The organism is Mycoplasma leonicaptivi ATCC 49890, assembly GCF_000622205.1.
In the GTDB taxonomy this organism is placed as follows: domain Bacteria; phylum Bacillota_I; class Bacilli_A; order Mycoplasmatales; family Metamycoplasmataceae; genus Mycoplasmopsis; species Mycoplasmopsis leonicaptivi.
In genome coordinates this window covers 25080-67816 of sequence record NZ_KK211409.1, presented here as the reverse complement: position 1 = coordinate 67816, position 42737 = coordinate 25080, and the positions used below count along the sequence as shown (strand labels likewise).

Genomic DNA, 42737 nt, shown 5'->3' with positions numbered 1-42737 from the left:
GAGATCTAACTTTTTTATCATATGAACCATTTCTATAATTATCCTTTATAGCTTTTTCGTGTTCATATCTATCATAACCAAGATAATTTTTCATTTCTTCTTGTAAAATTTTCTCAATTAAATCTTTTGTTTGTTTTTTAAGTATCTCTTGAACATCTTCGATTGTTTTTGGTTTATATTCATTAAATAGTCTTTCTGTATCAAGATTAAATTCTGTTTTCTTTTTCATAAAAAAATTCTCCTAATATAAATATTTTAAATTAAATATTTGCTATTAAGAGAATTTACACAAAATAATCTACGCTTCCGCAAAAGAAATTTTTTATGTGTCTGGTATTGATTATAAAAAACTTAAGTATGGACTCGATTATGAAAATTATTTTTCTCAAAAAGATATCGAATATTATTTTGATGTAATAACAAAATATAATAAATACAAATATGATAAATATTTAATAACTTCAGAATCATTTAAGATATCAGAAAATGACTTATTAAGTAATGAGAGTATTTTTAAGCAATGATATAATGATCAATATAAATCTTTTTTACCACCTAGTTCAGATGTCTAATAATAATTAGGGTGGGAATAAAAAACTTCATAGATACAGGTAAAGAAGGAAATCTCATTAGCCTATGGTCTAATTTTGATTTTCGCCTTTATATGGTTTTGATTATATAAATTACTTTACAGAAAAAGATTTATCACACAACAATAACATTTTTGATTTATGGAACAAAGAACAAAATCATGTTTCACTTCCACCTAAGGAAAACAGCTAAGATCATTAATTAAAAACAAAAGCAAAATATTTTAGCTTTTGTTTTTGTTTATATTTTATTTGAAAATAAAAAGTCTACTTAACTAACTTAGAAAATTGTCATAATCATTTATCTAATGATAATAATATTTCATCCATAATTGGTTGTACTCTTTTTGATCATTCAAATTCTTCTACTTGATTTAAAATAGTTTTTAAATCAGAAGTAATGATTTCTGTTGCTTTTTGATATTTAAAATCTTGCGATGACAATTCTTTAATGTTTGATAATTCTAAAAGTTCTTTAAAACTACCTAATGCTAATGATTCTTTCATAAGAACTTTTTCAGCCACTTCATCAATAAAACTTAAAACTTCTTCTCTTAGTTTATCGACTTCTTCATGCATTTCAAAAAATTCTAATCCCGAAATGTTCCAGTGAATGTTACTTAGTTTTTGATAAAAAACTTGTAAGTTTGCTTGCAATAGTTTTAATTCTTTAATTTCTTGCATTTTTCTCCTAAATATAATCTTTGAATTTTTCCAAAAATTCTGGTTGAATTAGTTTACCATAAATTTTTGCTATTTTTTTATAAAAAACAGCTTGTCCTAAAAATCTTGGATCTGCAAATCTTTCATCATTATTTGCACCAACGGCTCTTGAAACAATTTCGTATTCTTGTTGTAAATCTTCTTTTGTCACTTTAATATCGTTCAAAACAGTTAAATAATTAGTTCATAAATATGATTTTAAACCTTGTATTGCTGTTTCAATTTTGTCACCTACAAAATTGTTATCAAAATTAAAATTACTTAATTCTGCATCGATAAATTCTTGTGAAAATGATAAATCTCTTTCATCTTTTGATAAATTATCAATAATTTTTGAACCAAAACTTACAAGTGAATCTGAAATAATTTGAATCATTATTGTTTTTTTAATATATTCTTTAACATCTTTCAGGTTTTTTATTTCTTCAATTCCTAATTCTTTGCAGTTTTCATCAGTTATATCTGCAAAGTGTTGTGATTGAACGTTAATAGGATTAATATTAACGTTTATTTTCCCTTCTGGTGTTTCAAGAGATTTAGTAAATGTTTCTCCGACTTTTTGATTTATTACAAAATTCTCGAAAGCATCCTTACTAGCATTAGAGTTTGCAACTAATGTTTTTGTAAGTTTAGGTTTGTTATCTGCTGTAATTTCAAATGTTACAATATCATTTTCTTGGATTAATTCTCCATTTTTTCTAGGTTTTTTAAACGGATAATTCTTAATATAAGTCATTAGAAAAGTATCAACTGTTGTTTGGTAATTATCAATAATTTGAAATTTAATATCCTTGATATATTTCATAAAATCAATGTTTTCTATGTCTTTTTTTTCAAAGAAAAAAGATTCTGCTTCTACATCAATTTCTTCAACCGACATTTTTGTAATTTTAAATTTTGGTAAAAAGTAAAATTTAAAATTCACTAATTCTTTTTGATTTTTTCTAAACAATTCTGCTTTTTTTTCTTCTATAAAAATGTCAGAAGCTGTTTTTAAAATTGTTTCTTGATTAATGTTTTGCTTGTTTTGTTCTAAGGTTTTTAAAGCTAAATTTTGGATTTTAAGTCATTCATCTTTGCTTATTTTTATTATTTCTTGTGTTTTATGCATATTATTCTAATCCATTCTTATTTTTAAAATTAAGTTGTAATGGACAACCTTTAAAATTAAAAGTACTTCTTAACTGATTTTCTAAAAATCTTTGATATGAAAAGTGTAAAAATTTCTTATTATTAACAAAAAAAGTAAATGTAGGAATCTTTGCTAACTCTTTTCTTACATAATAAATATTTAATCTACCACCATTATAAGGTTGAGCTGGCTGTATCATTTGTGTTTCTAAAATTAAATTAGATAAAAGTGATGGTTTAATATCTCTTTCTAAATTATCTCTAACTTCACTTAAAGTATTTATTAAAGTATGAATTCTTTGATTATATTTAGCAGAAATAAAAACAAAGGGAACCCATGGTACAAAATGAAACTTGTTTCTTAATTTTTTTTCAAAATCTGCCATAGTATTTGTTTCTTTTTCGACTAAATCTCATTTATTAATTATCATAATAATAGGTTTATTATTATCCAAAGCATATCCTATAATACGTGAATCGAAATGTGATACTTCTGGTTGTGTTGCGTCAATTACAATTAAAGATAAATCTGCTTCAGATAACGAATTCATAGCACGCATTAAAGCATAGTGATCAACACTTTCTACAAGTTTAGATTTCTTTGTTATACCCGCGGTATCTATAACATTATATTTTCTTTGATTTATAGTTACTTCTGATGAAACAGAATCCCTTGTTGTTCCTGCAATTTTAGATACAATTGACCTATACTCTTTTGTTAAATTATTTAATAAAGAACTTTTACCTGCATTTGGTTTTCCGATAATTGCTAAATTAAATAAATCGTTCTTTTCTTCTTCATCAAAATTTAAATATTTTAAACACTCATCTAAAACTTCACCAATTCCTTCACCGTGTAAAGCAGAAATAGGAAAAATTTTATCAACTCCTAGTCTATATCATCCATAATCAAAATTTTGATTTGATTCAAGTTTATTAGCAGCTGCTATTATAGGTTTACCACTTTTTCTTAATAAGTTCATTATAAATAATTCATCATTAGATATTTCATTAGTTCCATCAAAAATTAAAACAATTACATCTGCTTCTTCAATTGCAATTTTTGCTTGAATTTGAATTTGCTCTTGAAAAGGCTTATTTTCTATTTCAATACCACCAGTATCAATTAATTTTATTTCATGACCTGTTCAAGTTATTCTTTCATAAAGTCTATCTCTTGTTACACCTGGTTGATCATAAACAATTGAAACTTTTTTACCTATAATTCTGTTAAAAAGAGTACTTTTACCAACATTTGGTTTTCCGATAATTGCTACTGTATTACGCATTTTACTCCTTTATAAGTTTTGAGTCTACAATAGAAATAATTCTTTGAATAACTTCTTCTATTGATAAGTTAGTGCAATCAATATAAACAGAATCCTCTGTTTTATGTAATGGATCAACTTCACGGTTCATATCTTGTTCATCTCTTTTTTTAACATCGTATAAGACTTCATTATAGCTTGTGTTATAACCAAGTTCTTGGTTTTGTAACATACGTCTTGTGGCTCTTTCTTCAGGATCAGCCCAAAGAAAGATTTTAACTTCCGCGTGAGGCATTATTTTAAAAGTTGTATCACGTCCATCAATGATATAACCTTTTCTTTTTTTTGTCATATGTTGTATAAAATCAACAACATATTCTCTAACTTCTTGAATTTTTGCAATATTTGGTGTTATTTGCGATATATAGTCTGCTCTTATCTGGTGAGAAATATCAACTCCATGAAGTTCTATTTTGTCATCTTCATAAAGTTTAATCATTCCTGTTTCAAGTGTTTTTAAAACCCCTTCAACATCTCTTGTATCTATACCTTTATCAATTACATTTTTAGCAATTGCTCTATATACGCTTCCACTATTGATAAATGTATATTTTAGTCTTTTTGCTATTTCTTTAGAAACCGTTGATTTACCAACACCACTTGGACCATCTATTGCAATATTAACCTTCATTTTTGCCCCTTTTATACTAATTATTAATTAACTTTGTTGTTTTATCAAAAGATTCATTATTTTCAATTAATTCATTTTGATTTTTTATTTCTGATAATAAAGAATCAAAATGATGTTCATTAAACTCGTAATTATCCATTGTATTTGTTTTAAGTTTTAAGTCATTTATTTTTAAAGAAATAAAATCTTGCTCTAATGTATTTAAATCATTTTTAGTTTGATTAAGTTCAAGGGAAATTTGGTGAAAAAATTCCTTTTTTTGTTCTTTTAGGTAACTTTTTTTAACTAGTTTGTGAGTTCATTTTATATCATCTAAAAGTGTATTATTTTCTTCTAAAATAACTTGCTCTAAATCTAATAAAAAATCATTTAAATTAAAAAATGAATCACTTTTTTTATCTGTGCTATTCATTTAAGAATATTTTACTTTAATTTTGAATATTAAAAAAAAAAATATAATTCTGTCTATAAATATCTATTTAAATTTGGGGGACTTTATGGCAAAAAAAATAAAAATTGAATTAAAAAATATAGAAAATTTAGAATTCGAAATAAAAGAAGATTCTGTAAAAGGTGATTATTTTTCTTTAAGAGATTTAATAAACCAAAATGATTCTAACATCATATCTGCAACAGACCAGTTACAAATTAAAATTGCTGAACAAATTAAAGAAAAAATTAAAAAAGAACAAGAGAGTAAAATTAAACTTTTGGTTGATGTAGAAAAAGCAAAAATTATGAGCGATTTTGAACAAAAGGTTCAAAATAAAGCAGAAGCAATTTTTAAAGAAAGAAAATTAAATCTTGAAAAAGAATTTGAATTAAACAATAAAAATGAAATACATAAAAAAGATTTAGATATAACTAATTTAAAAAATAAAAATAAAGAACTTAATGATAAGTTAGAAAGTTCAAAAGTAGAATTAAAACAAAAATACGATGTTGATTTAGAACTTTTTAAAACAAGATTTGAAAATCAATTTAAAGAACAACTTGTAAAAAAAGAAAGTGAATTACAAACTAATAAAGTTCTTTTTACTGAACTTAAAAATCAACTTGAAGAAAAGAAAAGTGAAATTGATAGACTTTCTGGTGAACTTGATGGTATTAAAGCAACAATGAGATTAAGCACAAAAGTTCAGGGTAATATTTTTGAAGATGATATTAGTGAAATATTAAAAAATGGTTTTAATTTTTCAGATAATGTATCATGAGGTAAAACAACAAAAGAAATACAAGGGTCGATGCCCGACTTTTTTATAAACTTTTTAGATAATAATAAAAATATCATTGAATCTATTATTATTGAAGCAAAATCAATACAATCTAAAACAGGTTCAACAAAAAATTCAGATCATTATGCTAAACTTGAAAAAGATCGTAAAAACAATAATGCAAGATTTGCCATTTTGGTTACTGAATTAGAACCTCAAAGAGAAATTTTTATAGAAAATCCTTCTGGTTTTGAAAACATTTTTGTAGTAAGAATTAATGTTTTATGAAACTTGATTAACCTTTTAAAATTTGTTATTTTAAAAGAACATCAAGCCAAAATTGGTGTTAATAACTATTTTGAAAAAGAAAGACTAATTGATGAATTTAATCAAGAATGAAGTGTTAAAATAGCTAAAAAATTAAAAGATTTTAACTCTAATCTTGAGGGGATTAAGTCAGCACTTGAAAAACAAAGAAAATTAACAGAAAATATGGAAGAAAATTTAAGAAAAATTATGGATAGCCATCTAAGATTGTTGATCCAAAATCTTGAGCAAATGGATACTTGAAATTCTTCTATAAATATTAGAAAAGACTTGTTAACAACACTTCCTAAAGCTCTTGAAATTGAGGAAAAATAGCAAATTTTTTGGTTTAAAATTTTAAAGATTCGATTTTTTCTTTAATGGTATAATATAAACACGCTTATATAATAAAATAAATAAATCAAAAGGAGGAAAAATGAGCAAAAGAACATATCAACCTAATAAACGTAAACATGCAAAAGTTCACGGGTTCAGAGCAAGAATGAAAACTGCTAATGGGAGAAAAGTTTTAGCAGCAAGAAGAGCTAAGGGTAGAAAAAGATTAACAGTTTCTGATAAATAATTAATTAAATTCTATGAAAAAAATATATAGATTACAAAAAAAATGGGATTTTCAAAAAATTATTGATAGCAAAAATTATCTTGCTAACAAACATCTAATACTTTATTTTAAAAAATCACAAGAATTTAAAATTGGTATTACTGTACCTAAAAAATTTGAAAATGCTGTTGGTCGTAATCGAAACAAAAGACAACTTAAAGCAATTTTACATGAATACGGTGTTTATGATTTAAAATACCACTTTGTTTTAATTGTAAGAAAAGATTTTTGCGAAAGTGATTTTTTAACAAAAAAAATAAATACACATTCGCTTTTTAATAAATTTAGGAATTATGAAAAAAAATAATAATTTTAGTTATTTTACAGATAAAAACAATCCAGAAGCAAAAAGAAAAGATTTTTTAAAGAAAATTTGAAAAATCACCAAAATTATTTTTTATCTTTTTGTTTTTTCTCTCACAATGACAGGGTGTGTTCAGTCTTTTGTAATTAAAAATTCAAACTATGTTGGTAGTGGGGTAGAATTTTATAATAACAAAGAAGAAATTTCACCTTATGTTAACACTCTTGAATCAAATAAAATAAAAGAAGACCTTAACATTCTTGATAAAGAAGGTAATGCAACTGAAAATAAAAAAGAAATTGTTTTGGATGTATTAAAACCAAATAAAGATGTTAACGTTCTTGTAAATGACGAAAAAACTCTTGAAGGAGCACATAAACAAATTGATAGAACTGGTGGTTCAATATCAGAAGCTAAAGTTTATGTAAGTTCTTTTAGTTTAAAAAATATCAATCCAGAAAAATTAACACAACTTGGATATGACCAAAAGGTTTCAGATAACTATAACTTAATAAGAAAGAATGATAATTTACTTTTAAGAGTTGAAAACTCTAAAACTTATGAATACATTAATGATATTACAGATATTTATCTAATTTCATTTTTACAAAATTCTGATGCAAAATATTTAGAATTAAAAACTCTTGAAAATGATTCTAAAAAACTTTTTATAACAGACGAATCAAAATTTGTTATAAAAAAATCATCAGGTTTAGATATTGTAAGTAAAATAGAACCTTTTAGTTTAGAAATTCTTAAAAATAATCCTGATAAAGAAAAAGAAGCTATTAATTTAGCTAACGCTGCTTTTGCTCGTGATGTACTTCAAACATTTTTCAATTATTCATTTGGTAAAGAAAGTGATTTTGTAAAATCTCTTAACCAAGAAACAAATAAAGAATGAAATTCTTTTTCAGATTATATTAAAGATTTAAATACAAAAATTAAAGAAGCTGAATCAAATAATACTTCTGTTGAAATTTCACAAGTTGAATATAGATTGATAACTATATATCAAGAAACAATTTTTGATTGATTAATTTCTCTTGGTTTTCTAAGTAAAAGAAATAAAGATCAACAAAGTGTTACAAATTCTTTATTTAGATTAGATGATCCTGCAAAATACGATGGTAGAATAATTGTTGATAACAATAATATCAATACAAAACAACTAAAAATAAACTTAACAAACGCTTCTGATAATCCTTTCTCGGCGATACATACATGAAAACAAGCATGAGGATACGGACATTTCTTTGGTTTAATGGTTTACCCTATTTCTAAAATGGTAAATGGTCTTAAAAAAGCGTTGCCAGAATGGGCAGGTTGAGGAACAATTATTGCTATTATTATTGCAGTTATTGTAACAAGATTAATTTCTCTTGCAATAACATTTAAATCAACAATGATGCAGTCCGTACAAGAAAGTTTAAAAAGTAAAAAAGCTGCTATTGAAGCAAAATATATTGGTTTCGAAAAAAATAAAGCAATGAAAATGAAGAAAAATCAAGAGATTCAGGCTTTATACGCAAAATATAATATAAATCCTATGGATTCTTTTGCTGGTGTATTAGTTTCTATGCCTATATTCTTCTCTATGTGAAGGGCTATTCAGTCTTCACCTTATATTAAAGCAACTGAATGATTAGGGTTAAATTTTGCCAGCCAATCATTTAGTAAAGTTTTATCAGGTGAGTGAATTTATTTATGAATACTTGTTGTTACAATATTAGTACAACTTTTCTCACAGTTATTACCACAATTACTACAACGTAAAAAGAATAAAATTACAATGACTGTTACAGAAGCACAGGCACTTAAAAAATCTGAAAAAACACAAAAAATATTTATGTTAGTGTTCACAGGTATAACAATTATGTTTAGTGTTGGTGTTCAAGTTTATTGATTGTTTGGTGGTTTATGACAAATATTCCAGGTTCTTGCAATCCACAAATTGAAGAAAACAAAATGATTTAAACAAAAATATTCAACAAAACTAATGAAAAAGAGTTAAAAAAAACTCTTTTTTATTTTGTTTTTTTTATTATGTGCTATAATATATTCCGTAAGTAGCAATAGCAAGAGTGATCACCTGATACCATTCCGAACTCAGTAGTTAAGCCTCTTAACGCCGACGATAGCCTAACGGTGAAAATAGGAAGCTGCTTCTTTTTTTTATTTTAGAAAAATAAAAAACTTTTTCCATAAATTTTTATTATCTAAAAAACGCCTTTAATAAGGTGTTTTTTTAATAGCTACTTTTATACAAATTAAAAATGTAATAGCTAAAAATAAATCAAAAATTACTTTTAGTACTATATTTAAGTATTAAAGTAATTTTGTTAAAAAAGTTATAAACTAATAATTTTTAAATTGTTTTATATAAGGAAATTTTAAATCATCTGATAATTCTAAAACCTCATAATAATTAGGATTAAGATTAGTCAGTGTTTCTATTTTTAAAGAGCATTCTTTTTTATCAAAATATATCAATGATCAAACATCAGGTGCAAACGATACTAAATTATTTAATAAAGGATAAATTTCAGTAGTTTTTCTTAAATTTATTTTTTTTAACATATTATTTATTTTGGAACTTTTACTTTGTTTAAAGGTTGATTCTATTAAAAGATTTAAATATATTTTTTGATCTTCTTTCCTTATAAATGGTAGTGGATTATCATTGGAAAAATCTGCTTCTCGCTCAATTTTTATGTCTTCTAATGAGTTTATTTTTAAAAAATCAGACAGTTTTATAACAACTTCAAAATAATTAAAATTAGTATTAATGTGATTAGATTGAATTGTTGTAGAAAATAAAGAGTACACAATCTTTTGATCATGAGCTAATTTATCAAATCACACTAAAATAGAATACTTTTCACTAAGTTTCATAACTAAATTATAATAAAAATTAACATTTATAAAACCTTATAAAAATATTATTTTGATATAATTATATTAAAATATAATTATATATTGTGTATAAAAGTCCCTAAAGGAGAAATATGGCAAAAAGGAAACAATCGTTTTTTGAACGTTTATCTAATGAAAACGATAATTTTGAATCAAAAAATAAAATTTTAAAAGGTAAGAAAAAAAGAAATTGAATTAATATTGGTGTTTTGGGTGGTTTATCATTAGCTATTATTCTTGGAATATCAATACCTCTAGGAATTAGTGTTAATAAAGTTGATTATGTTAAACCTGTTGAAGGAGATAAAACTGTTTTTTCTTTTGAAAAGAGTTTAAATAACTTTTTGGTTAATCAACTTGAAAAAAGTGTAAATGATAAACAAAAATCTGTAAATGATAAAATTGATGATTTATACAGAAAAGCAATCTTTTATTTATACGATCAAGAAGTTAAGGGTTCAAAGAATTATCAACTTCTTTATAATGGTTCTCTTGAACAAGGTGAAAGCCCTAAAAAAGATTTAGAATTAAAATCAATTGAAGAAATACGGAAAAATAATCAATCAAAACTTGATGATTTAAAGTCTTCATATCAAAGAACTTATGGTTTTCAATCTTGAGAGAATGTTTATAAAGAAAAACTTTTATCAGAAGAATATGGAAAAAGCACAACTGAACAAGAAGCATTAGACTTTTTAGTTTTTGGTGATATTGAAAATATAGCTAAAAGAAGATTTGAAGTTGAAATTACAACTGTTGACACAAGTGATTTAACAAGAACTGCAAAAATAAACATAGCAAATAATGATCAGTTATTGGCAAATTCTGGTGATCGTGTTTTTCCATTTTATGAAGAAGGTAAAAACTACTTTATAAATCCAAATAACAAAAATAAAGCAACAGTTATAAGAACAAAATCATTTATAAAAGAATATATAAATGCTGATAAATTAATAAAACAATATTTTAATAATAATAATTTATATCAATTGTCAAATATTGTTTTACCTGGTATTCAAAAAGAAAACCTTGAATTTGCTTTTGATTTTTCTAAAGAAAATGCAAAAGATAAATTTATAAATATGTTGAAGTATTCTGTAAGAAAATCTGATGACAATCAAATATCATTTAATAAAAACATAGATATTTTTAAATCTTTTAAAGATATTGAAAATTATGGATTAAACACAAAGCAAAACGAAAATGAAAAACAGTTCCTTGAAACAAAAGTTACATATGAAGCATATTTAGATGTTTTAACAATGACAAAAGGCTCAACACTAGGAAACATAGGTTTAAATACTTTTGCTAACTTAGTTAAAAGCAATAACGATATAACTATTGGTTCAATATTAAACTCTCAATTCCAAAATGAAGAGAATAAACTTCCTCAAATTGACCTAGATAAACTTTTTGCCTTACCAGTAGGTATTGATACAGAAAATGAAGAAAAAATTAAAAAACTCGAAGAAGAAGCAAAACAAATTTTAAATAGTCAAGATGAAGAAAAAATTAAATTAAATAAACTTGCTATTAAAATAGAAGAACTTAACCTTGTGATAGAAAAAATGATTAAAAATTTAAGTGATGAACAATTTAATAATTTAATCAAAACTAACTATAACTCACAGTTTAATACAACTATTGGTGAAAAAGTGTGATCATCATTTATTTTTAATGTTAAAGATATGAAAGATAAAAAAATAGTTTTAAATGATAAAGGTATAAATCTTGTTTCAGTTAAATCATTTAAAAACAATTTTGAATTATTTGAAAAAGCATTAAAAGATGATTTATTAAATATTTCAAGGGGAAATCAAACATTTTATAATATCGCAAGCAAAATGAATAACTCAAATGTAGATAAAATTGATTTACTTAATGAACTTTTATCCGAAGAAGGTTTTTCAACTTATTTAACTGAACAAAAAAATAAATTTAATGAGGATAAAAACTTCACAACAAGTGAAATATCAGAAATTAAAGAATATGTTTTATCTATTAAAATGGGGCAAAATTTAAAAAATGAAATAGAAACACAAAAAAATATTCAAGATTTTGTTAACAAGAAATTTGCTCTTGGAAATATTTATAATTTTGTTAGTCACAACGGAAAAATTAAAATCGGTTATATTTCGGGTGAAGATAATCAAAAACAAATAAATTATTTTGATGGTGGAGACGCTTTTGAAATTCTTGAAAAAGAAGTTAGAAACAACATGAAAACAAATGGAGGAAAATAGTGAAAAATATAATCAAAAAAATATTTTTAGGTACTTCATTAATTGCACCTGTTTCATTAGTTGTTTCTTGTGGAAGACAAGTTAATACAGATGAAAAAAATAAACAAGAAATTCTTTTTTCTAATCAAGAAATAAAAAATATTGCTGAAAATGTTTGACTTGAAAATTCATTAAAATCTCTTTATTTAAAAATTGATCAATCTGAACTAAGTGAATCAGAGCAGTATAAAGAAGATTCTTATCAAATTTACAAAAGTTTTTTAGAAACAAAATTTCAAAAAGATCCAAATTATCTTAAAAAAGAAATCAGTGAACTTTTAACAAATGCAAAAATAAATAGTTCTGATCTTTCTAAACTTCAAAGCATTCTTGATGGTAATATGGTCAAACCAAATAAAGAACAATTTGAAATTTTATATAATATCGATAATTCACCAATTAAAACAATAACACAAAAAAATCTTATTGTTTATAGATATTTAACTCAGAGTGATGAAAAAGATATTAAAATAACTAATAAAGATGCTTATACATTAAATAAAGATAATTACGATATAAATAACTTTAATCTTATAAATTATTTAATACAAAAGAAAATTGTTCAAGAATGATCATATAAAAATACAAGCGCAGATGATATATATACCAAACCTTTTAGAAGTATTGCAAGTGTTAAAGATTATCAAGATTTAACACAAGATACAAGCGCTGCAAGTAAGATTATTTCAACTGATCTAAACATCCTTGATAAATCTTATTTATTATCATTAAACGGTTATAACGGTATTAAATCACTTGATTTACAACTTGATTATTCAATTGACAAGTTACGTCAAATTACTCAGCCAGATTCATTAGTTGGTTTTTATGATCCAAATAATAAAAAATTAATAAATGTTAACCAAAAAACACAAGATCTTTTGTTAGATAATTCATTAAATGTATCATTTAATGGTAAAACAGATGTTGCTTTTTATAACAGAATCTTACCTCTTTCAGTTACTGAACTTGTAGATAATCCTGATAAAGAAAAAGCAAAAGAAACACCTAAAATAAACAAAACTTATTTAACACTTAAAAATTCTGTTTTTAGTAAAAACCTAACAAAATTGTCTGCAATGTTATACGATTTCGATGATTCATTGTATACAACTGCTCAAAACGCTTTTGTAGAATTAGGTTATAAAATTAAACTAGAACTTGATAATGAAAAAATTAAAAAAGTTTTAGAAGGTGTTAAATATGTCATTTAGTATTTTTTCTAAAATTATAAATAAAGAAATTCCAGCAAATATTTTATATGAAGATGATAAAGTTATTGCTATATATGATATAAAACCGGTTCAAGAAGGACACTTTCTTGTTATACCAAAAGAAGAAAAAGAAAATATTTTACAAAATTCAGAAGAAATCTTTCTTTACACTTTAAAGAAAGCAAGAGAATTAGCAAATCAAGAAATTTCTAAAAATAATAAAACTGGTTTTAAATTACAAATTAACACAGGGAGAAGTGCAGGACAAGAAGTGTTTCATACACATATACATATAATCCCTTATAAATAAATTCTATACAATAATTATTCAAAAGTAACAAGTAAATTTTATATTTAAAAACTTTTAACACTGTATTATAGTGCTAAAAGTTTTTTTATTTCTGTAACTGGGAAACTTACACAATATATGTCTTAAAATGTTTTGTAAGTTTTCAGCTTATTTTATTTAATATAATTGTTTAAATTTTTGCTAAATCATTAAGTTCTATTTTTCCATTTTTAAAATGGATAAAGTAGTTTATATTAGGATACATATATTTTTCTTCATTGTTTTGTGTTACAACTCTACCAACGGCTAATTTTGTTTCTTTGTAATATCCTTTTTCTTTAATATATTCTCTTTTAGTCACAATTTGAACATATCAAGCATTTTCTCTTTTGCTAATTTTTGAACCTTCTGGTATTAATACTTTTTTAAATTTTTCAAACATAAAATTTCCTTTTTAGTTTTTAAATTCATCATATGATTGATTGTAAAAATCTATGATTGACATTAGTTGTTCAATTTTATCTACAATACGTTTTTGTTCCGAGAATGGTGGGAGGGGATTGGTTTATTTTTTATAAATTTATAGTTTCTTGTGTATTTTGAAACACTTCTTAAAGAATTGGAGTAAAATTCTAAAACTATTTTTAAAAATTTTGTGTTGATGTATTCTTTTTTTGCTTTAAATATTTTTACACCATCCGCACCTACAATAAAATCAAAATCAATATATTTTATTTCTGATGTGTGATCACCAAAAACAACAACCGAATCATTGTTTTTAAACACTTTTGAATGATCATTATTATAACCGATAATAAATTCTTTTGATTGACTTATAATTGGATATTTACCTTTTTTAAGATATTCTGATGTTTTAACTTGATATTTTTTTATAGATATTGACTGTGTTATAGATTCTAAATGAGCAGTTTTTCAGTTATTAGGGATATCAAATTCTAACTCATCAGTTTTCTTATTTTTTATCTGTTTTAATTTAATAGGTTCTTCTTCATCTCTTTGTTCTACTAATTTACCTTGAATAGCATATTGTAAAATGCTGTTTTTAATATCTTTTGGAAATTTTGAGTTAATTAATTCTAATTCTTTATATGATGTTGAATATCCCTCTACAAGAGACATTAATTCTTCTATTTTATCTACAATACGTTTTTGTTCTAAGAATGGTGGGAGGGGGATTAAAACAAAATTTACTTTTTCTGTACTTAAATTTTGAACAACAGAACCACTTACTGTTTTAATAAATTGAGAATACATAAAGTTTGATTTTAAAACATAATATAAATATTCTTTTAATAGTAATTTTTCATATTTTGTAATAGCTAACCAACCATCATGTATACACCCATCAATATTTAAAATATATGCTTGACCAAAACTCATAGAATTTGTTAGTAAAAGTGTACCTTTTTCAACAAATCTACTTTGTTCTTTACCATTTTTATTTATTTTTTCTTTTGATTTTTCTATATATTTTTTATTTTTATCAGTGTCTCCTATTTTAATTCAATTTACACCATTTTTTTCAGATGTGATATAGTTCTTAATTGGTCTTGGTGATGAACCTCTATAAATGTGAGAAATCCTTCCTAACCTCACTCATTTTCAAGTTTTTGGTATTTCGAAGGGGATTTCTTCTGGTTTAATTTCAAGTAAATCTTTTTGTTTTTTGATTTTACCTTCTTTAATTAATTTTGCTTTTTCTTTTTGGATTTGCTCATATAGATCCTGTGCAGATCCTTCTTCATCTCTTTGTTCTACTAATTTACCTTGAATAGCATATTGTAAAATGCTATTTTTTATTTGTTCTGGTGTCATTTAACTCCCTCAAGTTTAAACACTGTTTTTTATAAAAGAAAATTTTCTTAATATAAATATTTTAAATTAAATATTCATATTAAGAAAATTAAAACTAAATAATTTAATTTTTAGTCTAAATATTTTTCTAAATATTTAGCTAAACCTGATTCAGCACATGTATATTGTGTAATATCATCTGCTATATCTTTTAATTCTTGAACAGAATTTTGCATAGCAATTAATTTACCAATTTTACCTTTTGTTGATGCATCGTTCATTGAATCACCGAAATGAACAGCATCTTTTGGATCGATACCTTTTAATAAACAATATTTTACTTCAGCATCTCCTTTTGATACGCCTACTCTTGTGATTTCTAAACTGTTATTATCACCGGTTAAAGTAACTGTTAATCTGCCTTCAAATTTTTTAGATCATTCTTTTTCAAGTTTTAATATTTTTTTCTTAGAAACACCTCTAACAAAAGCTTTATACATATCAAAATCATTTTTGTATTCTGAATATTTTTTAGCTAAAACACCTGTTCTCTTCATTATAAATCTATAGAATCAATTACTTGCAAAAGTTTTATTTTTTGTATCTGAATTATAAATAACAACACATTTATTTTTGGCAATTTCATCAAATAGTTCTTGTGAAACTTCTTTATCGGCAAACTCTTCTGAAATAATAACTCCATTATCAACTGTTTTAGCGCCATTTCAAGCTATGTAAGACTCAGAACCTAATAAACGCGCTATATTCATTGTTCTTTCACTTACACCTCTACCAGTTGAAATCACAACAGATATTGTTTTTTGTAATTCTTTAACAACTTTTTGTGTATATTCTGTTACGCTTCTTTTTCAAAATTGAATTTCTTGTGTATCTAATGTTGTACCATCTAGGTCAACAAAAATTATTTTTGGTTTTTTCATTTTTCTCCTTAAATTTTAAATAATTGCATTTGTTCAGTATCATCTAAATGATTCAAACAACCTAGTTCTTCAATAATTTTGTATTGTGTTACATTTAAACCACTTCTTAATTTAAAGTCTTCTTTTGTTGTAAAATGTCTTTCATCTCTTGCTTTAATAACTTTTGAAGCAACTGCTTCACCTAAGCCTTTTATAGCAGAAAAAGGTGAAATTAAGGCTTTTTTATCATAATCTATTTTTCACTCATTAGCAAGGGATTTTTCAATATCTATATTAAGTATTTTAAACCCTCTAGCATATAATTCTCTTGTAATTTCTAATGTATTTAATAATGCATTATCATTTACTTTCAAATCTTTTTGATTTGAAAGTTCAAGTATTTTTAAATTTGTTTTTTTACCATTAAAATCATTAACAATGACATTTAAATCAAATTCAGATAACCTTGTTGTAAAAAATGTTGCATAGTATTCAAGTGGTTTATAAATTTTAAATCAACCTATTTTTCAAGCCATAATAACATAAGCAACAGCATGTGCCTTTGGGAACATATACTTAATTTTTTGCATACTTTCTATTGCTCACATTGGTACATTATAACTCTTTAAGATTTCTTCTTCTTCAGAAGTCATACCTTTACCCTTACGAACTTTTTCCATTATATCAAAAGAAGTTTTTTTAGGTACTCCTTTTGATATTAAAAACACCATAATATCATCACGACAAGAAATTACTTCACTTAGTTTTTTACCTTGCTCTTTAACAAGATTATAAGCATTTCCCGATCAAACACCTTCTCCGTGGGATAGTCCAGATATGGCTGTTAAATCAGCAAAACTCTCTGGTTTTGCTTCATAAAGCATTTTTCTAACAAAGTCTGTCCCAAACTCCGGTAAACCTAGTGCTCCAGTCGGTTCTCCACCAATATCTTCTGGATTAATACCGAGTGCTTGACAAGAACTAAATATTGAAACAAGTTTATCATCTTTTTCAGGTATATCTTTATTTGTATTTAAACCTGTTAATCTTTCAAGCATACGTATTGCAGTAGGGTTAACGTGACCTAAAATATCAAGTTTTAAGACGTTGTCATGAATTTTTTCAAAATCAATATGTGTTGTTTTTCAATCGCTAGCTTCATCATTTGATGGAAAGTTTACTGGTGTAAAATCTTCAACATCATATTCTTTAGGAATAATTATAATACCACCAGGATGTTGTCCTGTTGTTCTTTTAATATCTATTAACTTCGAGGATAAATAATCCATAAAATCATCAGAATATCCTCAATTATAATCAATATTAGCTGCTTTAACAAAGCCAAAAGCTGTTTTTTCTTTTATAGTTGATACAGTTCCTGCTCTAAACGAATGTTGTTCACCAAAAAGATCTCTTACATAATTATGAATTGTTCCTTGATTCTCACCCGAAAAGTTTAAATCTATATCTGGAACTTTGTCTGCATTAAACCCTAAGAAAGTTTCAAATGGGATTGTATGACCATCTTTTTTAAGTTTTATATTACATCTTGGGCAATCTTTATCATCCAAATCAAAACCAGATGTTGTTTTACAATTTTCAACAATTTCAAAATATTTACATTTGTTACATAAATAATGCGGTGGAAGCGGATTAACTTCTGAAATACCTGATAAAAAAGCTATTATAGAAGAACCAACTGAACCACGGCTACCTACAACATAACCATCATCATTAGATTTTTTAACTAAAATATGCGATATTCAATAAATAACATCAAAACCGTATTTAATAATTGGTGTTAATTCGTCTTCGATTCTTTTAAGAATCATTTCAGGTATTTGTTCACCATATATTTCTTTGGCATTCCTATAAACTAATTCAGGTAATTTTATTTTAGAATCATCAAATTTAGGTGTGTATAAATCTTTTTTAATAACTTCGATATTATCAGATACCATATCTGCAATTTTATTTGTATTTGTTATAACAATTTCTTTTATAAGTTTTTCATCGTTTAAAAAACCAAATTCATCTAGCATTTCTTGTGTTGTTAAAAAATTAAAATTAGGGACTTTTAAATTATGCGAATTACGATGATCATAAGCAAAATGTCTTGAACCACCAACTCCTTTTGAATAAATAAGTGTTTTATAAAAGATTTTATCTTCTTCATCTTTAAATCTAACATCACCAACAGCAACACATATTTTATTTTGTTGCTTAGAAAATTTAATTAAATCATTAATTAAATAATTAATATCTTCTTTTGTAAAACCTTCAGGTGTAAGTTTATATTCAAATGCAGAAGGTCTTGAAATTTCGATATAGTCAAGTTTTTTGATAAGTTCTTTTATGTTTTGATCAGATGAATAAAGCATAGCTTCTGTTAGTTCACTTCTTATACCACCAGAACCAATTAATAAATTTTTTGATTTAGGAATATCACTTCAGAATAATTTAGAAGTCTGTCCAAACATTCTTTGTGTTGAAGCAATAGATATTAATTTAAACAATTCTTTTAATCCTTCTTGATTTAGTGCTAAAACTGTTATTTGATTGTTATATACGTTTATTCTTGAATAAAACATATTTTTATTTTCCGGTAAATAATTATATAAATCATCAAAGTCTAAAATGTTAATTTTTTCAAGTTTTATTATTGCGTTAATAAAAGCGTTTGCAAGAACGTTTGCATCATAATCAGCACGGTGAGCAACATCTGAATCATATAATACATCTAAATTCTTACAAAAATCTTTTAAAGCGTGTTTTTTGTTTTCGGGAAACATTAAACGAGAAAGCATCAGTGTGTCAATGTAAGTTGTGTTAGGTTCATCTTTATTTAGTTCTGAAAATTTTTGAATTATATAATTCATATCAAAATTTGCGTTATGAGCAACAGCAACTCTATTATTTAAAAGGTCGTATATTCTATCAAGAGCATCTTTTAAACCAATACCTTGATTTAATATTTGTTCATTAGTTATATTTGTTAATTCAGAAGTAAAGTTACTAATTGGTTTTTTTGTTCTAACAAAAAACTGTTCTTCTTTAATAATTTGCCCGTTTTTCACTATACAAGCACCAAATTCAATTAATTCACCGACTTTTGCTGAAAGATTTGTTGTTTCAATATCAAATACAACATATTCTGTTTCGAGTAATTTTTGATTATTATAAGAATTTAAAAAAACTTTATTATTTTCATCTATAACATTAAAAGATACACCATAAATAGGTTTTATTTTTTCTTTTTTTAATTTATGAAACAATTCCGGAAACGCTTGTGTACTAACAATGTCGCTTATTGCAAAACTTGAATGATTATATTGTTTTACTGTTTCAATAATTTCATCAATAGATAATAAACTATCCATTGTATTCATTTTTGATTTAATATTAAGTTCTACTCTTTTTTCTTCTAATTTATCAGTTTTTAAAATTACTTTTTTTTCAAGTTTTGAAATCAAATCAATTTTAATACTTATATTTTCTTTACCGTTTCTGTTTATTTTTTTTAATCTACCTTTTACATTAACTAAATCACCTTTTTTAAACAATTCTTCTTCTTGTTCTTTTGGTATAAATTTCGTTCCAGAAATAGCATCTAATTTATTAGTAAAAGAATAATTATAAATTGAATAATTTTCTCTTTTATCTTCTGTTGATTTATAAATTTCTCCATTAAAACTAATGGGTTTATTGTCTATTTCATCAAAAGAAATTTTTTTGATTTTATTTATTTCTAAAACAGAATAATTCCCAGAATTCTTATATTTAAAATTATTTCTTTTAAAATCTGTATTAGTTTTTGTTTCTTGTTTATAATTAATTTGCAATTTAAGAAGTTCTTCCTTTGTAGGACCAGAAGGAACGAAAGATTTAATTTCTATAAAATTATCATCAATTTTTGTTTTAAAAAAACCATATTTTAGTAGACTTTTATTTATAACATCTGATATTTTTTTTATATCATAAATTAAATCTTTATTTTTAAAGTTTAAATATCAATTATCTTTATTAATATCATAAGAAATAAATATTTCTTTTTTTTCATAAAGTTCTTTTAAATTAATAAAAAATTTATTAAATGATATTTTGATAATTTTTTCGATAAAATCTTTTATTCTCTGATTTGAATTATTATAGTTTTTAATATTAAATTTTATTAAATATTTATCGCTTTTAAGTTTTTGTAAGAGTTTAAAATACTGATTTATTTCAGGAATATCATCTAAATCCAAACTAATTTCTATTATTGCTTTTTGTTCATTGTATCTATATGAATGTAGTTTTATATCTTTTAAACTTGAAAGATATTCAATATTTTCTTCTTTTGCTAATTTAATAAAATACTGATCACTATAATGCATAAAACCCCTTTATATAATTACAACTAAACTTAATAATAAGAAAACGAATGAAATGCTATCAAACCTATCTAATAAACCACCATGTTCTTTTAATAATTTAGAATAATCTTTTATACCTAATTGTCTTTTTATCAACGAAAAATATAAATCACCAATTGCTGCAAATAAAACAGACATTAAAATAAACAAACTAAATCCTGTTCTTTTTGTTGTTTTTAGTAAATTTACAAAATCGTTTATTTCGTTTTTATTTCCTGTGTTATATATAAATACAAAACTAATAATAAAAAATATTGTTATAACAAAAGAAAACAAAAAACCTTCTCATGTTTTTTTAGGACTTATTTGTGGTGCTAATTTTTTTTCAAAAAATTTACCACCAAAAAACTTACCACCTATATACCCGCTTGTATCACTAATAGTAGCTACTAAAAAACATAATAAAATATATTGTATTCCGTTAGAAATAACCAAGAAAAAAAGAAAACTTTTTAAAAATATAACTAATATAGTAAAAGTTAAAAAGAAAACAAGAGATTGTGTAATAAAATCGTCAACAACAATATTTCTTTTTAAATATATATACTTAGTTGTTAAATAATAAATTCAATTAACTGTTATTAATATATAAAAAACATAATCTTTTCATAAATATTCACTTAATAAACCAACACTTTTGTATTGAAATAAAAAATTATTGTAATTAAAAAATATATCTTGTGGTAATTTTACACCAGCAAAAACAGTAATATTTAACAAAATAGCATTAATAATTGCTAATTTTTTATTTTTGTAAAAAACATTACATAATTCATAAAAAATCCATATAAAGACACCTGATAAAATTGAAAAACTTATTGTTTTTAAAATGTAAAAAACAGTTTTGTCGACATTTGTATAAAAGTTAAAATCATACAAAATAAATCTATTAATAAATATAAAAAGGATTATAAAAATTACAAAAAAAAGACCGGGGATTAATCTATTTGTTAAAAACTTATTATTATTTATTTTTTTTATCATATTGTATAAATTATATATAAAAAAACTATATATAAATATAGTTTATTCTATTAAATATGCTTTATCATTAACTCAAACAATATCACCTTGTCTTATTTTAGAAGATTTACCTTCTGGTTTATTTCCGTTTATAGTTACTTCATTTTTTTGAAGAAAAAAAACTGTTTGACCACCTGTATCAACGGCTTTTATTAACTTAAGAAATTGAGATAATTTGATATATTCACTTTTTAATGTGATTTTCATTAATATCTTCTAAATGGTGTAATTATGTGTAAAAGATTTTTTTCATTTTCTGAAGTTATATAAATTTTGTCCAATTTATATGAAATATTAAAAATAAGTTCTTCAGTTTCAAATGTACCAACAGCGTCTTTTATAAAAGTGTAATCAACATCAATATCAATTGTTTTACCAGAGTATTCAAAATTATTTGTAAAGAAATCCGAAACACCTATTTCAGGAATTTCATATTTAGATTTTATTTCCGAATTACTAATTGAGAATTGGATTTTATTCATTTTTTCGGTACTATAAAAAATTGTTTTATTTAATATTTTTAAAACTTCGTTTTTCTTTATTTTTACAATTTGTTCATTTGACATATTTAAAAAAGGACTTATATCAACATAACTAAATTTAATAATATTTGTATAAACAACCGTATTATCATAAACCAAACCAACTTTGTCTTCTTTTATATAAAATTGAACTTTTTCTGGTAATTCTTTTGTAATAATTTTTTTAATATTCTTTGCATCAAGATTTATATTAATTTTTTCATTTATATCTAATTCTAAAAAATCTGTTGCTAATCTGAATGTATCTGTTGCAACAAATCTAATACCATTACTTTCTGATGTTAAGTTTATTGTTTTTGTTATTAAATTATTTGTTAATGAACTATTGCTTTTATCATTTCTTATTCCACAAGCAACATAAACATTATTTAGTTTTTTATAAAATTCTTGTGAATTTATTTCGTAAATATTATTTCCTGTCGAAAAATCTAAAGAATCAAAACCAGAAACATCAGAAGTTGTTAAAGTATATCTTGTTTTGTTTTCAAAAATATCAATACCTTGACTGTTCATACTAAAAGTTACTTCATTATCAAATTTCTTTAAAATATTCTTAAGTATACTAATATTTAATAAAGTTTTACCTACTTGATCAATTTTTAAATCTTTTTCATCTACTTTTATAACTTTTTTAGCGGCAGAATTTGAATTAGCTGTCATAAGAGTAAGTTCATATTCATTTAGTGAAATATAAATACTTCTAAAAGGTAAAAAAGCATCATTGCTATCAACAAAAGTTGATAAAAAATCAACAGTTTCTTCTATAATTTTTTTATTAATAATAAATTTCATAATTTCTCCAATAGTAAATTAAATATAAATTGTTAATATGTTAATAAGTATAAAAAAGTTATTTTTTTAACAAAAAAACAGTCAAAAAATAATGTTTTTATAATTTATTAACAAATTTTTTATTGTGAATAAATTTCTTAAATATGTTTATAAGTCTTTTTTTATTCTGTTTCCAGCAAGAATAATTGAACTTGAATTATCAGTTCCGTCTTTAATTTTTTTAAGAGCAACAATAACAGTTGAATGATCTTTATTTAAAATTCTTCCGATCTCAGTAGGTGATAAATTTAAAATATCATCTAACAAATAAAAACAAACATGTCTTGCTATAACAATATCTTTTCTTCTTGTTTTACCCAAAATTTCTCTTAAACTTATTTTATAATAACTTGATACAGTTTTTAAAATTCTGTCATTAGTTATATTTCTATCCTTTTTTATTTCTTCATTTAAAATCTTTTGAACTACTTCAAGTGAGTCTTGGTTTTCCAAAAATTTATTTTTGTAATGAGCTATTTTTCAAGAAACACCAATAAGGCCAGTTATAGAATTTTTATAAGAAATAACAAAACTTTTTGCTTCTTTACTTAGTAATTTATGATCGAATTCCTTTTGTTTTAGATAAAAATCTAAAAAGTTTATAAAATCAATATCTTGTGGTTTTTTAATAATTGTGTTAAATCCAGTTTGTAATCTTGAATAAATTGTGTTATCAAATATTTTTTCAAATTCATACGTTCTTAGGTTACTTGAAATAACTACTAATTTATTATTATTTATTCTTTCATCAATAATTTGCTTAACAAAGTTCTTAGTTTGTTTTTTATTACCTTCACCAAAAACGTGAAAATCATCAAAAATAACAAAATCTAAATTAATAATTTTATTCAAAAAACTTAATATTTTATTATTATCATTCTGTTTTATTAATTCTGAAATTTGTCTTGTAAAAAAACTTGGATCAATATAAATACCTTTTTTATTATTTTTAATTAAAGAGTTACCAAGAGCGTGTAAAAAATAAGTTTTACCTAGACCGGATTCACCAGAAATTATTAATAGTTTAATATCACTACTTCCTTCTGATACCATTTTACATATATCATAAGTTTCTTTATTATATTTACTACGTAATATAACATCAAAAACAATTTCTTTTTTTATATTATCTTTTAATTCTATTTCAAAATCAGCAACATTTTGTAGTTTGATAACATCATTTTTTGTATTTTCTTTTTTGATAACATTATCATTTGTTTTTTTAGAAAACAAAGGTTTTTTTATTCTAGTTTCTTCAAAATCCCATGAATGACCATTTTTTAAAGTATTAACAATATCATTTAAAATATCTGAAAAATGATTTTTAATAAAAGTTTTATCACTTTGTTTTATTTCATTTTTTGAGCCAAAATAAATAACATTATTTTTAATATCTTTTATTAAAAAATCTTTAAAAAAAGTTTGAAAAACCATATTATCTTCAATTTTTCTTCTTAACAAATTTTTTAATTCATTATTTAAATCATCATATTGTAAAAAATCTTTTTCTCCTAGAATATTCATAAATAAAATTATACATTTAAATATATAAATAAGTAAGTTTTTTACATATAAAAATAACTATTTTACAAACATTTTAACAACAAATAATTAACAATTTATTCACTTTTTATTAACAAATAAAAATAAAGATTTTAATAAAAAAATAATATTTTATAATTAAATATTATGAGTCAAGAAAAAGAATTTTTTAATGGTTTTGAAGTTTTTTATTTTCAAGGAAAGATCACAAGATTTATAAAAGGTGATTCAGGTTCGCCATATGCACTTTGTTTATTTAGGGTTGAAAACGCAAAAGAAATTGTTTTATATTCAACTAATCAAAGACCTAAACTTTTTGAAAAAGTTGAAGTCAAAGTATACAAAAAACCATATAATGGTAAAAATAATACTTATACACTAATAAGTTTTATACCTGTTATAGAGGAGATAAATCCAACAAAAGAATTAGAAGACATTTTGTTAAAAATACCAAAAATAGGTAAAACTTCTGTTTCTAAAATAACAAATGCAGGAATTATCGATTTTTTTAAGATTTTAAATTTAGAAACAACTCAAAATACACACTATGATTTTATTAAACAAGAACAATTCGAAAACATTAAAAAATACTATGATAAAAATTACGAAAAAATAACAAAAATAATTAATTCTTTTAATAATGATCCAGAACTGCTAAAGAAAAATAATCAATATTTTTATCCAAACAATTTACAAAACTTCTATGAATTTTTAAAAACCAAACATAATGGAACCTTCGATTTTCAAGAGATCTATTTAAAACTTCCTGAAAAAATTTATGATTTGTATTCAGTTGACAAACAAGATTTTAACAATGTTGATAAATTTGCAATGTGATTAGGTGTTGATAAATTTAATAAAATAAGAGTTAAAAATTATGTTAAACTTACTTTAAAAGATTTAGAGAATAATAATTCAACTTACATAAATTATGATGATATTTTAAGAAGGTTAAGATTAAACAATTTGTTTATGCACTCTCAATATGTTCAAGAAACATATCTAAATGAAATCACTTCGAATGAAATAGAATTTAGCCATATTTTAGATAATGTTTTACAAGAAATGGTAAATAATAACGAATTAATACTTTATTACAATATTAATCCTAATTATAAATATTCTCTAAAAATGTTTTGTTTATATGAAACATACTTAAAAGAGAAAAACATTATTGAAAAACTTTTATTTTTAACAAAGAGTCAACCCAAAATTTTTAAAACTTTAGTCAAAAAAGATATTGATAAACTGTCTGATGAGCAAAGAATTGCTTATAATAATTTTTTATCTAAAAACATATCTTTTATTGTAGGTGGCCCAGGAACTGGAAAAAGTTTAACAATTGATCATATTTATAAGACCTTAATAAAAAATAAACAAAAAAATAATGAGGATTTTGTTATTCTAACACCAACAGGTAGAGCAGCAACAAACTTAATGTTAAAAGGTTCTACAAAAGCAAGAACAATCCATAGTTTTTTAGGGATAAAAGATGATGATGATACTTCAACAAAATCACCATCAGATTTTGAAGGTATCCAAACTATAATTATCGATGAGTTTAGTATGGTAAATGTAAACATATTTAATAAATTATTAAATATGTGTGAAAATCTCAAGAAACTAGTAATTGTAGGCGATATAGATCAATTACCAACAATTGGTCCCGGGGATATGTTGAGAGAATTTTATGAATCCAATTATTTCACGTTTACAACACTTACAAATAATTTTAGATCAGGAAATAGTTCAAATATTCATGAATATTCAAAATTAATTAACAATGTTTATGTATATAGTAAAGAATTAAAAAACGAATTTGATGATTATTGTTATGTTAATGATATAAAAGATTCTTACTCAAATGATAACTTACCAAAAGAAGAAGTTTATGAAAAAATGTTAATTGATAAACATGATTCTTTATTAAACACTAAAGGTCTTGATTTTGTTTTTTTTGATAGTAAATTAACTAAAAAGAAACGTGATGATTTATTAAATAAAACATTCGAAAAATCAGTACAAAAATTTGGTATTGAAGAAACAATTATTTTAAGTCCTAAATACTTGGGTGATTTAGGAATTGATAAGTTAAATAAAATTTTTCAAGATTTATATAATCCCAACGGAAAAATTGTATTTGTTTATAATCAAAATAATCCCAAAGACCATTTAAGAATTGGTGATAAAGTAGTGCAACTTGTAAACAGAAATGAACAAAATGTTTCAAATGGGGATATAGGTTTTATTGATTCTGTTGAATTTATTGATAAAAAAGAATATATAGTTGTTAGATATAGTTCGCAAAAAAGTGATTTTAATTATATAAAATATACAAAAGATGAAGCAAGGTCTGAATTAAGTTTAGCATATACGATTTCAGTTCATAAATTCCAGGGTTCAGAAGCTAAATCAGTTTTATTTATGATAGATAATTCTCACAAAACGATGTTGTCTAAAAAACTTGTTTATACAGCAGTGTCAAGAGCGAAAAATAAATTAACAATAATAGCAAATATTGAAAACTTTTTCTCACATATATTTTTAGAAGAATTTAAAAAAGAAGAAGTTATTTTCACTAATATCAAAGAATTTCTTAAGGAGTTAAAATGAAGTTAATAGTTGGATTAGGTAATCCTGGAGAAGCTTATAAATACACAAGACACAATGTAGGTTTTCTGGTTGCTGACATAATAGCAAAAAAAACAGGATTAAAATTTCAAAAAAGCAAGTTTAATGGCGAATTTGTCAAAACAGATGATTTTATTTTAGCTAAGCCCTTTACATATATGAACTTATCAGGTGTATTTATTAAAGAAGTAGCCGATTTTTATAAAATTGATATTTCAGATATTTTAATTATCCATGATGAAAAAGATCTTGATTTAGGACAAAGTAACCTTAAAGTTGGTGGTTCTGGTGGTAGTCATAACGGTGTTAAAAGTGTTATTAACTCATTTGGTGGTGATACCAATTTTAAAAGAATTAAAATTGGTATTAGAGAAGAATTTTTAGGTGAATTAAGAGACTTTGTTTTAGGTAAGTTTTCAAAAGAAAGTTTTAATAAACTTATACCAATTTTAGATGAAGCAGCAGATGCATCTTTATCATTTGTTTACAATGATGTCAAAATTGTTATGAACAAATATAATCAAAGAAGAAATAATGAACCAAAATAAAATATTGATTGCTGTTAGTGGTGGTCCAGATAGTATGTTTTTATTAAATTTGTATAAAGATAAAAACATAGTTGTTGCAACAGTAAATTATAATCAAAGACAAGACAGCTACAATGATGTAAAAATTGTTAGAGAATTTTGTAAACTTTATAACATAAAATTTTATTTACTTGAAAAACAAAAAAGTGATTATACATCTGGTAATTTTCAAAAATGAGCTCGTGAACAAAGATATGTATTTTTCAAACAAATTTATGATCAAGAACAATGCAACAAGATCTTAATAGCTCATAATAAAGATGATTTTATTGAAACATCTATTATGCAACACAAATCCAAAAAATATACAATGTTTTATGGAATAAAGAAAAATAATTATTTATATGGAATGAATATTGAAAGGCCTTTATTATATAAATATTGAAAAGATACTATTTTTAAAAAATGTGTTGATTTAGGAATACCTTTTTATGTTGATTACACAAATAATGAACCCAAATATAATCGTAATGAAATAAGGTTGAAAAATTCAAAAAAGAAAATTTTTAAATTTTATTTTTATTGAAAAACAAGATTAAAAAACATTTTTTTAATTTATAAATCTAAAAAAATTAATAAGGAATATGAAGATTGGCAAAAAAACAACTTCAATCAAGATTTTTTTCTTGAACTTAATCATCAAAAAGAATTAGTTTATCATTATATCAATACTTTTTTTGATGGTATTAATTTATCAAGTAAAAAAATAGATAACATAATTAAGTTTATTTTATCTAAAAACAGAACACAAAAATTTAAATTATCAAATTCTATTTATCTTTATAAGAAAAAAGGAAATTTGATTAATAATAAAGTATAATATAAAATATTAAAAAGGAGGAAAATGATTAAAAATTATAAAAAATATATAATTATTGGTGTAATTATAGCTTTAATAATTGCTATTGTTTTATGATTAACAATTGGTCAAAAACAAAGTTTTACCGAAATAAAATTAAGTCAATTAATAAGCAATATAAAATTTGCTAGTGAAGATACCAATGATGCAATTTATTTTAAAAATATATCAGTTAATACATATGCAAACAACATTACAGGAATATTTGTAAATGGTGATACCACATTAACATTTGTTACAAATGCACCTTTTGGTATTTTAAATAATTCATTTAGTAATGATGTTTATCCATTTATTGATAAAGCATTAAGAAGTGCATCTGAAATGGGTATTTATGAAACAGCGCCACAACCAAAAGATAATGTTTTCTTATCATTCTTTATTTCTTTATTCCCAACAATAATTTTCATTCTTTTCTTATATATCATATTTAGAGCACAATCTAAAATGATGAATGGACAATCTGGTGGAATGTTAGGAGACAAAAATCCAGCACAAATAGTTAAATCGGATAAAAAGTTTTCTGATATTGCAGGAAATAAAGAACCAATTGAAGAAATAAGAGAAATAGTTGATTATCTTAAAAATCCTAAAAAATATGAAAATGCAGGTGCAAGAATGCCAAGAGGTATTTTACTTGGTGGTCCGCCAGGGACAGGAAAAACACTTCTTGCAAAAGCAACAGCGGGTGAAGCAGAAGTTCCATTTTTCTTTGTTTCTGCTTCGAATTTTGTTGAATTATTTGTAGGTATGGGGGCCAAAAGAGTTAGACAAGTTATTGCAGAAGCAAGAAAACATTCTCCAGCAATTATTTTTATTGATGAATTAGATGCTATTGGTAGAACAAGAGGTAGTGGTATTGGTGGTGGTCATGATGAACGTGAACAAACATTAAATCAACTTCTTGTTGAAATGGATGGTATTAAAGAAAATTCAGGATTACTTTTTGTAGCAGCTACAAACAGAACAGACGTTTTAGATCCTGCGCTAACAAGACCGGGTCGTTTTGATAGAGTTATCACTGTTGGGTTACCTGATGTTAAAGAAAGAGAAGAAATTCTTAAACTTCATGCTAAAGGAAAAAGATTTGCTTCTAATGTTGAATTTAGTAATATAGCAAAAAGAACACCTGGTTTTTCTGGTGCTCAACTTGAAAATGTTATTAATGAATCAGTTTTATTAACAGTTCGTGAAAACTCATCAGTTATAACTCTTGAAATTATTGATGAAGCTATTGATAGAGTTATGTCTGGTCCAGCTAAAAAATCTAGAACAATTACACAAGAAGAATTAACAATGGTTGCTTATCATGAAGCAGGGCATGCCGTTGTTGGTATAAAAGTTCCAGGAGGAAATAAAGTTCAAAAAATAACAATTATTCCAAGAGGACAAGCAGGTGGTTATAATTTAATGATGCCTGAGCAAGAAAAGTATAATTATACAAAAGAAGAACTATTAGCTTCTATTGCAAGTTTTATGGGTGGTAGAGCAGCTGAAGAAATTATTTATGGTGAAAATAGAATTTCAACCGGTGCTTCCGATGATATTAATAAAGCTACTTCTATTGCAAGAAGAATGGTTACAGAATTTGGTATGAGTGACTTAGGTCCAATTAAATATTATGATGAATCTGGTAGTCCATTTTTAGGAAAAACTCTTGCAACAAGTTCATCAATTTCAAATCAAATTAGTCATGAAATAGATCTTGAAATTAGAAAAATAATTACAGAAGCAAAAGAACTTGCTTTAAAAGTTATTAAAGAAAACAAAGATTTACTAGAACTTATTAAAACTTTACTACTCAAAAAAGAAACAATTATAGCTGAAGAAATTAATTATATTGTTAAAAACAATAAACTTCCAGAAGAAAATCAAGAACAAGAAAAAAACAAGAAATTGTTTATGATTTAGATGAACTAATTGCTTCTACTGAAGAAATTATTGAAGCAAAACCAGAAGAAAGCGACAAAAAAACAGAAATATAAAATTTCTGTTTTTATATTAGTTTTGAATATAATTACCTTTTGAATCTTTCATTTTACCTGTTACAGCTAAAATGATGTCGATTAAATATCATATTCCAGATCCGCCAAAGGTTAGTAGTTTTAAAATACCTAAACCTACTCTTCCTGCATAAAATCTGTCAACTCCTAAACCACCTAAGAAAATAGATAGTAATATTAGAACTGTTCTATCTTTTGAAGATTTCATATTTCTCCTTTATTTTTTAAATAAAATGCTTAAAGCATCAGAATTTCTTTTCTTGTTATCAATATTTTGATTAAATTTAACTTCTTCAATTATTTTTTTTGGATTTTCATCCTCAGTTGCTTCCATTAGTTCTTCTTCATTATTTATTATTGTTTTGTATTTTTTATTATGTGCACTATAAACTATTAAAAGGAATGAATATCAAATTAACATTAGTAAAATTCAAGGAAAACTTATCACTAAAAGTATTTGCAAAGCGATAAATCATCTTGATTTATATTTATTTTTATTTCAAGTATCTTGTAAATGGTAATATAGTGTCAAAAATGAAACAAAAAAGAATGATACAATACCAAAAGTAACGAATATAACCATTGTGTTTATCATATTTATAGTTTCAGCAAAAGTCATATTATTAAAATAAACTTTCTTACTAAATCCTATATATGTACCAGCACTTACTAAAAAACAAAAAATTGTAAATAAGAAAGTAAAAGCAAATATTTTTACCATTAATTCTTTTGATAAAGTGAATTTTTTTGTTTCAAAAATCAAGAAACTATGATTATTTTTACCTTCTCTAACTTTGTTTAAAACTAATAGAAAATATCCTATAATTAAAAAAGTAACTGGAATAAATGATAAAAATACAAAAAATATTTGTAAAACTATATATCGTGTATGTGGATATTTATTTTCAACTTCTTCAATATTATTCCTTTCACATAGTCTGAAATATAAAATTATTAATGATAAAACAACTGCAGCAACTCAATTTAAGAGATAAAGAGTTATGAAAATAAAAAATAAAATTCAAACCCCTATAATATATCTCAAAGCAATAAAAATGTGTATAGGATTATTATAATAATCATTAATTTTATAAACATCGCTAAGCGCACTGTTTATATTGTGAAAAGTTTTAATGTCTGGTCATTTAAATTCAAAATATACTCTTTTTGGATCATATATATCAAGACTTAAAACAAGACCTTCGAGTATTATTAAAAATAATAAAAATAAATTAATTGTCAATAAAATCCCAAAAACTTTATTGAGTTTTTTTACAGTGGGACTTACTTTATTATTAATAAAACTATTAGTTATATCATCTTGAATCATAAAGTATTTCATCTGTATCTTGGTTTTTTATTTTACCTTTTGTAACTTGAAGTCTAACTTCATCACCATTTTCTAATGTAGCTCATCACGAAGTTTTATTTTCTTTTTCGTTATTTGTGAGATGGTGACAAATGACAAGGTTTGTTTTTCTACCACTTCCATTTCTTGAAAGTGGGATAATATGATCTACATCTCAACCAAATTCAGTTTCGGTACCGTATTGATCGAAATGTATTTCATATCTTGTATAGTCACGAATTACTTTTTTATTTCCGTATCTTTCTTTTCAAAGTTTTTGTGCGTTTTGTTTGTTAATGTCCATAAAAGGCCCCCTTAATTATATTAATAAAAAAATATAGTTTTCTCAAACTATATTTATCATTTATATTAAACAACAAAAAAACTCTAAATATATAGATTTAAAGGTGTTTATACTTTGTATATTAGATAAATTATATTAATATAGAACGTATAAAGTTGTTTAAATAGATAAATATAGCTATTTTATAAATAATTATTTATTTAGTTTTTGAATTATTGGATTCATTTGATTTGATCTATTGTCATTGTTTTGTTTGTAAGAAACATTATTAGGGTTTTTTACATTTGATCTTTGATCATTAGATTTGTTTTTCATAAAAGCTCCTTCAAAAATATTATATATATATATATATATAAACCAAGCAGAAAAATAAGACAATTTGAATTATATATTTAGTCTTTTTTTAAAATGTAAAAATTTAATATAATACTAAAATATTTTTATATTTTTAATTTTATAGGAGAAAAATGTGGAATTTATTTAAAGAAGTCTGACGTTCACTTTTTAAAAACAAGGTTGTTCTTGCAGGATTAACTTTGTTAGTTTTTATTACTTCTGGCGTTTTTACGGTATTACATGATACTGCTAAATCTATGTCAAAACAAAGAGATGATTATAAAAAACTTTCAAAGTCACATAACCTTACAGTTGATTACAATTTACCTATTCAAGGTGATACATATAATAATGGTTATTTTATTAATGGTTTAAGTAGAGAACAAGGTATATCAACATATAATAAACCAATTAAATATGAAACAAATGAATTAATTAAGAAAAAAAATAAAATTTTAACCGATAATATTAAAGATAAATATGTTCCTATTAATACATTTTTAAATTCTAAAAATGAATATGCAAATAAATACATTAAAATTTCAGACTTTATAAACTTATATAATACATATGATCCAGAATCTCCTGAAAATAGTTTTTTATCATTAGATTTTTCACAACAAAAAAAATACTTTAAATTAAAAAATAATAAAAAGTTTACTCTTTATACAAAAAATAATAATAATCAATATGAAGAATCACATATCGAAGTTAAAGTTAATAAAAATAAAGTTTTCACCCTTGATAAAGAGTATTTATTAAGAGATATTGTTTATATAACAAATGATGAAGAAAAAGATGTTTTCTTTTCGCGGGTATCTGCACTTTTTGTTAATGTTGAAACTAATGAGTTAACTTTTGATGTTTTAAAAGGACATAATTGAGAAAAAGACGGTATTGGATATAAATTAGATTCTCTTAAAATAGTAAATTTATTAGGGTTTAACACTTTAAACGATAGAGATTTGGTTTATAAAAGAGATAATACAATTAATCCTATTTTAATAAATATAGAAGAGACTGATAAAATAAATGATTTTCTTCAAAAAAGTTTAAATAATACTCTTAATTATTCAGATATTTTTAAGGAAGAAGCAACATTTAATAAAAAAGAAGTTTTTAACTTTGAAAAAGAAATAAATTACACAATACCATCAGAATGAGCTATCATTTCTTATGATAAAACATATTATGAAAGATTACATTATGAATCAACTTTTATAAATGATTTTAAAGAAAAATGATCTGGTTCTTACAAAACATTTATGGAAAATCTTATTTCTGAAAATAATGGTGTATTACCAAAAGAATATCAAGACTTTTCATACTGAAATAAAGAAATAGTAAATTTTTCAATCCCTTTTGTTTCAAATGAAAACAGTGAAATAGTTGAAGGTCAACCAGAAATTTTAAATAAAACAAATTTAGTTTTACAACAAGATGAAATTTCAAAAGTTAAATTAATTTTTTCACCTGAAAACAAAATAGAACAACCTGATGTCAATTTTGAAAAATACAATTATCAAGACACTAAAACAATTCAAGAAATTGAAAATCTTAAAAAAATAACAACTTCACAATATAATCAAATAGTTGATAAGGATTGAGTTCAAAAAGTATTCAACAAAATTAAGGCGGGTGCTTTAAGTGTTATAAAAAAAGAAATTTATCAAAATATAGAAGAAAAAGTTGGTCAAGAAAATATTGGTATAAGACAATCAATTACTATCGATTCTTTTTCAGATGAAAAAGAAAAGAAAGTTTATCATTTTGTTAATGTAGGTGATGACCAAAATTCAATTCAAGGAATAAAAAATAATTTAAACTTACTTATAAATAGAGATATAAAAAGTAGTTTAAATGATAAAGAAATAAACCTAAGTAAATTCTTTTTAAGTCATCAAATATCACCATTTATATCAAATATTATTATTCAAAATGTTTTATTTAACGTTTTCCCTGATCCTAAATATATTAAACTAGATTTTGAGTTTAATAAAGTTTCAATAATAGATGAAGTAACAAAAGAAACAGATTTTTATCAAAACGGTAAAGTTATAAAACTTGCTCATTATTTACCAAAAGAAAATTTATCTAAAGAAGAATATAATAAATTTGCAGAAATTGGTTTATTTATTAAAAATACAGATGAAATAATTGTTGTTAAACCAGAATATGATAATAATTCTCAAATCCAAGGTTGAAAAAATTATTATATTGAAGGATTAAAAAACTCACTTTTTAAAAGAACAGATTCTGCTTCTTTTGAAACTTGATTGTTTAAAAATAATTTAACATTAAAAGTTGAAGTTGGTGAAGAAGGTTGAGCAGAACAATCATTAACTTACAAGAATTTACTTTATGTTCCATTTATTTTTAGAGCACCGTCAAATGATATTTTAAATCAAGCTTTAACAGAAAGTAATTTAAAACTAGCTCTAAGTTTATTAGAAAAGAATTTCTTTAACTCTGACCTATATAAAAAAGGTTTTATTAAACAAGATGTTTTAATCTCTTTCATTAAAGCCGCAGATTATTCAATTCAAGAAAATAATTTTGCAAAGGTATTTGCGACAGGTAATTTTAATCTTAATATCTTACCTAAAATGATTTTTGATTTGATTTATTTTATGACTCAAAATAACAATAATGATCATTTCAAAAAATTAATAGTTGACTTCTTAGAAAATATTATTTCATTGGTGAAAACTAAACCAAGTGAAGAAGAAAGAAAAGAATATTTAGCAAAAAATATTATTAATGTTTTTAATTTTGTTGAAGTTTTAACAAGAACAAAAATATCAACCGCATCAGAAATTAAAAATATTTTAAATGCATCAAAAGATATAGTTGGTTTATTAGAAATAATCACTCAATTTATTAAAAATGTTGATTTTATTAGTTTTACAAATAAAGTTAACAATTTCTTTTTAAATAAATATAACAAAAAAGAAATTGTAGATGGAGTTGAATATCAAAGAAAACTAAGTTTATTTGATATTGTTATTTGATTACTTGAATCAATTGATCAAAAGAATCTAAAATCAACTTTAATTAGAATAATAGACAATTTAGACAAAGATTTATTATTAGATTTCAATTCACCAGATAATCCATTAAGTTTTATTTTAAAAACCATCCCTGAACCACTAAGAAAAATTTTAGTATTAATTGATGCACATCCTAACTCAAGCGAAAGTTATAGTAATGTTATAAATGGGGTTAAATTTTTAATCGAAATATTTGATGTTGATGTATTTATTAAGGAATTAAAAAGTAGTCTAAAATCTCAAACACATAGTTTTACAACTGATGAAAAATCATTATTAACAAACTCAGCTCAAAAAATAACAAGACATACAATTATCAATTCTTTATCAAATACCGATATTGAATTTGCTGTTTTAAAAGCATTTTTTAATACACCAGGATCAAGTCAAATTATTAAAGAAAAAATAATTGAGATTTTCAACATTTCTTCTTTAGGAAGACATATTGAAATTAATGAAAATGAATTTTTATCTGTTCCTGCTTCTGATGAGAACAAATTAGACTTCTTTGATTTATTAGAATTTTTTAGCAATTTTAATGTTCTTGATACAACAGAAAGTTATTTTGACAAAATAGAACAATTTATTAAAAAGTATGAAAATAATGACAAAATAGTTTTTAATGAACTAACAAGAAATGAAAAAGATATTGCTTTGAAGTTTTTTAAATGAACAAGTAATGATATTATTTTTGATCCAAAAAATAATGAAACAATTAAATCTTGAAAAGATATAGTTAATGTATTAAAAAACGACCCAAATGATATTTATAAAGAAGATATTAAAAATAAATTTGGATTTTTAGCAAGTGAATATTTTAAATTCAAACCAGATCAAAATAAGTTAAATACATTTTGAAATCTTATAAATACATTGTTTTCTAAACTAATCAAAGTAGATGAAAATAATTATGATTATTTTAAAAGTTTATATCCTATTTTAAAGGTATGATTTAAACTATTCTCTGAGCAAGGTGTAGATTTTAGTAGTAAAATATTTTTTGCAGACGAATTACTTAAATTTATTAACTCTGAATTTGTAATAAATGAATTTAATTCGTTTGAATTATTCCAACCAGCAGCGTTAAATATCGCTAGTTATAATAAAACTAATTTTGGTATATCTCGTTCATTAGCAAATCCAGATAAAATGGCTGAATATTTCTTTGAATACAAAAATAATCAATTTGTTAAAAAAGAATTAAATGATTTTATTAATAAATTTGAAAATAAAGATCAAATTGTTAATTTTATTTTAAATAACAAATTTATATTAACACAAAATATTGCTTATATTGCTTCAGCACAAAAATACTTAGGTTTTTCTGATGATGATATAAATTTCAAAAACATTACTCTAAAATATAAAAATATATTATCAACAGTTGTTAATTCATTAATTGAACTTTATGCAACAAATGCTAATTTCCAAAAATATTTTAATGAAATTAACTTTATTTTAACAAATGATTTTAATAGTGTTTCGATTGAAAGACTAGGTATTTCAGATGTAATTTTAAATCCTGTATTATTAAGACAGAATCCACAAGTTGTTTTATGATATTTTGCAGATACAAATAACGTTGGAGATGATTCAATAACAAACTCAAATATTGCTTATTTAATTAAAGATAAAATAATTAATTTTGAAGATTTAGTCACAAATAAAGAAAAAGGTATTCAATTTATTAATTCTTTATTTACTGAAAAAACTTTCTTACCTAATGTTGAAAGTGAAGTAAATAAATCATTAGCGATTGATGAAAACGTATTTAGTAACTTAAAAGAAAAAGTTGAATTAAACAAAGAAGATTATCAATTTTTTGGATTAGACCTTTATGAAGTATTAATAGGTATTTTAGACTCTGTTACATCATATACTGTCTGAGATAATGTTTTAAACTTTAATCAACCAGCTTCATATGTTGCAAAAGTTAATTATGCATTTTTAAAAAACAATAATAAAGAGATTTATGCAGGTGCTATACCTAATAATCCAATTGAAGTTTTAAGATTAATTAAATCTTTACCAGATAAATATTTAATTTCAGTTAATGAATCTAAATATATTATTATCGGTGATGATATTTCATATGATTACTTTTATCCAGTAATTGATGAAGCAAATCTTCAAGTTAACACAAATGATCAAGCTATCATCTATGTTAATCAAAATGGTTTTGATAGAATAAAACAAGCATATTTAGGAACTCTTGTTAAAGAGTATCTAACAGTTAATTATGCAAATAAAACAGAAAAAGAATTAACTGAATATAAAAATAATTTAAATGAATATATTTTACAAAAAACAAATGATCCATTAAAACTACAAAGAGTATATTTAAGTACTGAATTAGATCCAATTAACCCTGAAAGAAGTTTAAGAGTTTCTATTGTTGAAAATCTTACAAATTCTGTACAAAAAGTTTCAAATGTTTTACTTATAATTTTAGTTAGTTTAGTAGCTATATCTATTATTTTTATCATCAAAAGGTATATTGCTGGTAAAAATAAAGTTATTGGTATTTTAATTGCACAAGGTTATACACCATTACAAATTTCACTTTCATTATCTGTATTTGGTTTATTTACAATCTTAGTTGGTGGGATTTTAGGTTATACAACTGGATTTTTACTTCAAGGTGTAGGTGTAAAAATATTACAAAACTATTGAACAGTACCAGTTGAAACACTTAATTTTTCATTTATCTCATTTGCTATAAACTTACTTGTGCCTTTGGCAGGAATGGTTGTGCTTATTGTAGCAATAGCACTGAGAGCATTAAGATTTAAATCTATTGACTTAATGTCAGGTATAACAGAAGTTAAAACTAATAACTTATACTTTAAATATCAAAAACTTTTTGAAAAAGCAAATATTAAAACTAAATTTAGTTCTTCCCTTGTCTTTAACAGTTTTTGAAAACTATTTTCATTTGGAATTTCAGTAGTTTTAGCCAGTGTTACAACTGTTTTTGGTTTTGCAACATTTGGTGTGTTCCAAAAAACAATTGATAATACATATAAAAATAGAAACTTTAACTATAAATTTGATTTAACTTCGCCCACAAGACAAGGTGGGCCAATTAATACTTATTCATTAGATAACTTAATTGATGATATTTATGTACCTGTAGGTTCTTTATCTGAGTATAATAAATATCAAAGTGACTATTTCTCTTCTGGTTATTCATCTGCTATTAATGTGGATGGAGCAAACGGTAATCCAAATCCATTTAATGGACACGTTATTACTCAATTTTCAGTAAGTATTAACATAACATCGGATGTTATTTCAATTGATCCGTTTTCACTTGTGTTTAACAGTTTACCAGATACACAAAAAGCAAGAGTTTTAAAAACTCGTGATATAGTTGGAAATGCATTGATGAAAACTCAAAAAGGATTAATTTTTGAGGAAAATAGTAATTTTGTTGACTTAAACAAAACTTATGAAAATGGTTTACGTGCATTTTTCCAATATATTCCAGATATTAACGATGTCAAAAATGGTAGATTTTACAGACTCGAATGAAACGATGAAGAAGGTAAATATTTACACAAAATCATTTCTACAACAGAATTTAGAAATGAATATAGAGAGTTTTTAATTAATGGTTATAAAGAAATTAAAAATGATATTGATGCAGCTGATTTCTTTGTTTCATTTAATACTTTATTATTTGAACCTGGTGAAGATGAAAAATACACTTATGTAGATTCTGAATATAAAAATGAAAAAATCAGACTTTACGGATACCAAAAGGATTCTGCACAAATTAAAATTGAAAATAATGGAGAAAACTTACTTGAAAAAATCAATAATCAATTTGAAGCAAATAATTTTGATTTAAACAAGCCAATTCCAATTGTTATTAACAAAGTTGTTTCAGATAAGTTTAAATTATTTAATAATTCAACATTTAAATTAAAAGTTAAAAATCACGTCGATAGATTTTCTCTTAATCTTGAAAAAGAACTCGGAAATAGTTCTAAGCAAGAAGATATTAATCAAAAAATAAACAAAGAGTATGAATTTATTGTAGTTGGTATTAATCAAACATTTATTAATAATGAATTTATTATTCCTAAAAAAGCCGCTGATTTCTTAACAGGTATTGATGAAATTGTTGAAGAAAAAGTTGCTAAATTTAAAGATAAATTACCAGCAGATTTTGATAAAGAAAAATATAAATTTAATGGTCTATTTTCACAAAATGAAATACCAAAACAATTAATTAATGCTACTGGATTGTATTCAGTTTCAGGTTATGGTGGATCAATTGATAAATTTAATATTTCAAATACATCAGATAAAGATAAAAAAGATTTCTTTGACGCTTTATTTGGTTCACAAGAAACAGTACAAAACCTTAAAACACCCGGATTATTAATTCGTTTAGGCTATTCAAATGAAGAAGTAGCTAAATTCTTAGAAAAAGATTACAATCCTAATAAAGATGATTTTAGAGATATTTATAATAATGCAAGAAACGTTCCAGATGCATATATTAATAAATTAGCTGATATTTTTGAAAACCAGATGCATATTCCGCTTGCTTATACTCTTGAATCAAAAAGTATTGAAGTAGGATTTACATTATCAATTGCAAATACAGTGCAAACAATTGTGACAATTGTGACTATTTTAAGTTTCCTTGTTTCAATAATTATATTAATAATTATTTCAACAATTTTAGTTAATGAAAACGAAAAGAACATAGCAATATGGTCAATTCTTGGTTATACCAATAAAGAAAAAATCAAAATGTTCTTTGGTATTTATGTGCCATTTATTATCATTTCACTATTGATTGCATTGCCAATTGCATTCGGATTTATGTTATTGTTTAATGCGTTCTTAACAGCGTCAGCATCAATATCTGTACCATTAACAATTAATTTTGTGACATTTATTTCAACTGTATCTGTTGTGTTTGGTGTATTTATAGTTACAACAGCGCTTGCTTGATTTAATATAAACAAAATAAAAGCTATTGACTTATTGAAAGGTAAATAAAATGCAAAAACAAAATAATATTAAAGATGAATTAATAAAAGATTCTGAAACACCTGAACAAAAACCAGTTGAAGAAGTTACTGTTGTTGCAAAAGGTAAAGGTAGCGCTAAAATTAATAAAAAAAATGTTTTTGAAATCCTTGATTCTGAAGATAATTCTAATAGATTACAAGTTGATAGTTACATTGCTCGTAAATTAAGAAAAGCATCGAATAAAAAAAGACCTAAAGATGAGTTTTTTAACAAAACGAATAGTGAAGGAAATATTATTGAAGTTCAAGGAGTAAGTAAATATTATTTATCAGGAAACATAGTTTCAAGAGTTTTAAAAAATGTTTCACTTGAAATTAAAAAAGGTGAATTTGTTATGATCTTTGGTAAGTCTGGTGGTGGAAAAAGTACACTTTTAAACTTAATCAGTGGACTTGATAGACCTTCTCGTGGAAACGTTATAGTGTGTGATACTAACTTACCTTATTTAAGTGATAATAAACTTACCTTGTTTAGAAGAGCACATATTAGTTTTATCTTCCAAAACTATAATTTACTTCAAAATCTAAACGGTTTTGATAATGTTAAAACTGGTGGGTATTTACAAAAAGATCCAGCAAAAAAATTAAATATAGATGATTTATTTAAAGAATTTGGATTAGAAGAAATTAAAGATAAATATCCTTCACAAATGTCCGGAGGACAACAACAAAGGATTTCGATTTTAAGAGCTCTTGCTAAAAACTCTGAAATTATCTTTGCTGATGAACCGACAGCAGCCTTAGATGAACAAACCACAAGTTTAGTATTATCTTATCTTTTTGATATTAACAAAAAATACAATACCACTATTGTTATGGTTACTCATAATCCTCATATTGCTAACATAGCTGATAAAATTGTTTATGTGAAAAATGGTAAAATCAAAGATGTTAAGATAAATAATAATCCTTTACATCCAAGTACTCTGAATTGAGAAAACTAAAAATTTAATGAAAAAAGTGCAAAATGCACTTTTTCTTTTTAGTTTTTAATCAAAATAATATAATTAAATTAATTATGTTTAAGGAGTGTTATGAGTAAGTTTTTAAAGCCAGAGATTAGGTTTGAAGGGTTTGATAGTGAGTGAGAAAAAATATGTTTAAAAGATTATTGTGAATTTTTAAACGGTAAAGGACTTAGCCTTGAAGAAGTAAAAAAATATGGATTTGTAAAATGTATACATTATGGTAGTTTATACACTGATTATGGAATGGTCATAAAAGAAGTTATTCATAAAACTAAATCAATAAAAAATAATTCAATTTTTAGTAAATATGGAGATGTTTTAATACCTGCTTCTGATACTACACCAACTGGTTTAGCAAGAGCATCAAGTGTTTTAGAAAAAGATGTTTTAATTGGTGGTGATGTTAATATTATTAGACCAAATAAAAGTATATTATTAGGTTCATTTCTTTCTCTTAATATAAATTATAATAAACAAAAATTAATCCCATTAATTAAAGGAACATCTGTTAAACATATACATAATTCAGATATTAAAAATATTTATCTAAAAATAAGTAAAGACATTAATGAACAAAAAGAAATATCCAAAATTTTTATAAATATCGATGATCAAATTTCAATGCAAAATTTAAAAATTAAAAAACTCGAAAATGTTAAAAAAGAATTATTGCAAAAAATGTTTGCAGATAAGGATGATTTAGTTCCTAAAATTAGGTTTGAAGGGTTTGTAAATAAGTGAGAAGAAACAGAATTAGAAAATATTGTTAACTATAGAAGTGGAAGTGCTCATGAAAATTTTATAGAAAAATACGGTCAATTTAAATTAATTAATTCTAAATTTATATCAACAGAAGGTCGAGAATTCAAAAAAACCTCGATTGCTTTTGAAAAATTATCAAAAAATACTATAACAATGGTTTTATCTGATGTTCCAAACGGAAAGGCATTAGCGAAAACTTA

The 42737-nt window shown here is 23.8% G+C and carries 34 protein-coding genes and 1 rRNA gene; 16 read left to right on the top strand and 19 right to left on the bottom strand.

Annotated features, from left to right (window positions below):
• Positions 1-229 (bottom strand): transposase (locus BU00_RS0103925; protein WP_027121548.1); only part of this gene is annotated, 229 nt, incomplete at its 3' end.
• A 97-nt stretch (positions 230-326) separates the two neighbouring features.
• Here BU00_RS0103925 and BU00_RS0103920 point away from each other — a divergent pair.
• Positions 327-572 (top strand): hypothetical protein, encoded by a 246-nt coding sequence (locus tag BU00_RS0103920; RefSeq protein WP_027121547.1) that lies wholly within the window; start codon positions 327-329, stop codon positions 570-572.
• A gap of 285 nt (positions 573-857) precedes the next feature.
• Here the strand turns inward: BU00_RS0103920 and BU00_RS0103915 are convergent, their stop codons facing one another.
• From BU00_RS0103915 to BU00_RS0103895, 5 genes are read right to left on the bottom strand one after another with little or no spacing between them, the layout of a single operon-like run.
• Positions 858-1274, bottom strand: a complete 417-nt coding sequence (locus tag BU00_RS0103915) for a Dps family protein (protein ID WP_027121546.1) — start codon at positions 1272-1274, stop codon at positions 858-860.
• A 7-nt stretch (positions 1275-1281) separates the two neighbouring features.
• Positions 1282-2424, bottom strand: a complete 1143-nt coding sequence (locus BU00_RS0103910; protein ID WP_027121545.1) for a trigger factor-related chaperone — start codon at positions 2422-2424, stop codon at positions 1282-1284.
• 1 nt (position 2425) lies between these two features.
• A complete protein-coding gene (der, locus tag BU00_RS0103905; protein ID WP_027121544.1) occupies positions 2426-3733 on the bottom strand; it encodes a ribosome biogenesis GTPase Der in 1308 nt (435 codons plus the stop codon).
• Between the two features lies 1 nt (position 3734).
• Complete coding sequence (gene cmk, locus BU00_RS0103900) at positions 3735-4403, bottom strand: (d)CMP kinase (RefSeq protein WP_027121543.1); 669 nt, start codon at positions 4401-4403, stop codon at positions 3735-3737.
• A gap of 16 nt (positions 4404-4419) precedes the next feature.
• Positions 4420-4815, bottom strand: a complete 396-nt coding sequence (locus BU00_RS0103895) for a hypothetical protein (protein WP_027121542.1) — start codon at positions 4813-4815, stop codon at positions 4420-4422.
• Between the two features lie 85 nt (positions 4816-4900).
• On the opposite strand from BU00_RS0103895, the gene BU00_RS0103890 reads away from it, so the two are divergent.
• The 5 genes from BU00_RS0103890 (at position 4901) to rrf (ending at position 9020) form a co-directional block, all read left to right on the top strand.
• A complete protein-coding gene (locus BU00_RS0103890) occupies positions 4901-6259 on the top strand; it encodes a DUF2130 domain-containing protein (RefSeq protein WP_027121541.1) in 1359 nt (452 codons plus the stop codon).
• A gap of 100 nt (positions 6260-6359) precedes the next feature.
• A complete protein-coding gene (gene rpmH / locus BU00_RS0103885) occupies positions 6360-6506 on the top strand; it encodes a 50S ribosomal protein L34 (protein ID WP_004794083.1) in 147 nt (48 codons plus the stop codon).
• A gap of 13 nt (positions 6507-6519) precedes the next feature.
• A complete protein-coding gene (rnpA, locus tag BU00_RS0103880) occupies positions 6520-6852 on the top strand; it encodes a ribonuclease P protein component (protein WP_027121540.1) in 333 nt (110 codons plus the stop codon).
• Positions 6839-8863 carry a membrane protein insertase YidC gene (gene yidC, locus BU00_RS0103875; protein ID WP_245579612.1) on the top strand — a complete coding sequence of 675 codons (2025 nt, stop codon included), beginning with the start codon at positions 6839-6841 and terminating at the stop codon, positions 8861-8863. The genes rnpA and yidC overlap by 14 nt, the downstream gene beginning before the upstream one ends.
• A 51-nt stretch (positions 8864-8914) precedes the next feature.
• Positions 8915-9020, top strand: a 5S ribosomal RNA gene (rrf, locus tag BU00_RS0103870).
• A 187-nt stretch (positions 9021-9207) separates the two neighbouring features.
• Here the strand turns inward: rrf and BU00_RS0103865 are convergent.
• Positions 9208-9744, bottom strand: a complete 537-nt coding sequence (locus tag BU00_RS0103865) for a hypothetical protein (RefSeq protein WP_027121538.1) — start codon at positions 9742-9744, stop codon at positions 9208-9210.
• A 113-nt stretch (positions 9745-9857) separates the two neighbouring features.
• On the opposite strand from BU00_RS0103865, the gene BU00_RS04805 reads away from it, so the two are divergent.
• From BU00_RS04805 to hinT, 3 genes are read left to right on the top strand one after another with little or no spacing between them, the layout of a single operon-like run.
• A complete protein-coding gene (locus BU00_RS04805) occupies positions 9858-12008 on the top strand; it encodes a HinT-interacting membrane complex protein P80 (protein WP_051521872.1) in 2151 nt (716 codons plus the stop codon).
• Positions 12008-13261, top strand: coding sequence for a HinT-interacting membrane complex lipoprotein P60 (locus BU00_RS0103855; protein ID WP_027121537.1), 1254 nt, complete (start codon positions 12008-12010; stop codon positions 13259-13261). The genes BU00_RS04805 and BU00_RS0103855 overlap by 1 nt, the downstream gene beginning before the upstream one ends.
• Positions 13251-13571, top strand: a complete 321-nt coding sequence (hinT, locus tag BU00_RS0103850; protein WP_027121536.1) for a histidine triad protein HinT — start codon at positions 13251-13253, stop codon at positions 13569-13571. Before BU00_RS0103855 ends, hinT begins: the two co-directional genes overlap by 11 nt.
• Before the next feature lie 169 nt (positions 13572-13740).
• Here hinT and BU00_RS0103845 read toward each other — a convergent pair whose 3' ends face one another.
• The 8 genes from BU00_RS0103845 to BU00_RS0103810 form a co-directional block, all read right to left on the bottom strand.
• The gene (locus BU00_RS0103845) at positions 13741-13992 is read right to left on the bottom strand and encodes a hypothetical protein (RefSeq protein ID WP_027121535.1); all 252 of its coding nucleotides are present in this window, start codon (positions 13990-13992) and stop codon (positions 13741-13743) included.
• A gap of 80 nt (positions 13993-14072) precedes the next feature.
• A complete protein-coding gene (locus BU00_RS04800) occupies positions 14073-15386 on the bottom strand; it encodes a restriction endonuclease subunit S (RefSeq protein WP_084477554.1) in 1314 nt (437 codons plus the stop codon).
• Between the two features lie 110 nt (positions 15387-15496).
• On the bottom strand, positions 15497-16306 hold the full coding sequence (locus BU00_RS0103835; RefSeq protein WP_027121534.1) for an HAD-IIB family hydrolase: 810 nt from the start codon (positions 16304-16306) through the stop codon (positions 15497-15499).
• A gap of 8 nt (positions 16307-16314) precedes the next feature.
• Positions 16315-20661 (bottom strand): PolC-type DNA polymerase III, encoded by a 4347-nt coding sequence (locus BU00_RS0103830; protein WP_027121533.1) that lies wholly within the window; start codon positions 20659-20661, stop codon positions 16315-16317.
• A 9-nt stretch (positions 20662-20670) separates the two neighbouring features.
• Complete coding sequence (locus BU00_RS0103825; protein WP_051521871.1) at positions 20671-21684, bottom strand: phosphatidate cytidylyltransferase; 1014 nt, start codon at positions 21682-21684, stop codon at positions 20671-20673.
• A gap of 42 nt (positions 21685-21726) precedes the next feature.
• Positions 21727-21930: an RNA-binding S4 domain-containing protein gene (locus tag BU00_RS0103820; protein WP_027121531.1), complete on the bottom strand. Its 204-nt coding sequence runs from the start codon at positions 21928-21930 to the stop codon at positions 21727-21729.
• Entirely contained in the window at positions 21930-23057 is a 1128-nt protein-coding gene (locus BU00_RS0103815; protein WP_027121530.1) for a beta clamp domain-containing protein, read from the bottom strand. Before BU00_RS0103815 ends, BU00_RS0103820 begins: the two co-directional genes overlap by 1 nt.
• Positions 23058-23204: 147 nt before the next feature.
• The gene (locus BU00_RS0103810; protein ID WP_027121529.1) at positions 23205-24620 is read right to left on the bottom strand and encodes a helix-turn-helix domain-containing protein; all 1416 of its coding nucleotides are present in this window, start codon (positions 24618-24620) and stop codon (positions 23205-23207) included.
• 165 nt (positions 24621-24785) lie between these two features.
• On the opposite strand from BU00_RS0103810, the gene BU00_RS0103805 reads away from it, so the two are divergent.
• The 4 genes from BU00_RS0103805 to ftsH are packed head-to-tail and all read left to right on the top strand — an operon-like array spanning position 24786 to position 30626.
• Entirely contained in the window at positions 24786-27257 is a 2472-nt protein-coding gene (locus tag BU00_RS0103805) for an ATP-dependent DNA helicase (protein WP_027121528.1), read from the top strand.
• Positions 27248-27817, top strand: coding sequence for an aminoacyl-tRNA hydrolase (gene pth, locus BU00_RS0103800; RefSeq protein WP_027121527.1), 570 nt, complete (start codon positions 27248-27250; stop codon positions 27815-27817). Before BU00_RS0103805 ends, pth begins: the two co-directional genes overlap by 10 nt.
• Positions 27804-28676, top strand: a complete 873-nt coding sequence (tilS, locus tag BU00_RS0103795) for a tRNA lysidine(34) synthetase TilS (RefSeq protein ID WP_027121526.1) — start codon at positions 27804-27806, stop codon at positions 28674-28676. Before pth ends, tilS begins: the two co-directional genes overlap by 14 nt.
• Positions 28677-28700: 24 nt before the next feature.
• On the top strand, positions 28701-30626 hold the full coding sequence (gene ftsH / locus BU00_RS04795) for an ATP-dependent zinc metalloprotease FtsH (RefSeq protein ID WP_156926448.1): 1926 nt from the start codon (positions 28701-28703) through the stop codon (positions 30624-30626).
• Positions 30627-30716: 90 nt separating this feature from the next.
• Here ftsH and BU00_RS0103785 read toward each other — a convergent pair whose 3' ends face one another.
• The 4 genes from BU00_RS0103785 to BU00_RS05410 form a co-directional block, all read right to left on the bottom strand.
• Positions 30717-30926: a TM2 domain-containing protein gene (locus BU00_RS0103785; protein ID WP_027121525.1), complete on the bottom strand. Its 210-nt coding sequence runs from the start codon at positions 30924-30926 to the stop codon at positions 30717-30719.
• A 9-nt stretch (positions 30927-30935) separates the two neighbouring features.
• A complete protein-coding gene (locus tag BU00_RS0103780) occupies positions 30936-32060 on the bottom strand; it encodes a hypothetical protein (protein WP_156926447.1) in 1125 nt (374 codons plus the stop codon).
• Positions 32026-32370 carry an HNH endonuclease domain-containing protein gene (locus BU00_RS0103775; protein ID WP_027121523.1) on the bottom strand — a complete coding sequence of 115 codons (345 nt, stop codon included), beginning with the start codon at positions 32368-32370 and terminating at the stop codon, positions 32026-32028. Before BU00_RS0103775 ends, BU00_RS0103780 begins: the two co-directional genes overlap by 35 nt.
• 192 nt (positions 32371-32562) lie before the next feature.
• Positions 32563-32685, bottom strand: coding sequence for a hypothetical protein (locus BU00_RS05410; protein WP_281170791.1), 123 nt, complete (start codon positions 32683-32685; stop codon positions 32563-32565).
• A gap of 152 nt (positions 32686-32837) precedes the next feature.
• Here BU00_RS05410 and BU00_RS0103765 point away from each other — a divergent pair, with 152 nt between their 5' ends.
• From BU00_RS0103765 to BU00_RS04990, 3 genes are all read left to right on the top strand, one after another.
• Entirely contained in the window at positions 32838-40775 is a 7938-nt protein-coding gene (locus tag BU00_RS0103765; RefSeq protein WP_027121522.1) for an ABC transporter permease, read from the top strand.
• Position 40776: 1 nt separating this feature from the next.
• Positions 40777-41751 (top strand): ABC transporter ATP-binding protein, encoded by a 975-nt coding sequence (locus BU00_RS0103760; RefSeq protein WP_051521870.1) that lies wholly within the window; start codon positions 40777-40779, stop codon positions 41749-41751.
• A gap of 90 nt (positions 41752-41841) precedes the next feature.
• A partial coding sequence (locus tag BU00_RS04990; protein WP_211246803.1) for a restriction endonuclease subunit S occupies positions 41842-42737 on the top strand: 896 nt, incomplete at its 3' end.